Raw genomic sequence first — 57,671 nt, forward strand, 5'->3', positions numbered from 1 at the left:
AACGAATGGCAGCCGCGTGCCGCGGCGCTGGGCTACCGTCGCGGAGCTATTATCGTACCAGAAAATATATTCGGTCAACTTTCCGTCAAGCAAGTAATCAGTCAGATAAATAACCAGTCAGGCGGTGGCGACATTGCCATCCAGTATTTTTCTGATGCGCCTTCTGCCTACGAGTGGATGCGGTCGGAACTGCTTGTTTTCGCCTAAGGTTATTAGTTGGCAGCAATTGCGCCTGCAATCGCTGCTGTCATCAGACAGGCTAGGCTGGCACCCAGCAGCGCACGGAAGCCCAACTTGGACAGGTTTCCCTGCTGATTGGGTGCTATGCTTCCAATGCCTCCAATCTGAATGGCAATAGAGCTAAAGTTAGAAAATCCGCATAGTGCAAAAGTTGCAATGAGTATGGATTTGGGACTGAGGCTGCCTGTATCCTTCATTTCTGCAAGCCCAAGGTAGGCCACAAACTCATTGATGGCTGTTTTTTGCCCCAGTAAGCTGCCTATCTGTAGGGTGTCTTTCCATTCTACGCCAATAGCAAAAGCTACGAGGCGAAATATCTGCCCCAGTAGGTATTCTAATGAAAAGCCTTTGAATTGTCCATTTGTGGACTCTATTATTAACGGATTCAGCCCCAACCACTCGCCAATTACATCTTTGAACAGGTAGTTGAGCATAGCAATCAGTGCGATGAAGGCAAGTAGCATACCGCCGATGTTGAGCGCTAGTTTCAGACCGTCAGCTGCGCCGTTTGAGAGCGCATCTATCAGGTTTACACCCAGATTTTCCTTGTTTACTTTTAGTTCGCGATCTATTTTGTCAAACTCTGTTTCCGGGATGAGTATTTTGGCAAAGACGATCCCTGCCGGGGCATTCATTAGCGAAGCGCTGAGCAGGTGCGCTGCATAAACAGCCTTCTGCACCGGATCATCGCCGCCGAGGAAAGCCACATAGGCTGCCAGCACACCACCGGCGATGGTGGCCATGCCGCCCGTCATCAGGCACATCAGTTCCGAGTAGGTCATGCGCGCAACAAATGGTCGCACCAGCAGCGGGGCTTCGGTCTGTCCAAGGAAGATATTGCCCGCTGCTGCCAGACTTTCTGCACCCGACAGCCGCATGGTGCGCGACATGAGCCATGCAATGCCAAAAACAATTTTCTGCAATATACCTAAGTAGTACAAACCTGCCGAAACGGTGGAAAAGAAAATCACAGTCGGCAGAATCTGAAAGGCAAAGATTACCCCAAGAGACTTTTCGCCGCTGGGGGTAGCCAGATCTGCAAAGAGAAACTGTGCCCCTGCCTGCGAGAAACCAAGAAAAGTAACAAAGCCGCGACTTAGCGCATTAAATGCCTCGGTAACAAAGCCCACTCTCATAACCAGCAGTCCGAAAATGATTTGCAGCGCTATACCTGTAGCCACAAGCCGCCAGTCAATGGCACGTCGGTTGGCAGAGAAAGTCAGGCCGATGCCCAATAATATAGCAATACCGACGATACCACGCAGATAGTCTTCCATGATAAAAATCTTTCCAAATCAAAAAATTACAAGGGGATGTTGCCATGCTTTTTGCGCGGTAGTGTTGCTACTTTGTTTTGCAGCATTTCGAAAGCGGCAATCAGCTTTTGGCGTGTCTGATGGGGCTCGATCACTTCGTCAATGAAGCCGCGATGTGCCGCTCGCCACGGATTGGCAAATTTCTGGTTGTATTCTGCCTCTTTTTCTTTGAGGGCTGCCTCGGGGTCGGCTGCTTCGCTGATTTCCTTGCGGAAGATGATCTCTGCAGCGCCTTTTGCTCCCATTACGGCGATCTCTGCCGTTGGCCAGGCGTAGTTCATATCTGCGCCGATGTGTTTGGAGTTCATCACATCGTAAGCGCCGCCGTATGCCTTACGAGTAATCACCGTAACACGCGGCACAGTTGCTTCGCAGAAAGCATAGAGCAGTTTTGCCCCGTGGGTGATGATGCCGTTCCACTCTTGATCGGTACCCGGCAAAAAGCCCGGCACATCTTCCAGCACCAGCAGCGGAATATTGAACGAGTCGCAGAAGCGCACAAAACGCGCAGCTTTGAGGCTTGCGTCGATATCCAGAACGCCAGCCAGTACAGCAGGCTGATTGGCTACAATGCCAATGCTGCGACCTGCCAAACGCGCAAATCCTACAACAATATTTTCTGCAAAATTTTTATGCACTTCTAAAAAGCCATTTTCGCCTTCGTCTATGATACCAAAAATTACTTCGCGAATGTCGTAGGGTTGGTTCGGATTTTCGGGAATGATATTGTCCAGATCGGGGCGCACTTCGTCTGATGGGCTGTAGGGCAGCATCGGCGGCTCTTCTTCGCAGTTTTGTGGGATGTAACTAAGTAATTTTTTGAGGTGATTGATGCACTCTACCTCGTTAGCACACGAAAAGTGCGCTACGCCACTTTTAACACTGTGCGTACTCGCGCCGCCGAGTTCTTCAGAGGTTACCTCTTCGTGAGTAACGGTTTTGACTACGTTGGGCCCTGTTACAAACATGTAGGAAGTGTTTTCCACCATCATAATAAAGTCGGTGATGGCAGGCGAATAAACTGCGCCGCCTGCGCAAGGCCCCATAATGGCGGAAAGTTGCGGAATTACGCCCGAAGCAAGTGTGTTGCGGTAGAAAATATCGGCATAGCCGCCCAGCGACATTACGCCTTCCTGAATGCGCGCTCCGCCCGAATCATTCATGCCAATCACAGGTGCGCCGTTTTTCATCGCCAGATCCATGATCTTGCAGATTTTTTCGGCGTGTGTTTCGGAAAGCGAACCACCGAAAACCGTAAAGTCCTGCGAGAAAACATACACCAATCGCCCGTTGACTTTACCGTAGCCCGTAACTACGCCATCGCCGAGGTAATATTCTTTGTCTAAGCCAAAATCTTTGCAGCGGTGCATCACAAACTTGCCGATTTCTTCAAAAGTACCCGGGTCAAGTAGCAAGTCTATCCGCTCGCGGGCGGTGAGTTTGCCCTTTTTGTGTTGTGCATCTATGCGGTTTTGCCCGCCACCTAGCAGGGCTTCGCGGTTTTTGCGCAGTAATTCCGCTGACTTTTCGGCTTTTGTCATAGGTCTGTCAATGTTTGGATTTTGCAGTTGCTTTTGTTCACATATAAAGGTTGCCAAAGTTATACTTTTTTGGATTCTTCAGCGTGTATTTCGCGCAAGCAGGGACTATTGGCGCTAAATGCAGATGGTTGGGAAGTCCACTTAGTAGGAGGTAGCGTTCTGTGCGGTTGCTATAAATAATACTGCCGTTTGTATAGTTGGACTGGCAGGACTGAACGTAAAATCTCCTGTTGTAGCAGGCTGTAGCGGCTCGTCCTTTTTACAGTTGAAAGCCAGTAGCTCGGCAACAGCTACCAGCAGGTAAGTCAGTTTAATGAACTTTTTCATGGTGTTGTTGCATAAAATGGAAAAAAAAACATTAAAGACAATTTGCGATATATCCGTTGCCAAAAACAAAAATCAGGTTTGTAAATCAATTACTTTTGCGAGAAAGCGCTGCCGTAGCGCTTTAAAAGCCCTTATTTTTCCGTTATCAATATGAGAATCATGCTATTAGGCTATGGCAAAATGGGTAAAACCATCGAAACCATTGCTACAGCCAAAGGATACATCATCACACACCGCATTGCGATTGAGAATCGCTATGAGTTGGACAGTTACCGCCCCGGCGATGCAGATGTAGCCATTGAGTTTAGTACCCCCGAGTCGGCAGTAGCCAACTTGGAATTTTGCTTGCGCAATCGTTTGCCTGTGGTTTGCGGCACTACGGGCTGGTTAGCACATTTCGATACAATCAGCCGCAGGTTTCAGGAGGAGAAGGGCGCACTTTTCTATGCCTCTAACTATAGTATTGGAGTTAACATCTTCTTTGAGTTAAATCGTTTGCTGGCGCAGTGGATGGCAACTTATCAGGAGTACCAACCTTCGATCACCGAAATCCATCATACAGAAAAAAAGGATGCGCCGAGTGGTACAGCGATTACCCTTGCCGAGGGTGTTTTGGCTGCCTATCAACAGTTGCAGCGCTGGGAGCTTACTCCTCATGCAGGCGACCGGCAGTTGCCAATCACAGCCATTCGCGAGCCGCATGTGCCCGGCACGCATACTGTCAAGTATGATTCGCCGATTGATACTATCTCTATTACCCACGTGGCACATAGCAGAGAAGGGTTTGCTCGGGGGGCTTTGCAAGCTGCCGCGTGGCTAATTGGCAGGCAAGGAGTCTTTGGCATGGGCGATATGCTAACCTTCGGCAAGTCATAACTACCTTATCAACCATGTATCAATTGAAACAGAGTTGCATCTTTGCACGAGGCTTGCTAACTTTACTCAAATTTACCCCTTGCTAATTGTCATGATCTCCTTTCTCATAGGCTTATGGGCGCTATTGTTATTTGCCCCTTCTAATCAAGCACTTACTTTTGTTTCTAATCAGTGCGATCAGTCCTATCGCCTGTTATTTAAAGAAAAAGAACGCGATTTGTTCTGGATTGCCGAAAATATTTACGGCGAGTGCAGTCAGTCCAATCTGATACAGATAGACTTAAGCAGCCTTGCAGTACACACCCGTGTTACCCCAATAAAAGAGTTTGACCGCTGGGGAGTCTTAGAGCAAGCCCTGAAGCATTCGATTGATTATGAATTGCCGATAGAGATTATGCCGCGCAACGGTGTGCTTTCGCTGGATTTGATAGGTATCAAGTTGCGCACCCCAGAGCGACACAAACAGTTTGAGCAAATGTATCGAAAGGATTTTTCTTCTGAATGCGCCCGTCAGTGGAACGAGGGTATGGGTTTAGGCGGGATTGTCTTACCTGTAGCAAGTGGAAACATCGCTCCGAAGCTGTTGTACGCCTCGCCTAATGGTCTTTATTTCAACTATCAGATAGACAGAGCCTACTATTTTGCTGATAGCAGGCTCATCATCATTTTTACTAAAAATAACGAGTTTCGCTGTAATGGAGATGTTGCCTCCATGCATGGCTTCCTGATCTTGCGCATAGGCGATGCCTAACAGTTTAGCTGAGGCGAGCAGAAAGCCTAACCCAGCAGTCTGGTGGAATGCCCTGACAAGCTATGCGGTAATCTTCGTAGCTACAGGGAATAGCGCGCGGTCTGCCGAAGTTCAATATGGCAGATTCCTCCGGAGGCAACTCCAACCACCATTTGTCAGTTTGAGACAACTTATAAAAAACTAAGTTGTAGGCTGGGCTAACAGGAACTACATACTTAGTGAATCGGCTGTCGGTGAAATCGGGATTTTTGGCGCTTCGGTCATATCCTTCCACAAAATACCAAAGCATCGTAGCAATTAGCGATGCCATCAGCCCGTGCGGATCTGTCTGCGGATGATACCCGTAGATACCCATAGAAGACAGATGTTCGCTCTTACCCGCATACCATGCAATCTGACAAGCCTCTTCGGCGCTCAGCCCGAAAGGCATGGGTTGGTGCGGTGGGCTGAAAAAAGGGCGCAGTGCAGCCATGTCGAAACTGATCATATGTGCTGAGCGGATGAATGGCTCTGCAAGAGTTATCTGGTCGCGCATCTTTCCGATGTTCATAAGGTCGAAGCCGAGGCGCTGCCAAAGCTCCAAATGCGCTGCATCGGTCAAGTATTGCTGATAGCCGAGTAGTCCTGCCCCCAGCAAGAAGTTGGGCTGATAAGTGATAATTTCATCCAAATGGTCGGGCGCATCGCCATGAATTTTCAAATCCAGCTTATTGTCTATTTGCAGCACATAGACCAGTTGATTGGTCTGCTGATAAGCAGCAAACTGTCCTACATCAAGGGCATGTTGGTCGCCTACAATTAGCGGAATTACCTGCTGCTGTAGTAACAACTCACACACATCTTGCAGGCGCAGGCGTGTCTCCAAAGGATCTATACCTGCTTTCAGGCAGCCCAGATCAACAATTCGGTAGGTTTTATTGCTTTGCTGGAGGCTGTAAAATCTGCGTCGGAGAGGATCATCGGCGGTAGCTTGCCACCCGACAGTAATTAATGCAATATCAATGGACTGCCAGTCGGGCAAGGCTTGTAAATCATTAAAAACGGCAGCCCCGATACCTGAAAAATGCGGCATCAAGTACGTAGCCATATACTCGCTGACACTCTCAAAAAGTAAGGGTAAAATCATCATTAGGATTGTTCACATGGTTTGGATGCGGTAAAATAGCGAAATAAATTCGCAAACTATTGTAAGGTAAGGAGTTTTGTATAACTTTGCAGCCTGATTTTTAAATCGCGGTGTAAAGTAGTAAATCGTTGCCCCAAGAGGGGGCTAAATACTAAAAAAATTCGTATGGCAGTAAAAAAACTGAGACCAGTAACACCGGGTACTCGTTTTCGCATCGCGCCTACTTTCAGTGAAATTACAAAATCAACGCCTGAAAAGTCGTTGACCGTACCATTGAAAAAGACAGGTGGACGAAACAATACCGGTAAAATGACCATGCGCTATATTGGCGGTGGTCATAAGCGCAAGTATCGCCTCATTGATTTCAAGCGGGACAAGCACGATGTTCCTGCAATCGTAGAGGCAATTGAGTACGATCCCAACCGTACTGCACGCATTGCCCTTTTGAAATATGAAGACGGCGAAAAGCGTTACATCCTCGCTCCGGAAGGACTGAAAGTAGGTCAAACCATTATCTCAGGTGCAGCCGTTGCTCCTGAATTGGGAAATGCCCTTCCTCTTGCATCTATTCCGGTAGGTACTATCGTTCACAATATCGAGTTAAAGCCCGGCGCAGGTGGCAACATCGCCCGTAGTGCAGGTTCTTACGCACAGTTGCTCGGACGCGACGGCAAATACGCCTCTTTGCGTATGCCTTCAGGCGAAACCCGACTGATACTGAACACTTGTTTTGCTACTGTGGGTACTGTTTCTAACAGCGATCACATGAACGAAAGTGTAGGTAAGGCAGGTCGCAATCGTTGGAAAGGTATTCGTCCTCGCACCCGCGGCGTAGCCATGAACCCTGTAGATCACCCGATGGGTGGTGGTGAAGGTCGCGCTTCCGGCGGTCATCCACGCTCCCGCAAGGGCTTGTATGCAAAAGGCAAGAAGACCCGCACTCCTAAGAAGTATTCAAATCGTTTTATCATTAGCAGGCGGAAGAAATAATTATGGGACGTTCGCTTAAAAAAGGGCCATATATAGACCACAATCTGGCCAAGAAAATAGAGGCTATGAATGCAGCCAATAAAAAAGCGGTAATTAAGACATGGTCGCGCCGCTCGATGATCTCCCCCGATTTTATCGGACATACTTTTGCCGTGCATAATGGCAATAAGTTCATTCCTGTTTACATAACAGAGAACATGGTAGGTCATAAACTCGGAGAGTTTGCCCCTACACGCACCTTCAAAGGACACACAGCCAAAAAAGACAAAGGCAAAAGGTAAGATGGAAGCTATCGCAAAATTGAACAACTGCCCCACCTCACCGCGCAAAATGCGTATGGTTGCCGATATGGTAAGAGGTCAGCAGGTAAGCCGGGCACTCAGCATATTGAAATATGAAGCACGTTCGGGTGCTGCCAAACTCGAAAAACTCCTGTTATCAGCTATTGCCAATTGGGAGCAAAAGAATCCCGATAAGAGAATCGAGGATGCCAACTTGTACGTGAAGACAATTTTTGTAAACGAAGGCAAAATGTTAAAGCGCCTTCGTCCTGCGCCGCAAGGACGTGCACACCGCATACGCAAACGTTCTAATCACGTTACGATCGTAGTGGACGAAATGATAGGGCTGAACACAGCAGTGCCTCTACAAGAAGAAACTCAAACTAACGCTTAAAAGGGGGAATCAAGTAAATGGGACAAAAAGTTAATCCTATAGGTTTAAGATTAGGTATCATCAAAGGATGGGACTCTAACTGGTATGGTGGCAAGGATTTTTCTGAAAAGCTGGTTGAAGACGAGCAAATTAGAAAATATCTGAATGCCCGTATCCCCAAAGGCGGTATATCTCGCATCATTATTGAACGTACTTTGAAGCGTCTTACAATTACGATTAATACCGCCCGTCCGGGCGTGGTAATTGGCAAGCAAGGTGCAGAAGTTGATAAGATCAAAGAAGAGTTAAAAAAACTGACCAAAAAAGACGTTCAAATCAATATTTTCGAGATCAAACGCCCCGAAATTGATGCCCGCTTAATAGGACAAACAATTGCGCAACAACTGGAAGCGCGTATTTCCTTCCGTCGTGCGATGAAGAAGGCAATCAGCGATGCTATGCGCGTAGGTGCACAAGGTATCAAAGTGCGTTTGTCAGGTCGTCTGGGAGGTGCTGAGATGGCACGTACTGAAGAGTACAAAGAAGGCCGTGTACCTTTGCATACACTTCGCGCCGACATTGACTACGCAATCACCGAAGCATTGACCGTTTACGGTAAAATCGGTATCAAGGTATGGGTATTCAAAGGCGAGGTTTACGGTCGTCCTGACTTGTCTCCTATTACTGGTACACTGGTTCGCAACGAAACCGGACAAGTTGGCAGTGAAGAGCGCGGCGGTAATGATCGTCGTCGTGGCGGCAACGACCGTAGCGGGCGCGGTGGTAATGACCGTGAGCGCGGCGGACGCGGTGGAAACAACCGCGGCGGAAGACGTAAGTAATATAGGTTTGACATATTTTATTAGAGGCAGCTTCGCAAGAGGTTGCCTCTTTTGATTAACATTTTTTAATCGCACTGCCAAGATACACTTCCCCCAATCACATCTTATATTTGTTAAAAATTTGCAAATGGAATCAGGTTTGAACCTGAGCAGATGTACCCTCTGTTTGAAAAATTATGAAAAAGATTTGGATACGTTTACTGGCAGTTCTTGCCTTCGCACCGGTGCTGTTTGCTTTCACACCCGACGAAGGTTTTCGCTCGCTGCGCAACAACAAATTCAGTACAGGAGAAAAGTTAACCTATCTGGTACACTATGGCTTTGTGAACGTAGGCGAAGCAACGGTTACTATGGATCAAAAGCTCCATACCATTAACAATCGCGCCTGCTACAAAGTAGATATTCACGGCAAAACCATTGGTGCTTTCAGCGTAGCAATGAAAGTTGACGACCTGTGGAGGTCTTACATAGACACGGCTGCGATTGTACCGCACAAGTTCTTCCGCGACATCAAGGAAAACAGCTACAAGAAGGTAGAAACTGTATTTTTTGACCATCTGAAAGGCACTGCACAAGTGCGCCAGACAGTAGGACAAGATCCCGAAAAAATTGACAATCATAAAATTCCCAAGAATGTACAGGACATTGTCAGCGGTTATTACTACTTGCGCACATTAGATTTTACCAATATTAAAGAAAAAGATACCCTGACCATTCAGGGCTTTTTTGAGGACAAGGTCTATGATTTGCAGGTCGTATATCTCGGCAAAGAACGGCTGCAAACGCAGTTTGGTAAAATCAAATCTGCTGTTATTTCGCCTGTAATGCCTGAAAATCAGTTATTTAAGGGCAGAGATGCCATCAAAATGTGGATTTCGGACGACGACAACCGCGTACCCTTGCGCGTAGAAGTAGCTATGTTCGTTGGAGCATTTGAACTTTCCCTCATTGAACACAAGGGACTTAAGCACAAGTTTGCAAAAAAGTAACTGCAGTGGCTTAAATTTGCTTTCTATCATTTGATCGCATGTATAAAAATATTCGAGCTGTCGCCAAAACCGTGTACGGTGCAGGCAGTTTCAATCAGTTGGACGAAATCCTCGCCGAAAAACGTCAGCAGCCTTCCGATTTCATGGTTTTTATCGTAGATAACTATTTCAAAGGCAAAGACTTGGAAAACCGCGTACCTGCTCATGCGCAGGATATGGTTTTCTTTGTAGATGTAGATCTGCATGAGCCTACTACCCATCAGATAGATGCTTTGCGCGATGAGATTCTGCAAACCAGAGGAATGCCGGCGGGAGTTGTCGGTATTGGCGGGGGCAGCATTATGGACATTGCCAAAGCCGTAGCCCTGATGCTGACCAACGAAGGCTCTTCGCAACTCTATCAGGGACTGAATTTGATCAAAAAGCCCGGTGTTTATCACGTGGGTGTACCAACTATCTCCGGTACAGGTGCAGAGGTAAGCACAACAGCCGTTCTGACAGGCCCCGAAAAGAAACTCGGCCTGAAATGCGAATGGACGGTTTTTGACCAGATCGTGCTAGACCCTACATTGACTGCTACCGTTCCCCGCAACCAATGGTTCTATACAGGCATGGACACCTATATCCACTGCGTAGAATCCATGACAGGCCATCTGAAAAATGCTTACAGCGAAGCCTATGGCTACAAAGCCTTAGACCTTTGCCGCGAGGTCTATTTAGGCCCCAACAGCGGTCAAAACCCTGAAACAGACGAAAAACTGATGGTAGCCTCACTCTTTGGCGGACTTAGCCTGACCTATTCGGAAGTAGGTGTTTGCCATGCGCTGTCTTACGGGCTTTCCTATGTATTCGGTACGCGCCACTGCTACGCCAACTGCATCATTTTCAATCAGTTAGAGGATTTTTATCCCGAAGGTGTGCGCGAGTTCAAAGAGATGGTTGCCAAACACGACATCTACCTGCCGCAAAACTTAGCCAAAGACTGGACAGACGCGCAGATCGAAAAAATGGTAGATGTAACGCTGGCGCTGAACCACATGTGGAGTCATGCCGTAGGGCCGGACTGGAAAGAAAAAATCAGCCGCTCACAAGTTCGCGAACTGTTTGAGCGCATGTAATATTCGTATTTTACACACGGATACAGGCAGATGATACAGATGAAAATTTGTGTCATCCGCAAAATCCGCGTTTTGAAACCACCCGTTAAAACCATTGAAAATGAATCCACACTTGCTCGTTACCCAAGAGGGTGCAGTTAAAACACTGACGTTCAACCTTCCCGAAAAGAAAAATCCCGTAACACCCGAAATTTTGCAGGGCATGAAACAAGCCTTGCAGGCAGCCGAAACCGACGGCACTCGCGTCATCATCCTGACGGGGGCAGGCGAAGACTTCAGTGCAGGCGCTGACCTTTCCGACGGCGCAGAAGACCCGCGCAACGAAAATGTTACTGAATATTTGCGCACAGCAGTAAACCCCATCATCCTGATGATGCGCCAAACCAACATCCCGATTATTGCTAAGGTACGCGGCGTTTGTGTGGGCGTTGGCTTCAACTTTGCGCTTGCCTGCGACCTGATTTTTGCTGAGGACAAATCCGCTTTCAGCCAGATTTTTACACGCATCGGGCTGGCTTCCGATGGTGGTGGTGCGTTCTTCCTGCCTCGCCTTGTAGGCTACCACAAAGCCTTTGAACTGATGGTTACCGGAGCAATGATTAAAGCCGAAGATGCCCTGCGTCTGGGTATCATCAACCAGATTTTTGCGGGCGATTTGCTGGATACTGCCGTACAAAAAATGGCAAACCAGTTAGCAAACGGGCCTTATGTAGCCATTCAGCAAATGAAAGCCAACCTCCGTGTCGGCATGGAAGGTTCGCTGGCAGAAACCCTTGATGCAGAGGCAGTTAATCAGTACAAATGCTTCCAAACACAGGATTTCAAAGAAGGCGTAACGGCGTTTCTGGAAAAGCGGCGGGCGAATTTCAGGGGGGAGTAATACCTTCGGGGTGTTAGTCAAATTTTGCTGTGACTTTGACTAACATCTCACCTGCATAGCTATGGCACGTCCTGCTTTGAACCCACCTGCTAACCGTATTTACACCTACGCCTTTGCGCATTCATCAGAAAAACGTGCGTTTTCCGCGCCGTATGTTTTCCCGATTTGGTGATTGGCTTAGTTTACATTTTTGAATCAGAAAAAGCGTAACTTACGTTCAATCATTGCAGGACACGTTCTATATCACAGCCATGAATACTACCACTTATACCGAAACAGGCGTTGCATCCATTACCGATGTATTTTCCGCACAGCAAAAAACAGCCATCAAGTTGCGCAAAAGCACTGCCGATGAGCGCATTGCAAAACTCAAAAAGTTAATTGCAGTTGTAGAAAAGCACGAACAGGCGTTCATAGATGCTATGTATGCCGACTTTCGCAAACCGCGTCAGGAGGTGATTGCTACCGAACTGCTGCCCACGCTGATGGATGCGCGCCATGCGATTGCCAGCGTGCGTAAATGGATGAAACCCAAGCGCGTAGGTACGCCTGCCTCGCTGTTTGGCGCAAGTTCTTATGTGCAGTACGAACCCAAAGGCGTATCACTGATTATTGCGCCTTGGAACTATCCTATCTATCTGGTCTTTGGCCCGTTGATTTATGCGATTGCCGCAGGGTGTACCTCTGTGGTCAAACCCTCTGAGCTTACGCCGAATACCTCTGCCGTTATCAGTCGCGTACTTGCCGAAGCCTTCGACAAAGAGGAAGTAGCCTGCTTTGAGGGCGGGGCAGAGGTTTCCACAGCCTTGCTCGAACTGCCTTTCAATCATATTTTCTTTACCGGAAGCCCTGCCATTGGCAAAGTAGTGATGCAGGCTGCCGCTAAATACCTTGCCTCTGTAACGCTTGAACTGGGCGGCAAATCGCCTGCTTTTATAGACGAAAGCACCGACCTGAAAGACGCTGCCGAAAAGCTCGTATGGGGTAAGTTTGTAAACAATGGGCAGACCTGCGTAGCGCCTGACTATCTGCTTGTGAAGCGCGACAGGCAGGAGGCACTTATCAATGAAATGAAAAGTACTATCGAACGCTATTACAATGCTGACCGTCAGGGGATTGAGCGTTCGTCGTCTTATGCCCGCGTTGTCAACGACCGCCACTTTCAGCGCATCAGCCAACTGATCGGCGATGCTTTGGAGAAAGGTGCGCACATAGCAACCGGAGGTAAAACCATTGCCGAAGAGCGTTTTATAGAACCGACCATCCTGACCAATGTTACCACGCATATGAAAATTATGCAGGAGGAAATCTTTGGGCCGGTGCTGCCTGTAATTACCTACCAAGATCTGGGCGAAGCCATTGACTTTGTAAATAGCATGGACAAGCCGCTGGCTTTGTACGTTTTTAGTAAAAGCAAGCAAATAATAGATCGCATTTTGCAGGAAACCTCCGCAGGCGGCACTTGCGTTAATGACTGCATCGTACATCTGGCTAACCATGACCTGCCTTTTGGCGGAGTTAATAACAGTGGCATTGGTAAAACACATGGTTTTTATGGCTTTGAGGCTTTTTCCAATGCACGCGCCGTATTGCGCCAGCGCGTAGGCTTTACTACTGTGAAAACCCTCTACCCGCCTTACGGAGAAAAGATAGACAGTATGTTAAAAATGATGCGGCGCTTTTTTGCCTAAATTTGCCGTATGAATAACTCGGCTAAACTCAGAATTGCAATTCAAAAGTCAGGGAGGCTCAGCGAGGACTCACTGCAGCTGATCAAAGAATGTGGCATCAGTTTTAAAAACGGCATAGGCGCACTTAAGGCTGAAGCCACTAATTTCCCGATGGAATTTTTATTGCTGCGCGATGATGATATTCCCGGCTATGTGGCGGATGGTGTAGCCGACATTGGCATTGTCGGCGAGAATGTATTGGCTGAGAAGCAGCGCGATGTTGCTGTGGTTCATAAACTTGGTTTTTCCAAATGCCGTCTTTCTATCGCTATTCCTAAAAGCGAGCCTTACGAGGGCATACAGCAGCTACAAGGTAAACGGATTGCGACCTCTTATCCCAAGATTCTGGAAAACTTTCTAAACAACAACAACGTAGAGGCTGAAATTCATGAAATCAGCGGTTCGGTAGAAATTGCTCCCGGTATTGGGCTGGCAGAGGCTATCTGCGATATTGTCAGTTCGGGCAGTACGCTATTTACTAACGGGCTGAAAGAAGTGCAGCCTATTTTTCAATCGGAAGCCGTGCTGATCCGTCGCCCCGATATGTCCGACGAGCAAACGGCATTGCTCAACAAACTGTTGTTTCGCATCCGTTCGGTGCAGGCAGCCCGCAATAATAAGTACATTCTGCTCAACGCTCCAGTGGATAAAGTTACAGCCATCAAATCACTGATTCCGGGTATGAAAAGTCCTAGTATTTTGCCACTGGCAGAGTCCGGATGGGTTTCGATGCACTCGGTTATCAATGAAAATGACTTCTGGGATGTAATAGAAAAATTGCAGGCAGAGGGCGCTCAAGGTATTTTGGTTATTCCGATTGAAAAAATGATCGTTTGATGCTGATAAAATAGTTGGCGCAGGCAAGACACACCATCTGTGATCTTGCTTTTTTTATTTATATTGCAGCAACGACAAGCGCTTATCTTTTCAAATATCACCCTTAACATCACATTGTTGAACCGTTACCAAGTAAACTTTAACATGAAAAAATTCCTGCTCACAGGTCTTATGGCTCTGGCTTTGAGTAGTGGCTTACATGCCCAAACACCCAAAACCAATACTGTAGAATTAGACCGGATGGCACGTGATCTCCAGCAAGCGCACGAGCGCGAAATGGAGCAGGCACGTCTGATTATCAAGCGTTGGGGACTCTCGGAAGTAATTAAGTATCCCGACGGAACAATAGCCTCTTTGAACGGTCTGGATGACAGCGGTTATCCGGAGTACCTGATTACCTTTAACAACACGCGGGCGGCAGCTACAACTAATACAACCGCACTTTGGCAAGGCGGTAGTTTGGGTTTAAATCTGAGCGGCAACAGCCAGTTTATCAGAGATCGCCTCGGGATTTGGGAGGCGGGCGGCAACGTACTTTCTACGCACGAGGAAATGGTGGGTAGAATTACATTTGGCGATGACGATCGCACCCCGTCCAGCCATGCTACGCACGTTGCCGGAACAATGATCGCCGCAGGAATCAATCCCATTGCCCGAGGCATGGCTTTTGGCGCACGTTTGCGCGCTTACAGTTCTGCCAATGACATTGCAGAAATGACCGCAGAAGCAGGTCTTGGTATGCTTCTATCGAATCATTCCTACGGTAGCATTTCCGGTTGGAACAACAACACTACCCGCCCCGGAACAGCGGAGAATCCTCGCTGGGAATGGCACGGCGATCCGACCGTAAGCGGAGTAGAAGACTGGAAATTTGGTTTTTATGAGACTCGCAGCCGCGATCTGGATCGCATCGTATATAACGCCCCTTATTACTTACCTGTTTTTGCGGCAGGTAACAGCCGTACAAATGTAGGCCCGCCTGTTGGGCAGCCCTACTGGCAGCGCGACGTTAGTGCTTCAAGTGGCTTCAGATTGGTGGAAGCACGCAGCGACAGTATCAGCTCCAACAATAGCTACAATACAATACCTACTGCAGGCAATGCCAAAAATATTTTGACAATTGGTGCAGTGAATCCAATTCCCAACGGTTACACGCGCCCGGCTGATGTAGTAATGTCGGCTTTCAGCAGCTGGGGGCCAACCGACGACGGGCGAATCAAACCCGACTTGGTGGGTAATGGAGTATCAGTAGTATCATCTCATAATGCTGCCAACAACTCTTACATATCGTTGCAAGGTACTTCGATGGCTACGCCCAACATATCGGGTACGCTGTTTTTGTTGCAAGAATTATATGGGCAGCAAAATCAAGGCAATTTTATGCTTGCTGCAACGCTTAAAGCGCTGGCTATTCATACGGCCAATGAGGCAGGCGACGCCCCTGGGCCAGACTATCGCTTTGGCTGGGGCTTACTCAATGCAGAGCAGGCAGGTGCTGTAATTCTGAACCGCGACCGCACCCATGCCATCAGAGAGCAGACTTTGCAACAGAGCGCTACTTTTACACTGGATGTTGTAGCCAGCGGTAATGGCCCGCTGAAAGCCACCATTGCATGGACAGATCCTGAAGGAACAGTGCTTCCTGTTATAAGAGCAAACCTCAACAACCGAAGCCCCCGTTTGGTAAACGATCTGGATCTGCGCATCGTCGAAGGTAATACCAGCCATCAGCCCTGGATATTAGATCCTGAGCAGCCGTCCGCTGCAGCTATGCGCGGTGATAACATCCGAGACAATGTGGAGCAGGTGATTGTAGAAAATCCCGTGCCGGGCAAAACCTATACCATCCGCGTGAATCACAAAGGAACGCTACGCGGCAATACACAGGATTTTGCACTCATTCTCAGTGGAATAGGCGGTACACCTTATTGTGCTTCTGCGCCTGCTTCCGATGCCGACTCGCGTATTGATAATGTTACCTTTGCCAATTTGAACCATACGCCGCCGGCTGCTTGCCGTACTTATGCAGACTTTACTAACCTGACAGCAAACCTTGCTCTCGGTCAGCAGGTTAGTCTGAGCGTCGGCTTGGGCACATGCGGAGCGGCTTTCCCTAAAATTGCCCGTGTGTACATAGACTGGAATGGCGACGGCGATTTTACAGACGAAGGCGAACTGGTGGCTACATCGGGCGTAGTAAACGGTACTGGAACTTTCACTGCCAACGTACAGGTGCCTCTAAGCGTTCAGATAGGTCGCTTTAGCCGTATGCGAATCGTACTTGCCGAAACAACTACTGCAGCCAGTATTACTCCTTGCGGCACATATGCCAAGGGCGAAACCCGCGATTATAGAGTGGCGTTTGTGCGGCCGCAGACTGACTTAGCGGTAACTGCGCTGGTAAGTCCTACAGCTAGTCTCTGCCCTGAGCAAGCACTTATAGGTGCTACTATCTCATATCGTAATATAGGTACAAGTACTATTACAGGTGGTCGTATCATTTTTACGATCACAGGCCCGCAGAACCAGCAAATTGCCCGTGTAGAAGGCACTTTTACAGCTAATCTGCCTTCCTTAGCAACAGGTAGCCTGCGCATTCCCTTGAATAACATACGATTGCTGCCTGCTACTAACTACGTATTCCGAAGTGAAGTAGTGGTAGAAAACGATAATAATCTTAACAACAATGTGAATACTACCACGCTCCGCACAGCCGACGCAGGAGTGGCGCCTACGGGTCTTTCAGTGATTGCCTGTGGTACAGACGGGCCGGTTACCTTGAGTCGTAATTCGCAGCAAACGGGTCTGTTTTGGTATGATGCCCCTACGGGCGGCAATCTGATTGGCGCAGGTAATCAGGTTACAACCAATGTACGCCCTGCAGAAGGGGTTTATTATGCAGGTGTGAACGATTTCTTCCGTACAGGTTTTGGCCCAAAAACAAAAGAAGTATTTGCCAGCGGCGGTTACAATCAGTTCAGCCCATCCGTTATTGTTCGGGTGCGGCAGCCTGTAGTGATCGAATCTGCAAGGCTCTATATCGGTAATTCCGGTTTGCTTCAATTTACGGCAACAGACATCCGCACGCGCGAAGAAGTTTCTTCTGTAGTGCTCAATGTCCGTGCTACGCGTACTGTTCCCGGCCCGGGTGCTCAAGACAACGACCCACTGGACACAGGACAGGTTTACCGTTTGGATCTGGCCTTCCCGCGTGCAGGCGACTACGAGATTTCTATTGCCTACGGTACGGGAACTACCATCTTCCGCAACAACAATATTCCTGATTTGCAGAATCCGTATCCAGTGCAAGTGCCGGATGTGTTTGCTATCACAGGTAATACAGCTACGCCCAATGCAAATGCTTTCTGGTATTATTTCTACGACATGACCTTGCGTTCGCTAGGTTGTGCTACTCCACGGGCAGCGGTGCGCCCAACCCAAGCAGATGCACCGACGGTCAGTATAACCGCATCGCGCGAGACGACTTCTATTTGTCAGGGCGAAACAATTACACTGACGGCAACTACCAACCTGCCCGGCGTTACTTATCAGTGGCGCAAGAATGGCGCTGATATTATTAATGCTACGCAGCCGACCTTCACAACTGCAGAGGAGGGAGAGTTCAGCGCAGTAGTAACGGGTAATGGCTGTACAATTACTTCTGCACCGGTGCGTGTGACAGTAGTGAGCGTAATCAGACCTGTGGTCAGCGTTCAAGGGCAGTTCTTTACCTCCAGCTCGCCGACAGGCAACCAATGGCTACTCAATGGAAATCCAATTCCAGGCGCAACAGGACAAACCTACAATGCCGATCAGGCAGGCATCTATACCGTCCGCGTAATGTCGGATGGCTGTTTTGCAGTGTCCGATCCTATCGTACTGACTGCGACAGAAAGCATAGCAGCGCCGACTGTAGGGCTGCGCCTTTATCCAAATCCTGCCAATGAATCTATCAAAGTATCGCTGAGCGAACGCGGCAACAGCACGGTCGAAATGCGCATTACCGACCTTACGGGTAAGGTAGTTCAAACTACCCGCATACAGAAGCGCAGTTTTACCATTGAGCAGGAGTTCGACCTCAAAGCGCTAGCTGCAGGTGTTTACTTCCTGCAAATCAGCAGTAGCGAGGGGCAGACTGTCCGTTCGTTCGTGAAAGAATAGACTCATACCATTGTGAGTTGCATAATGGGTCAATTGAGGGTGTCCAAAAAGTAACACGGACTTTAGTCTGTGATTTGTTAATCACTTGATAATCAAATATCTACAGGCTAAAGTCTGTGCTACATTCAGCCTCTTTGGACCGCTTCAAGAACTGCATGGTAGGTGGTTCATTTTAGTATAACATGTGCTATGGTATCAATTTGAAGCCTAAACAATTTGCACCGGAAAGCGTTTTGTTAGAAAGGTTAGCATGTATGGAACTACACGAGCGATTGGAAGCAGGCATTATCCAAAGCCGCAATGGAAATCATTTGGCAGCTATCGAACTTTTCGAGGCTATTTTGAAACAAGCAGGAGAATACGTGCCGGCTTTGTATCACATTGGCTATAATCACTTCCTGATGCAGCGTTTCGAGCTTGCGATGTACTACTACGAACGCGCCCTCGCTATTGAGCCTAATAACCCACACATTATCAGTCAAAAAGGTGTCTTGCTTTTTCATCAAAACAGAAAGGAAGAATCGCTCCTTGCAATGAATCAGGCGCAGGCGCTTGAGCCTGAGAATCCGTACCGCTACTCGAGCCGTGCATTTATCAAAGATGCAATGGGCGATATACACGGCGCGATCGCCGACTATCAGCGAGCGCTTGAGTTAGACCCTGAAGATGCGATCTGCCTTAACAATTTGGGGATGCTCGAAGAAAAATTGGGATATAAAGAAGCCGCTAAAAAGAGATTTATTCGCGCCGATGAACTGGCAGAAAAGTTAGGTTATACGTTCAAAAACACACCGCCCCAAGCAGCTGAAGATGCCGAAAAGTTAGCCAACCAACAGCCAGATACTACACAGCCCGGCGGTTCGTCTGCTGCCGAAAAGCCTACAGCGAGTGTAGCAGAAGTACAAACCGAGAGCAAGGCACACAAATCTGCACTTCTGCCGATGATGTGGCAGATCTTAACCGATGCACAACTCCGCGCCGAGTTTGGACAATTTATCATCCAGAAGTTGGGTTTTGCCAAAAAATAGCACTATTTACAGTCGCAAAAGCACAATTTCTTAATCCGACTGCTTGTATTTGACTGTAGCATTTCCTTGCAGTTTTCATCCCGTAGGGATTGCATATGACCTGTTTTGTATGAACTACCAAAAAAATTAAAATGCTCAATAACTGGGTAGGCCTTGCCTCCCAAACAGGCAGGTTTGATAAAGTTTTTCGTACTTTGTCGTTTGGTATATCAAATTAACCTATGACTACCATCAGACTTGCCTTAGACTGGCTTCTCAACAGCCTCCACATAGGAATTATTGTAGCAAAGGATAAAAACTGGTTTGCCGAATCTTCGATCGCACTCTCTCTGCTCAGCCCCGAAGAGGACAGGTACGCCACAAATACTTTACAAAAACTTGCAAACGGCAGCGCTGACATTGCGATCTGTCCGCCCGAACTGCTGATAGAAGCATTTCAGCGGGGCCAGCGCGAGTATATAGCCGTTGCTGCGCTGCTGCAATCCCAAACGACAGGTTTTGCCATCCGTAGCAGTACAACAGAAGTACTCCGGTATGCGGCTTTGGAACTGCCCTACGAGCAGTATGTATTAGCACAGGTGATGAAGTATGCTAAAGTAGGTCAATATCAGACTGTTAGCATCAACAAATTAGACACATGGGAGGCTTTCAAGAAGCAAGAAGCTGATATTTGCTGGATTTTTCAGCCTTGGGAAGGTGCAGAAATGGAGAGTAACCGGATTACCGGGCGCTACATAGCCCTGCACGAAGCCGGAATCCCTTATCCAAACTGCCCGCTATTGGTTTGTAAAAAGAGTTGGACAGAGCAAAACCACAGACTTCTCAAATCTTTTTTGCACGTAGTTGGCGCGGGATTTTATTTTGCCCACGACCATATCAGGGAGGCGATTGATGTGCTTGCAAAGCATATTACGCCAAGCGACGCGTTCAATGAAAAGATGCTGTTGAAGGCACTCGTAGCCACAAATCAGTCCAGTCTCGATATTTTTGAGCGCTGGGGAACGCTCAACCTGCAACTTTTCCGACAATACCTGAACTGGCTCGGTGAAAGCGGGGCGTTGTACTACGAACTTAATCCCTCAGAGATGATGACCAACGATTTTTTGACATAAAAACAGAGCGGGGACTATGCCTTGGCAGGTGGCGTTTTCTTGAAAAACAGCCCCATTGCCATGCCAATGACCAGTCCTACAGCTGCCGTTTTGATCCATTCGTCTAAGGCGATGTCGGCAGCGGTAATCTGACCAACAGCTCGCAGATTGTCGTCAAAAACCTGTTGCCCGAACTGCTCAATCATGACTGCCTGATTGGTTTGCATCCACTGCGTGAGGTTTGCCTTGTGTGCAGTGAGCATATCGGGCATCAGATAGCCCAAGAGCGTATAGACCAATACAGCATAGATGGCTGCAGCAAAAACAGCTGTGAGTACGCCAAGAAAAACTCCCTGCCAACCATGCATCCAGCCTCCCATATATTTTTGGCGAAAAAACCAAAGTCCGCCCATCAGTACAACAGCATATAAGGGCATGAACATCATTTTATACTGACCGAAGGGATTCAGTCCAAAAGCATATAGCAAAATCAGAAACAGGCAGATGCTAAGCGCTGCGGTTGCGCCTGTTACTAATGCTGTGCGGAGAAGATTTTGTTTCATACAGCAAAGCTACATATTCTTTTGGGTTTGGTTTTTCTATCTTTGCCCGTATGAAATTACTTGCTTTGTTTGCATTTATAGATTGGAATGCCGATCCGGATATTTTCTCCCTTGGCCCCTTCACTGTCCGTTGGTACGGGCTTTTATTTGCGATGGGCTTTTTTGTCGGACAATTTATTATGAGCCGTATCTATAAACTGGAAGGCAAACCCGAAGCCGATTTGGAAATGCTCATGCTCTATATGATCGTTTCAACGGTTGTAGGAGCGAGGCTGGGGCACTGTTTGTTCTATCAACCCGACTACTACCTTGCCAATCCCTTAGATATCCTTAAAATATGGGAGGGCGGACTTGCCAGCCACGGCGCAACAGTGGGCATCCTGTTGGGGTTGTGGTTATACACCCGCAAGCGCCCCGATCAGCCCTATCTATGGCTTTTGGACCGGATCGTAATTGTAGTAGCTTTGGGTGGTGGTTTTATCCGTATTGGCAACCTGATGAACTCGGAAATTATCGGTAGCCCAACCGATGTACCTTGGGCGTTTATTTTCCATAAGGTAGATGAGATTCCACGCCATCCGGCGCAACTGTACGAGGCGCTTTCCTGCTTCATACTCTTTATTGTCCTGTATGCAACCTATAACCAGCACAAAGAAAAAACTCCTACGGGCAGGCTTTTTGGCCTATTTGTATGGGTGCTTTTCAGTCTGCGAATTATCTATGAGTTTTTCAAAGAAAATCAGGTTCCTTTTGAAGATGCACTTCCGCTCAATATGGGGCAGATCCTAAGCATTCCGTTGGTGGTTGTAGGCTTATGGATTTATATCCGTTCTTTCAGGCAAAATGCAGCAACTGCTTGAAATTGGCAAAACATTTGAACAATAATTTTTACCAACTTATTCCGAACATGAATCGTCTGATAAAATTCCTTCCCCTGCTGACCTTGTTCTCAGTTCTTGCCCTGTATGCACAAGCACAATCTATCAATATAACACCTGAACGCAAGCGTGCCATTGATTCGCTTGCCTTAGAAAAAGTACGCGATCTGAGCAAGTACATTAGCATCATTGGCGACAAGGCTACGCCAATGACAGAGTCGCAGCGCGTGATTGACCGTACGATGGAACTCTTTGCCGATGGCGCACAAATGGGTGTTTCGTCGCTCAATCGCAAAGGCGTACGCTATTTCCCTGTGCGCAAGTATTTGGAGCGGTTGCGGGCCTTGAACTACCAGCGCGTCAATATCGAGTGGTACAACATCGAATACATCAGCGACCTTGTGCAGCAGCCCGATGGTAAATTCGTCGGCGTAATCACGATCTACCAACGCTTTGAAGGCTCAATGGACGACGGTATGAAGTACGTAGATGTTACCAAAAAAGACATTACGGTTTATGTAGAACGCAAGCAGCAGCAAATTGGCGGCCGCCTGATCGGCTTCTGGGACGTACTTCTGGGCGATATTAAGGTTACAGAAACTAAACGCGGTTAAATGGCTGTTCGCTTTGTTTTGATTTGCCTATTCTTAGGCTTATTAAGCACCGGTCGCAATCATTTGTGCGCACAAAGAATTGCGACCGGTGATATTTCTGACTTATACGCAGCAACCAAGCAGCTATCCCAATTCATCAAGCGCTTTAACAACGAAGAAGACCGCAAAGGCATTGCCTACGACCCGAAAAGTAAATTCTACCGCGAACCAGAGCAGCGCAAACAATACCTAAATTTCCTATTCGACGAGCAGAGTATTGCTATTCCGCAAAGTCTGCGCAGTAGTTTTATTACAGACGTAACGCGCAGCGACCATCCGATGTACTTAGATTTTTACGGTGGGGATTGGTTTGCTGAGGTAAAAATCACTGTTAATTACAATGGTAAAGAAGAGGAAGCAATCCTCTTTATGCAATTGGAGCAGGCAGGACAAGGCTATAAATGGGTTATTGACCGTGTTTACTTTCGTCCTTATACGGCATACCTAAAGCCTGTTAATAAAAATCATCAGAACTTCCTGCATCCGCAAAGCCACGAACTGGGCTTTATGAACATCAATCGGGTACTGGATGCGCCTGCTACTGCCGAAGACTATACCTCTAAAGACTATCAGCCGCTTACGCAGTTACATATGTTTATGTATGATTTGCGGCGCGGTGCGCTAAAGTTTGTTACTGTCAACAATACACGCTTCCACTTTTTTCAGTTGAAGGGCTGGTATTTCGAGGTTGCAAGTTTTAATCGTTCGGGTTTCAACAGCGGCTGGCTGATCAGTAACCTTGTGCAAGTGCCTCCCGATCAAAAAAACGTGATGCTCAGTTACGTTTACCGCGAAAACCGATAGCTTCGCGCTATGAGTACATCATTTCAGGCTTGGTTAAGCGCTTTTCGTTTGCGCACATTGCCACTGGCGTTGTCGAGTATCTTTTTGGGTAGCTGGCTGGCAGCGGCTGACAAAAGTTTCCGATGGGAGGTACTTGCTTTGTGCGCGCTGACTACTATTCTATTACAAATTCTTTCCAATCTTGCCAATGATTACGGCGACTCTATACACGGTGCCGATCTGGTGCAAGAGCGCAAAGGCCCCGCGCGAGCTGTTCAGTCGGGAAAAATCAGCCTTGCTGCTATGAAACGAGGCATGATCGTCTGCGGTGCTTTGGCCTTCGTTGCAGGTCTTATGCTGCTCTATGTCGCTTTTGGCGGTTGGCAACAGGCCTTCTGGATTTTCCTGATAATAGGCATTATTGCAATTGTTGCGGCTGTAACTTACACAGCTGGTGCAAAGCCCTACGGCTACGCAGGTTTGGGCGATATTTCTGTGCTGATTTTCTTCGGTTGGGTGGGGGTGATAGGTACTTATTATTTACACACCTTGCAGTTAAGCATCATGCTATTGCTCCCGGCAACTGCCTGCGGGCTGCTGGCAGTCGCTGTTTTGAATATCAATAATATCCGCGATATTGTATCAGATACTAAAGCCGGTAAACGTTCTATCCCTGTGCGCATAGGTGTAGATCGGGCAGTGTTATACCATTGGCTGCTTTTGCTCGGTGCAGCAAGTACGGCACTCATCTATGCCATATTGCTCAACAGGGGCTTCTACCCGATGCTGTTTTTGGGCGCGATGCCCGCACTTGTGCGCAATGGCTTGGCAGTCAGTCGCTTCCGCTGCAATCCGGCTATAGACCTTTATCTCAAGCAAATGGCGCTGACTACCTTACTCTTTGTAACACTGTTGGGCTTAGGCGCTTTTTTAGGAAACAGCTAAAATGAATCATCTACCATGCAGTTCTTATCCCGTAGGGATTGCATATTAGTAGCAGCTCCTCACCGCTTCACTGCCTCGTACCAAATCACCGATAAAAAGCCAATCAAAATGCTCATACCTGCTTCTGCCGCGCTGAGTGGCGTAAATTCAAAGAAATAAGCGACCGGCTGCCAATAGATAAACGCAGCGAAAAGCACAACCGTTATGCCGATAATCAGTGGGATGAACGGATTGTCATAGCGCAGGGTATGTAGCACCGAGTAGCGGAAGGAGCGATTGACTAAGGTCAGGAAAATATTGGCGCTGATGAGTGTGGTAAAAACCATCGTGCGCGTAAGCGACTCGTCAGCACCCTGATGCACTGCCACCTGATAGGCTGCAAGTGTGCCTACAGTAATTACCAAACCCTGTATAATACTTGTTATCAGTTCGTTCCAATGAAAAAAAGTTGTACTGAACGGGCGCGGGGGCTGTTCCATCGCATAGGCTGCCATCGGTTCGTTTTCGTAGATAATAGAGCAGGTCGGGCCCATAATCAGCTCCAGAAAGATGATATGAACGGGCGAAAAAATATGCGGATAAATCCAGTTCAATATTAGTGGCAGCAAAACGATCAAAATGATCGGTATGTGGATGGAAATAATATACTGAATTGCCTTTTTCAGGTTCATATAGATACGCCTGCCCATAGCTACGGCTTCTACCATTTTTGACAAATCATCGGCTACGAGAATAAGCGAGGCTGCTTGTCGGGCTACTTCTGTTCCTTTGTTGCCCATTGCAATGCCAATGTGTGCTGCCTTGAGCGCAGGGGCATCGTTTACCCCGTCGCCTGTCATTGCCACAACGTTCCGGTTGGCTTTCAACGCATTGATAATTCGCAACTTGGCCTCGGGAAACATCCGGGTAAAAATATTGGCTTCCTGCACTTTTTGCTGTAACTCGTCTGCGGAAAGTTGCATGAGTTCCTCGCCACTGATGGTGTTTTCTGCACCTTTGAAGCCAATTTCGCGAGCGATGGCACGGGTTGTATGCGCATTGTCGCCTGTGATGATTTTTACGGTAATACCTGCGCGGTAAAAATCCTGCAATACCTCGCGTATGTTAGCTTTCGGGGGGTCGTAGAAGGCGAGCAATCCATAAAACTGCAACTGAAAATCTTGTTGGCGCGGCGGAAAATCATTGCCGATAAACAGAGCCTCCCCTACCGCCAATATGCGGTAGCCTGATGCAGCCAGCTGCTGTACCTGCATTTCTACCTCCTGCTTTTCTGCATTGCTCATTACAGCCAGTTCTAAGATAGCCTCGGGCGCACCTTTGGCGGCAATGATGCGCCTGCCCTGCGCATCTGCAAAAATGTGGGTCATCATCGGCGGCTTGCCGTCCAGCGGATACTCGTGGATCATGCGGTAGTGCGGGCGCTCGTCTGCACATATGGCGGCGGCATAAGCCTCGTGCAGGGCTATTTCCATCGGATCGAAAGGGATAGGTTCGCTTGCCCACATCCCCATGCGAACAACAGCCGCTGTATCCATATCTTTTGCCGGAACTACCTCCGCAAGACTCATGCGATTTTCGGTAATTGTGCCGGTTTTATCTACACAAATCACGTTGGCGCTGCCCAGCGTTTCTACGGTTTTTATCTGCTTGATTAGAACGCCTGTGCGCATGAGCCGCCATGCACCCAGCGCCATAAAAGTGGTGAATGCTACGGGAATTTCTTCGGGTAAAATGCTCATCGCAAGGGTCAGGGCTTTGAGCAAGCTATCTGCCACCAGCCCCGAACGCAGCCAGTTGAGCGCCCAAACAAAAGCGAAAACAACTGCACCTGCAACTACCATGATGCGCACAAAGTGGTTGATTTGTCGCTCTAAGGGTGTTGCCTCTTCGCGAATGCTCTCCAACTGCCGCCCGATTTTGCCGAGTTGCGTCTCGCGCCCGATAGCCGTTACCTGCGCAATAGCAAGCCCGCTCGTAACGGTAGTTCCCTGAAAAACAGGCGATTGCGTACCGGCTTCCTTGTAAACCGGCAGCGACTCCCCTGTCAGCAGCGACTCGTTGACCGAAAAATCGTTTCCCTGCAAAATCACACCGTCGGCGGGAACCGATGTGCCTTCTTCCAGCACCATCACATCGCCAATCACCAGATCTGCCGTAGGAATTGCTATTGTTTCGCCATTGCGAATGACTTTGCAGTTAGGCTGTGTAATGCTTTTAAGTTTTTCAAGCGCACGGCGCGTGCGGGCATCCTGATAAAGCGAAATAGCAGCTACAAAGACAATTGCACCAGCCAGAAAAATTGCATCTGCTGTTTCCCCGCTCAAAAAATAGATAGACGCAGTAACCAACAATAGCAAGACCATCGGTTCTTTGGCAAGTCCTTTGACTGCCTCCAAAAATCCGTTAGTTTCCTCATAATCAAGCGCATTGCTGCCGTATTGCTCCCGCGAAGCAAGCACTTCTGCGTCGGTAAGCCCCATAGGCGAGTGATTGGATGGCATAGCAAGCGTTTTGCTGTCAATTAACAAAAAATTATCAATGAAACAGGCAAAGGCACACGAAAAATATACGCTTGGGTAAAATTCAGATAATCAGGCATTTGCACGCTTGAGTATTTGCAGCAGATCTTCGAGGCTGTGGAGTATTTCCTGTAACTTTTCCTGCGACATATGCGAAAACAGCGCAATGTTTGCCCTGCGCCTAAAAGGTTCTATGCGTTTTAAGATCTGTACACCGCGCGGGGTGAGTCTGAGGATTTTGCGGCGGCGGTCTGTCTCGTCGAGTGTCTGTTCTACCAGTCCTTTAGCTGTGAGCAGGTTCAAAATGTTGGTAATATTCGGACGCGATACGTTCAGCGCCTCAGCAATGTCGGATGCGAGCATACCTGCATTGTGTTGAAAGTGCTTGTCGGCAGAGTATTGCTTACCAATATAAGGAATGTTAGGGTCGCCGTAGATATACAGCATGATGATCCACTGCTGTGTAGTAATACCTACCAGTTCGCTAATAACATCTCCCCGACGGTTGAGCGCGGCTGCAAGTTCCAGAATAGTCAGGACTAATTTTTCTTCATTAGCAGGACTTTGCATGTTCAGTTTAGGGAATTAAGTTGAAAGAGTTGCTGATTTTATTTGCGGTTTTTTCATAAATTGCAACAAAAGTACGCAAATGCAAGCAAAAATGCAAAGTAATATCATCGTATCAAATGCCTTTAGGTAGCTACCGTCAGTTTTGCGCATAGATCCGAGTATAATAATGCCCATACTTCCTGCTAAAGTATCTATCATTGTAAAAATTCCCAGAATTTTACCATAAGAACGTCCATTGTACAGTTCGGCAACTACGATCTGAATCATGGTAAAAGCGCCGCTGAACGCGATGCCATATACAAGGGCGTAGATATACATCATAGGAGTAGGCAGATCGGGTAAATAGCGCAAAAGCACCGTACCTATCAACAAGTTTACAATTGATATCAGCATGATAATCAACTTATTGTAGCGATCGCCCAACCATCCGAAGAGCAACTTGCCAACGATGCTGCACAGGAAGAAGAGCGATGTAACATTAGTAACGATTTCTTTTGTCTGATTAAGGTCTTTTTCGATGAACAGTACCTGATGATTGACGACACCTGTAATGCAGAACCAGAGCGTAGCCGTAGCTACCAACAACAGGTAGAAATAAGGCGTGCGTACGGCTTGTGCTAAGGTAATGTCTGTGCCGACAGAAGAGGCTCGGTGATTGTCTGTATCAAAAGATGCAGCCGATTCGCCGTCGGGCATGAGTCCCATATCGGCGGGGCGGTTGCGTACCAGCAGCAAGAGCGGCAGCAGCATGCCCACTATGGCACAGCCCAGCAAGATCCACGCGGCATTGCGCCAGCCTAAAGTTGCAATTCCCCAGCCTGCAATTTTATTGAACAACGCACCGCCAAAACTTGAACCCATTAGGAAAATACCAACCGCCAAACCGCGATACTTGACAAACCATTGCGTAATCAGGTACATGCTCGTAACGATACCCGCTAACGTCAGCGCAAAAGCGTAGAGTACATAAATACCCTGAATCTGAATAAATGAGGTGGCGCTTGCAAATCCTGCCAGTGCGAGCAGCATTACCACTGCACCGGAAAGCATGATCATTTTGGGTGAATATTTATCTAACAGCACCCCTACAAAAGCCGCCAGCAAAGACACCATCAGGTACATCAACTGCGCAGGCTTCGAGATCTGCTGATTATCCAACTGAAACTCATCCAGCAACTGCGGAGAAAAAAGTGGCATGGTATTCAACAAAATGCCATTGGTAACCATGTAAATCAACACGAGGGCGAGCAGCACCCACCAGCCATAGAAGACGTTTTTCATTTCCAGATTTGCTAAACCAACCAATAGTTAATTAGATTAAGCAAAATACACTTTCTTTTTCGAATGCGCAAAGCAAACGACTGATGGATGATTACTTGGCTGAGTCAGCATAATTCCGGCATCGTCCTATAACCTTTGCTTACAGAATTTTTCAAAGTAATTTTTACGCATTTACCTACAGCATGTGATACGTGATTCATGCAGACAAGCATATCCCCTTCTCTGATCATTGAACTGATTTACCCATTGTGCAGTTCATCATGGTATATTTGTGTTCTGTAAGGAGCAAAAGCGATTTCTTTAACCAATGCAAATCCAAAGTCAGCCGCCTTCCGCCAATACTCCACTTAAGCAATTGACCTATCAACTTATTGATAAATAACTCGCGTTGTTTGATGAAAAAAACTCGCCATTTTTGCTTAACTTTAAGTATGACACTGATACAAAATAAAACAAGCCATCACGATCACCAACTAAAAGATCTGATGTAAATTAGTCAAACTGATTTCTAAGCCACCAAGTGAATATGAAAACAATGCAACAATGGTTTGATGAGTACGGTGAAAGTCATCAAAACAGTTTCAACAAGATGATGCACTGGATTTGTGTGCCTTCTATTTTTTTTAGCGTAATCGGGCTGCTGTGGAGTATTCCAAGCGAATTTTTGAGCAGTTTATTTCCTGCGACTATTGCACCTTACGTCAACTTTGCGACGATCGTACTGTTGCTGGGGCTGATTTTTTACCTGCGCCTCTCGCTAAGTATGTTTATCGGGATGTTGTTTGTTTCGCTCGTTGTGGTGCTGGGCATACAAGCCTTAGAAGCCGCAAACATTGCTCCGCTATGGATGATTTCATTAGGTATTTTTGTCATCGCATGGATCGGTCAATTTTGGGGGCACAAAGTAGAAGGCAAAAAGCCCTCTTTTTTCAAAGACTTGCAGTTCCTGCTGATCGGCCCTGCTTGGCTACTAAGTTTCATTTACAATAAAATAGGTCTAAAATACTAAAGGCATATTTTGCAACTGTGAACAAAAAACTATGAGCGTTGCGCCGGACAGCACCTGCTGTCGTTCGATGTATTTCGCGGTATTATCTGCGCATGCTGGGTGTTTTGCAGCGCGTCGCTATTTGTTACCTTGTTGCTTCGGTGCTTTTTCTGTATCTAAAACCTTCACAGCTATATCGCCTTGGCGCGGCCTTGCTGCCGGGCTATTGGGGACTGATGCTGGGGGTAGGAGGCTGTCTAAAAAGGCTGAGTGTAGCACAGACTTTAGTTTTTAACTATTTGATTATCAAGCGATTAATAAATCGCAGACTAAAGTCCGTGCTACTTTTTGGACAGATTTAGATTGGACAGATTTAGACTCTCAGACAGGTAATCTGGCAGCTTATGTGGATCGGCTGGTGCTTGCCCAAGATCATCTCCGGGCGGATGCACAAGGCGCGATCCCAAAGGTATTCTGAGTACCTTGTCTGCACTTGTTATCACAACTAATTGATCAGCGTGAGCATCGCGGCTGGGCATTTCTGTTTCAGGCATACAGAGTCAATGCTATTGTCGTTTTCGTACTCAGCGGGCTGCCTGCCAAAACTTTTGGCTTATTCAAAATTGAGCGTGAAAATGGCAAAATCGCCATTAACACACTTTTATACTTATTTTACGGCAAATTTCTGCGTCCAAAAAAATGCCTCGCTGGCTTATGCACTTACGTGGTTGAGTGCGTGGTACTTAGCCTTGCTGTGGATGTTCAGAAAAACTATCATCATCAAAGTTTGAAATGGCACAAGACCTGATTTGGGGATTCGATCTGGGCGGCACTAAGATAGAAGGTATCGTATTGCGTTCGCCTAATGCAAACGACGTAATTGCCCGCTTGCGCATTGACACCGAGGCCGACAAAGGCTATGAACACGTACTTAGCCAGATTGGTAAATTATGCAATCAATTGGCTGCGGCAGCAGGCAGCCAGCCTCGCCAAATTGGCATTGGCACTCCGGGCAGTATCAGCCCTACTACAGGACTGATACGCAACAGCAATACGCTTTGCCTCAATGGTAAAATGCTTCATAAAGATCTTGAGCAGTTGCTGCAAGTGCCTGTACGTATTGCCAATGATGCCAATTGCTTCGCGCTGGCAGAGGCAACACTCGGCATCGTCCCCGAAAAACTTACTCGGTTTGAGTCTGTTTTTGGCGTAATTATGGGTACAGGTGCAGGCGGTGGCGTGGTTTTTAGCAGTCCTTCAGGCGAAATATTTGTCGTCAATGGCAAGCAAGGCATCAGCGGCGAATGGGGCCACAATTTCCTCGATGAAAGCGGAGGAGCTTGCTATTGCGGCAAAACAGGCTGCGTAGAAACGATCCTTTCAGGCACAGGGCTGCAAAAATACTACATGCAGATCAGCGGCAAAAAAGATAGTCTGAAAAACATCTACCAGCGCTACAAAGACGGCAGCGACCTACATGCAACAGCAACAATCGAACGTCTGATTTATTTTTTCGGTAAGGCAATAGCCAATGTTATCAACATATTAGATCCCGATGCTATTATTTTAGGCGGCGGTGTGGGTAACATTACCGAACTTTGCACACAGGGCGCGGCAGCAGCTAAGAAATACATTTTTAGCGATAGGCCCGAAGTTTTATTACTTCAACCTAAACTTGGCGACAGTGCCGGAGTTTTTGGAGCAGCCATGCTTTCCCTTTTAAATAACAATTGACTTTTAGTGTGAAGTTACTCAAAAAGAGTATATTTGTTTTACTATCGTACGAAAAGCCAAACGAGACAACAACTATTATGAATTACAGCAATATTAACTTAGTGATGCTTGTGGATGATAGCGACACTGATAATTTCATCAGCCGCCGCATCATTGAGATAACTAAATTTGCCCCCAAAATAGAAGTCAAGAATTCTGGTAAATCGGCTCTGGAATACTTAGAACAGGCACAACACAACCCTGCAATGCTCCCCGACCTGATTTTTTTAGACATCAACATGCCAATTGTGGACGGCTTCAGTTTTCTGTTTGAATTTAGCCGTTTTCCTGAAAGTATAAAAGAGAAATGCAAAATAGTGGTGCTTTCAAGTTCAGATAACAAACGGGACATCGAACGCATCATCAGCGAGAAATATGTCATTACCTTCATCACCAAACCCCTAACCGACGAGGCGCTTAAAAAAGTGAAAGAAAAACTCAATGGATATTCCCGATAAGTAATTTTTGCTGCGTCAATCCATTAGTCAGCAAATAAAGTTCCTGCCTGTGTTGGCGGCACAATTTTTAGATGCTTGTATGCAAGCGGCGTGGCTTCCCTGCCTCTGGAAGTCCTTTTGAGATACCCTTCCTGAATCAGAAAAGGCTCGTACACTTCTTCGATCGTTTCTGCCTCTTCGCCGCAGGCCGTTGCGATGGTAGAGATGCCTACGGGCCCACCTTTGAACTTATCAATAATGGTCAGTAGAATGCGATTGTCCATTTCGTCCAGTCCGTTTTGATCTACGTCTAATGCAGCCAGCGCCATTTCGGCAATTGCTACGGTTATCGTACCTGTTCCCTTCACCTGCGCAAAATCGCGTGTGCGGCGCAGCAAATTGTTGGCAATACGCGGCGTGCCACGGCTGCGGCGTGCAATTTCATAGGCTGCGGCATCTTCTATGGGTGTTTGCAGGATCTTACAAGAGCGCTTTACGATGCTCGTCAGCAGTTCGGCATTGTAATATTCTAAGCGGGCATTAATTCCAAAACGCGCCCGCAGCGGCGAGGTAAGCAAACCTGCACGGGTAGTAGCGCCAATGAGCGTAAAAGGATTCAGCCCAATCTGAATGGAACGCGCCGAAGGCCCAGCATCGAGCATGATGTCAATCTTGTAATCCTCCATTGCCGAATATAAGTATTCCTCTACGACCGGATTGAGGCGGTGGATCTCATCAATAAATAATACATCTCTCGGCTCCAGATTGGTGAGTAACCCTGCCAGATCGCTGGGCTTGTCTAATACAGGCCCCGAAGTAATTTTGATGCTACTGCGCAACTCATTAGCTATAATGTTAGAGAGAGTCGTTTTACCCAGTCCGGGGGGGCCATGTAAGAGTACATGGTCAAGCGCTTCGCCGCGCATTTTGGCAGCTTCAACAAAAATCTTTAGATTCTGGACAATTTTGTCCTGTCCGGCAAAATCGTCGAATGAAAGCGGACGCAGAGCGCGTTCTATTTCTTTCTCTTCCGGATTGTCAGCAGGTTCGCCGCTGAGATAATCTTTGCGCATAACCCAACAATTTGTGCAAAGTTATATATTTAATAATTGAAACACTGCCTCATATGCGTTTATTGAAGCGCCCCTATTTCTGGATTGTCTTACTGGCCGCATGTTGCGGGGGCGTATTGCTGTACATCGCCTTACAGCCAAGTCCACTTCAATCCAATCAACAGGCAGCAGCAGTAGCCTTTGCCCTTAGGAAAGTAGATACCAACTACGGGACACAGGTAGATGCCCTATCCGTCAAGTTGGGGCTGCCTGCCAATTACATTAAGGCGCTGATTTTGCTGGAATGCTCTGCCAATGATCCACCCGGCAGCCGCTACGAAGCACAAGTTTTTGAGAAATTACAGGCTGTTCAGCGGGGCGAAATAGCTGCCTACAGCGGCATCAGGCAGGAACACCTGCGAGGAAAAAGCCGCACAACCCTGCAACAGTTTGCCACCTCTTGGGGACCGCTGCAAATTATGGGCTATCACTCTATACATCTTGGCATTCATATTGATGAACTAAAGGGCGATAAGAGTTTGTATCACGGCATGAAGTGGGTCAAGCAAAACTACGGACACTTGCTCAAAAAGAAAGCCTATCAGGATGCGTTCCATTTTCACAATACAGGCAAGTTGTATCCTAAATTTGGCCCTCCGCTTACCTACGACCGCTACTACGTCGGTAACGGATTGCTGTACATGCAAAAACTGGCACAACGAAAACATTTACCTAAAAGAGACCCTATGGAGTGATCGTTACGCTGATCATCATTTTTATCTCACATCTGCTCTATGAACCATCGGAGGCTGATAGTATGTATGTTGCTTTATGTAGCCGCAACTTACACCATTCAGGCACAAAATCTGCAAAAAATTATCACCTATTTCGATTCGGTAGATACTGCTGTAAAGGAAGAGTATTTTATCAAAAACGACAACGGCAGGGATGTCATGCACGGGCCTTACAAGAGCTACTACAAAAGTGGCAGACTCAAAACCACAGGGCAGTTTGAAGAGGGCAATATGGTCGGTAAGTACGTGCGCTACTACGAGTCGGGCGATCTGGAGGCAAACGGTACGTTTGTCGACGGTAAGCGCGAAGGTATTTTCACTGAATATTATCCCACAGGACAAAAAAAACTGGAATACGAATGCCGAGACGACAAGCGTCAAGGCGAACTTGTCGTTTATGACTTGCAAGGGCGTATTTTGCAGCGCGGCAAATTTGTTAACGATGCCTTGCAAGACACATTTTACACCTACTTTGCCAATGGAAAAATCAAATCTAAAGTAGTATTTGAGCGCGACTCGCTGCACGGGCCTGCCATCGAGTACTACGAAAACGGACATCCCAAAGAAATAGCCAACTACCGCAGACACCAGCAACACGGCAAGCTGACCACTTATTATGACAATGGCAATCCGCAAAGCGAGGTTTATTATATCAACGGACAAATTTCAGGAGATACGATTCGCTCATTTTTCCGCAACGGACAGTTGCAAACCGAAATTTTGCGCGACAGCGAGCGCTATAGCATTTTTAGGAAATTCAGCCCCAACGGACAGAAAACCATTGAAGGGCGCGTGATCATGCGACAAAAAGGACTGCTCGAAAGCCAAAGCGCGTCTATGACGGCTATTCTTGGCGCTGTACTGCATGGTACGGTGAAAAGCTATTACGACAATGGTGTGATCCGAAGTGTACTCAACTACCAGCGCGGCAAATTACAAGGTACCAACGAGTACTACTACGAAAACGGCAAACTCAAAGAGCGCATTATTTACCGCAACAACGAGCAGGACAGAAAAATCAAATCTTTCTACGACAACGGCAATCCGCATACTGTACAGGAATTTGTTGCCAATAAGCCCGTAGGCACTTGGGAATATTACCACAGCAACGGGCAGTTGCGCCGCCGCGAAAAATACGTAGATAACCGCATAGACGGGCCACGCCCTTCTTGGCACAGCAACGGCAAATTAGCCGCAGAAGAATTTTTTGTAAAAGGTATCATGCAAAACTGGCAGAAATACTACCACGAAAATGGCAATATAGCCTCTGAACAAATGTATCGCCATGGCAGGATTAACGGCGATGTAAAAAACTACCACACTAACGGCAAAATTGCCTCTTACGGCAAACAACTCGGCGATATGAAAGTAGGCAAATGGGTGTATTACGACGAGCAAGGCAAGTTGCTGAAAGTAGAGACTTGGCGCAAAGGCGAACTTATTTCTACTACTACACCGCCTGTGAAAAACTAAACAAACGGCAGCGACAGATCGTTTAAGCAGTGTGCTAACAATTCAAAGGCTTTCCAATCCGCGTGTAGATGACTGGCTGGCGGCTATGCGGCAAACAGCCGATCAGCCCGCAGATGCGTTTATTGCCCTCTTGCTGGAGGACAATCCTAAAGAGGCTTTAGCTACTCTCCATCGTTGGGCAGACGAACGCGATACGCCACTGCCCCTGATGCTCTATCCGGAACATCCGTTTTGGCTGCACTACGCACAAATGCCCGACTGGGCCAATGATCAACAAATCCGCACAGGGCGCAACTTCTTCAAGCAGCACGCCGAAGATGTCATGCTGCTGCTTGGCTTTTTATCGCTGCCCTACTGCTATGCTGCTGCCGACGGCGCGAAGGTGCTTTACCGCTCGCAACGCATCATAGAAGATACCCGCCGCAGGCTGGCAGAAACTGCACAATTCGTGCTCGCTGCGCACAACGAGGATATATTTTCGCTGGCGCAGCCCGCTATCCCGCAGCCGATGCGTATGCTCATTACAGTGCGGCTGATGCACGCCGCCGTGCGCTACCATATCCGCCGCTCCGGCAAATGGAACAACCGCCTCTGGGGTGTGCCTATCAATCAAGAAGATATGGCAGGTACGAATCTGGCTTTTTCGTTCATCGTCATACAAGGACTGCGCAAAATAGGCCATGCAGTTGCGTATGAACAGGCTGCCGGATTTATTCACCTCTGGAATGTAATCGGACACTTCCTCGGAGTACAAGAGCAACTGCTCCCTACCGACGAGCGAACAGCTGCCCGCTTAGAACAAGCCATTGCCAAAAGGCAGTTTAAACCTTCGCCCGAAGGCACGGCACTTACACGAGCACTTATCGAAAGCATCGAACAAAACGTGAATGCATCCGTGCTGATGCGGCTGAAAGGCTTTGTGCCTTCCTATATGCGTTTCTTACTGGGCGATGCCGTTGCAGACCTGCTGGAGATACCGCGCGCCACTTTGCCCAATTCGGTTTTTGGCATGTACAAAATCAAAAGTTTGTTTCAGAGCATAGACAAAAGCAACGCAGAAACAGGCAATTTTCAAGGGCTGCTGCAACGCATCTATGGCAAATTGACGTATCGGATACCGGAGCGACTTCCCTAAAAACAGCTGACACAAGTATAGCATAACAAAATAACGAGCGAAAGCAATTAACTTAGCTTGTTATTCATGGCAAACATATGATTTATCTGCTGTTTATCGTAGGGATATTCCTATTGATTCTTGGTGCCGACCATTTAGTGGAAGGCGCGTCGTCACTGGCAAAGCGCTTCAATGTTTCAGACCTGCTCATCGGACTGACGATTGTGGCGCTTGGTACTTCCGCTCCTGAAATGATCGTCAATCTGACCGCAAGTACGCAGGGTAGTACCGATATGGCAATAGGCAACGCAATAGGCAGCAATATTTTCAACGTGATGGTTATTCTGGGGCTTTCGGCAATTTTACATCCCATCAACGTAAAGCACAATACACTCTGGAAAGAAATACCGCTCAATCTGCTGGCGGCGCTCGTTGTGTGGTTCGTTGCCAACGACGCGTTTTTCAACGGAGATGCTTCGTCAGTTATTTCCCGCTCCGATGGGCTGATCCTGTTGTGTTTTTTTGTTATTTTTATGTATTACGTTACTGATGTAGCCAAAGCAGATCAAGAAAGCAGCCCTCCAATTGCAGTCATGTCGCTCGGAAAATCAATTATTTACATCGTAGTAGGCATTGTCGGTCTGGTAGTTGGTGGTCGCTGGATTGTTGAAGGCGGTGTCGAAATGGCAAAGGCTTTTGAGATCAGCGAAGCAGTAATTGGGCTGACGATTATCTCGGCGGGTACTTCGCTGCCCGAACTGGCTACTTCCGCAGTAGCTGCCTTCAAGAAAAACTCCGACATTGCTATTGGCAACGTAGTCGGCTCGAATATTATGAACATTTTCCTCGTTCTGGGAGCAAGTGCTGTTACTACGCCACTCTCCTTTAATCCTGCCATGAACACAGAACTCCTGATGAATATTGGCATCAGCATCGCCATGTTTATTTTCCTGTTCACAGGCAAAGGCAGGCGCATTGACCGCTGGGAAGGCGTATTATTACTGGCTATCTATATTTCATACATCGCATACCTGATTTATCAACAATAAAACCATTGCCAATGAAAAGATTATGCCTTTTATGGTTCACCTTGTCGGGGATAGTCGGCAGCCTCTATGCTAACGGCGGATTCGGCAAACGACTGCAGCAGGCAGAACATGCCTACCAGTTCACAGAAAACAAAGGACAGTGGGATCCGCAGATCCGCTATCGGGCAGACATTCCTGCGGGTTTTTTCTTTTTGATGAAAAGCGGTATTCACTATGGATTTTATGATCAGCAGCGCGTCAATGATCTGAAACACGGCAGAAACTTAGACAACGGATCGCTTATTTCTCAGATTTCGCGCACTGAACAAACCGCACCATTTCAGGACAGAACCGTTCGTGGACACGGAGTGCGCGTTCACTTCGTAAATGCGAATCCCGAGCCGCAGATAAGTGCATCGCTGCCTGCCGGAGCGCCGCAAAATTACTTTATCGGCTCAGATGAAAGCCGCTGGGCAAGCGATATACGCTCTTATGCCGAAGTGCGCTATTCGCAGATCTATCAGGGCATTGACCTGCGTGTTTTTACGCAGAATATGGCACTGAAATACGAGTTTGAAGTAGCTCCCCGCAGCAACCCGATGCAGATTGCCCTGCGCTACGAGGGCGCAACCGATCTCAAATTAGAAACTAATGGCAATCTGACCGTTACTTCTACGCTGCAAACCATCACGGAATACAAACCCTATACGTTTCAAATCATCAACGGCGAACAGGTAGAAGTGCCTTCGCGCTTTGTTTTGGACGGCAACTTGCTCAAGTTTGATTTCCCGCAAGGCTACGACCCCGCCTACGAACTTGTGATAGATCCGCAGTTAGTCTTTTCCACTTATTCAGGTTCGGTCAGCGACCACTGGGGCAACTGCGCCACCTTCGACGAGGCAGGCAATACCTACACAGGCGGCACTATCTTCGGCAGGAACTTCCCTGTTACTGTCGGCGCGTTTCAACTGCAATTCAACGCTTTGGTAGATGTTGCTATCCAGAAATTCAGCCCCGATGGGCGCGTACTATTGGCTTCAACCTTTCTGGGCGGCGGTAATACCGAAATTCCGCACAGTATGATTATCAATAATCGCAATCAGTTAGTGATTTTCGGTACGACAGGTTCTGCCAACTTTCCAACCACAATAGCTGCCTTTGACCGCACCTTCAACGGCGGGGTAGCACACGAACCAATCGGCGGGATACAATACCTCGCGGGCTCGGATATTTTTGTCAGCATCCTCAGCAATCAGGGCAACCAGTTGATCGCTTCTACCTACGTAGGAGGATCGGGTAACGATGGGGTCAATATGCGTGTCATCCAGGGAATTACCAACCTTTCCCCGCTGGTGCGCAACTACGGCGACGAATTGCGCGGCGAGGTGGTCGTAGATGCCAACGACAACATTTACATCGCTTCCTGTACGCGTTCTACCAACTTCCCTGTACGCAATGCGATTGCCAATACGCTCAATGGGGCGACTGATGCCGTCGTATTCCGCATGAATCCTACCTTAAGCACTTTGGATTGGAGTACCTATCTGGGCGGAAACGACTTTGATGCTGCCTACAGCCTGCGCGTTGCCTCGACGGGCGAAGTAATCGTCTGCGGGGGCACTACTAGTACCAGTTTCCCGATTACTCCCGGAGCGCTGATCAGTACCTATGCCGGAGCAACCGACGGGTTTGTAGTACGCCTTTCTGCTGCGGGCGCATTGTTGAACAGTACCTTTCTGGGTACTGCTGCATTCAATCAGGCGTATTTACTCGATCTGGACGGGAACAACAACGTTTATGTGTTCGGAACTACAGTAGGTGCGTACCCGATCACACCGGGCGTATTCAACAATCCAAGTAGCGGACAGTTTATTCACGCGCTGCCACCGACCCTCAACCGCACACTATTTTCGACTGTTATCGGCGCTTCGCGCGGCAGACCCGATATGTCGCCAACTGCCTTCTTAGTCAATGAATGCGGGAATATCTATCTGGCAGGATGGGGTGGGTTTACGAATAACTTCCCCCCCTACCCCGGTTCATTGCCCGGTCAGGCAACCTCTATTACGGGCATGCCTATTACACCTGATGCGATCAAAACATCTGCTTTTGCAGGCGATGACTTCTACATCGCCGTGCTAAGTACCAATGCCCGCTCATTGATCTACGGTACTTACATTGGCGGCAACAGTCTGGAAGACGGCGACCACGTGGACGGCGGCACCAGCCGTTTCGATAAAAACGGGGTTATCTACCACGCCGTTTGCGCCTGCCGGAGCAACACGTTTCCGGCAACACCCGGCGTCTGGGCAGTTGTCAATCGCGCAGCTACCCCAAGTGCCGAAAACCCCACAGGCGGCTGTAACAATGCTGCCTTTAAGATAGATATTGACGAACTGCGGGCAGCATTCATCACTACTGATGCGGCAGGCAATCTGACAAAGGAACTCTGCGCACCGGCAGACTTCCGATTTCCGAACCGCAGTGTCAATGCCACGCGTTTTAGCTGGGAAATCCGCGATCTGGCAACCAACCGCGTCATTTTCACCTCGCAGGTGCGCGATGCCCATTTTGTTTTTCCGACCGAAGGGCGCTATGCCATCAGACTCACCGCAGAGAACGACCTACTCTGCCGCCCTGCTACTGTTTTTGATACTGTTCGGGTACGTCCCGGACAGTTGCAACTGGCAGCGCCGCAACCGATCTGCCGAGGCGAAGCAGTGCAGTTGTCAGCCGATACCCGCGATCCGAGCAGCACCTACACATGGTCGCCTGCCGTAGGATTGAGCAACGCAAACATTGCCAATCCGATTGCGCGACCCACACAAACAACTACCTACCGCCTGCGCGCGACCAGCCCCACCGGATGTACTTACGACACCACAGTTACGGTTATAGTGCGCAATGTACAGGCAGACTTTACCGCGCAATTAGCCGACCCCTGCGATCCTGCAACACTGGTGCGCATCACCAATAATTCAGTCGGCGGCGAGCGCTTCGAGTGGGACTTTGGCGATGGCAGAACCTTCACGGGCAGACAGCCTGCTATCTTCCGGTATGAACGCCCCGGCACTTACCGCATCATACTCACCGTAACAGAAGCCAACTGCGTCAGTCGCGATACGGCAACTGTGCGGATCTCATCTGCCCTGACCGTCTCGCTCAGCGAGCCGCCTACCCTTTGCAGCGGGCAAAGCGTACAACTGACCGCTTCGGGAGGAACGCGCTATACATGGACACCTGCGACAGGGCTTAGCAACCCCAATATTGCCAACCCGATTGCTTCCCCGCAACAAACGACCCGCTACAACCTGCGCGTAGAAGCAGACGGCGGCTGCATCCGCGACACCTTCATCGTTGTAACGGTTGTACCACAGCCCATCGCACGGTTTACGAGTACCGTAGAAGGACAATGTGAGCCGAATCCACTGGTGCGCCTGACCAATACAGGCATCAACAACGGCGAAATTTACAGCTGGGACTTTGGCGACGGCAGAACCTTTGAAGGTTTCCAACCTCCTGCGCAACGCTATGCCGCCAACGGACGCTATTTAGTACGCCTGACGGTGCGCAACGGGCAGTGTATTGCACGAGACAGTGCTTTTGTAGATGTTAATGGATTCAATCCTGCACTTTTCCGCGCCGGCATCACACTCAGCCCTGATGTGGCTATTTGTTCCAACGATGCGGTGCAACTCAATGCTACGGGCGGCACGCGCTACCAGTGGAGTCCGGCTACGGGGCTAAGCAACCCCAATATCGCCAACCCAACAGCACGACCTGCACAGACCACCCGCTATCAGGTGCGCATCTTCGATGCAGGCGGCTGCTTTATAGACACTGCCCTAACCGTCGAAGTTTTTCAAGCAATTACAATTGATTTTGAAGCAGTTACCTCATCTGAATGCGGCAGCCCGGGCACACTCCAGCTGGTCAATCGCACCGCGAACGCTACCAATTTTGTATGGTCGCTGGGCAACGGGCAAACCTTTACCGGACGAACACCGGGAACGGTAACTTACCCGCGATCAGGCGTTTACAGTATTACGCTCACAGCAAGCAATCGCGCCTGCACCGCAACGCGCACGATTGAAGTCCCTGTGGAAAATATCTTGCCGCCAAACGTAATTACACCCAATAACGACGGCAGAAATGACGTATTCGTCATTAATAATATTCGGGACAATTGGAAATTACAAATCTTCAATCGCTGGAACAGACTGGTTTTCTCTTCGGATAACTATCGCAACGACTGGGGCGGCGAAGGCAGCAGCGGTACTTATTTCTACTTGCTCACCTCTCCGGAAGGGCGCACCTGTCGGGGCTGGGTACAGGTGATTACGGAACAGTAAGCAAGCATCTGTAGGTTATTAACATGAGTCATCCCGAATTTTTGAAACGCTCATTCCGTCTGTATCTGTTTCTACCGCAATTTTTAGGATGACTCATCTTTGCTTAGCATCTCTCTGGGCAAAGCAGATTCTTACCGAATAATATAGCTTTTCTGCCAGAGCGCCTGCTTCTTAGCGCCATATTGCCCGACTACTATGCGGGCAACTTCAAACTCAGGCAGCATCAAATCGTATTTAGCTGTTCCGTTTTGCAACTGATCGGGCGGGAAACGAAAGCCCAAATTCTGAAAACCTGCTTTCCGCAAATCAATCGGAAGATTATTTTTGTTCTTCGGATAAACGTGTACAAAAAACTCGGGCTTGATATCTGTCTCCGTAGCGCCGGGGCGATAGAAAATCAGCCGATCGTCTCTCAAAAAGACCTTGAAAAAATCGTCTATAATCATCAGCGCGCCTTTCAGGTCGCCGCTGCGGTATTGATTGGCAGCGTGAATGCCCAGTACAACACCTTTGGCGGGCTTTTCGCTACTGCGCCAACTGAAATCGTCCAGAAAGCGATTTTCGCGTTTGATCTCGTGAGGTGGAATAAACTTTCCTTCGGGCTGATTGATAAAAAGAATATTTTCCAACTGCGAGGAGTCGTTAAAACTGATAATCATATCGCTGCATTTGACGTAGTTCAGCCCCATGAGCAGCGTATCGCTTTCCAAAATGTGGTAGATACTTTCGCCGTTCCCGTTGACGAATACCTTTCTGAGATCGCCGTTTAAAAACTGCGCTTCTATGCTTTTCCCTCGCGTCTGATTAAAATTGAGAAGTGTGTCCCGCGAAATGATAAATGCCTTTTCCTGTAGGCTCATAGAGTCTATCTGGTTATTTTTCATGCGCACGTTGATATGTTTTGCAACCAACTGCGAGCCTTTAGACCAAATGATAGGATCGTAGTAGAAATAAATCGTAGAATCGCTCAGGTTATAGCCCAGCGAGTCGCATTTTGATTGAAAATCAGAGCGATAGATACGCACATTCCGATAGGCAGTCAGTTTTTTGATTTCGGGCAGCGAGTCAGCAAGAGCCGCTTCCTTGTAGGAAATAAGTGTATCGGCAGCAAGAAAAAGCGTATCGGTACTGTTTTTCTGCGGGCTGATGAGTACGGCATTGCCATATACCTGACTGGTTTCCAGTACACCATCGTAACGCGTAAAATCGCCAAGGATAAAGAAGTTGTCTTTTTTGTTGTAAAATTCTACATTTCCTTTGGCAAAGCCGCGCTCCATCACGCGGTCGTAGTCCAGCATGTCGCCGCTAATGGTGTATTCGTCAGTATCAATTTTAGTACGCCCTTTAAAATTAGACTTGCCAAGCACGGTATTGTATTCCCCCCTATCGGTAACAATATCGCCGTTGCGAGTTTTGATGCGTGTCCGCGAGTTGAAAAACACTATTTTCGAGCGGGCATTATAGGTAAGGGTATCGCCCGAAAGCTGCGTTTCGGGGCTTTCGTATTGTACATTCCCACGAAAATTGGCTACCTTAGTAATGGTATTGTAGTAGCCTACGCGGCTGGTGAGGCGCGAACTGTCGTCCTGAACAGTTCCGCCGCCACTGTAGTTGGCAATTTTGGTCGCCAGATTATAATCCAACCGATTAGTAGTAACGGTTTTGTCTTTATCGCGCAAAATAACATTGCCTCTCAGGCGAGCAATGCGCGTATTGCCGTCGTAGAAAAGTGAGTCGCCAACGGCAGTGGTGCTGTCCGAATCAATCAGAAAAACACGTCCGAATGCGTTCACTACATTGCGTTCGATATACTGAATGGCGCTGTCGCAGTACATCATTGCCCCTCCCTGCCGAAAGCCGACTTGTACCCGTGTGATGCTGTCCATCAGGACTTTACGCACATGTTCGCCTTTGATTACGTCGCCGATTAGGATGCCTGCTCCGGGAAGCAGTTCGACAGGAGGTTCTTTTTTGGCAGGCTGCTGTTTGGCACCTGCACTGCTTGCGTTTTGCGCGGGACGCTGCGCACGTGCATCGCCTGCACAAAAAAGCCACAAAAAAAAGAGCAACAGACCACAGAAGAGGTATGTAGCCAGCCTTGCACGCTGAGGAATCTGTATCATAGCTGCAAAGCTATTGAAAAAGCCCTGCCCTGCCTTTACAAGGGGGGCTTAAATAGTGTTAAGAGAGAACTTGTTGCCATGCTTTATCTGCCAACAGCATTGGCAGGATACCTTTATCAGTAGTATGACAATTGCCTTGTAACACGCTCTTCAGGATGCGCTACCATTTTATAGAGCTACTTAACAAAAAATAAATCCGACAAGGCTTGACGTAATGTCGGATTTATTTGCAAGTTTATTACTCGTCTGCTTCGCCGTTAGCACTGACTGCATCGGGTACAGGTAGCCCTTTTGCCATCGCACGGATTTTGGCTTCTATCTCATCGGCGAGTTCGGGGTTGTCTGCCAGCAGGTTTTTAACCGAGTCGCGTCCTTGTCCGAGTTTATTACCGTTGTAGGAGAACCAAGAGCCGGATTTTTTCACAATTTCCATTTCTGAAGCCAAATCAATGATTTCGCCTACTTTGGAAATGCCCTCGCCGTACATGATGTCGAACTCTGCCTGACGGAAGGGCGGGGAAACTTTATTTTTTACCACTTTAACGCGGGTGCGGTTGCCGATTACATTGTCAGCACCTTCTTTAATTGCACCAATGCGGCGGATATCTAAGCGAACAGATGCGTAATACTTCAGTGCATTACCGCCCGTAGTAGTTTCAGGGCTGCCAAACATTACACCGATCTTGTCGCGCAACTGGTTGATGAAGATGCAGCAACAGTTGGTTTTGCTGATCGTTCCGGTGAGTTTGCGGAGAGCCTGACTCATCAGACGCGCCTGCAAGCCCATTTTACTCTCGCCCATGTCGCCTTCCAACTCTGCTTTGGGTACAAGCGCTGCCACAGAGTCAATAACAATGATGTCAATTGCTCCAGAGCGGATCAGTTGTTCGGCCACTTCGAGCGCCTGTTCTCCATTGTCGGGTTGTGAAACGAGCAAATTATCCAGATCTACGCCGAGTTTTTCAGCATACGCCTTGTCAAAGGCATGTTCCGCATCTATGAAAGCTGCCAGACCGCCGGCTTTTTGTGCTTCTGCGATGCAGTGCAGGGTTAGAGTAGTTTTACCTGACGACTCCGGCCCATAGATTTCTACCACGCGCCCGCGAGGTAATCCACCGATCCCTAAGGCTATATCCAGCCCCAACGAACCTGTTGAAATGGCGGGAATGTCCTCCACCTTATCGCCGTTGAGTCGCATAACAGTGCCTTTGCCGTATGCTTTGTCTAACTTGGCAATGGTCAGCTCGAGCATCTTGAGCTTTTCCTGTTTTTCTTTATCTTCTGCCATGACTATGTTATTTCGAGATGTGAAGTTAATGGTTGCGCCTGTAATAAACAAGCGAAAATCAATAAATACTTACACCTTATAATATTAATTGATCTCTGATTCTAATCGCGCAATGCGGAAGCGTGCTTTGGCATAAAAGTTACCAAAAGGATACTTTCCAATGTATGCTTTATATGCCTCCAAAGTATCTTGCGAACTTGCTTTTTCCCAATCTAAGGCTTCCTGCATCCGTTCTTTCTCTTGCAAATCGGTAATTTGTTCGCGTGCCTGATCGGCATATTTCAGCTGGATGGAACGATTCAGGTAGTTCTGGTAGGCTTGTGAGGTATGCTCTGCCTGTGCTTCGCGCCAAAGTTCTTCCTCAAACTGCTCACCGCTGCTATCGCGAGGGGTTAGGTCGGTAGCTGGGGTTAGGAATGTCTGATCTACGAAGGTCGGCGTATCAGGTGATAATGACTCGGGCGGACGTTCGGTGTAGCCATTCATTGAAAAGAAGCCTGAGCTTTCGCTGTAAGGGGCTGTAGGTGTATCGCCTGTCTGAAACTCGGAGGCAGCATTGCGGATGCGGCTGATGCGATAGTATGCGTCTGCTATGTGTTCTGAATCTACTGTTTTGGAAATGTATTCCATGTAACCTTCAATGGTATCGGCAGCAAGCGCCCGGCTCCAGAGTGTTTCTTCGTCTAACTGTACCTCGGCAGCGCGTTGTGTTTCCTGTTGAGTTACTTCCGGAGGGGGCGTTGTGTGAATGGTTGCAGGAATAGATGCCTCTGTTTTTTCCTCAGGATTAAATACAGGAATTTGCTTTTCTGCCGGCGTATCAGCAGGCGGCGCAGAAGCGTAAACAGACTCCTGATGGAGGCTGAGCCAATAGTCTGCCTGATCAATAAATGCACCTTGCGGAAAGAGTGTGCGGTAGAGATTGATAGCTGCCCGCTGATTGCTTTGCAAGGCAGCATCCCAAACCATAGCATCGTATTTCTCCTGCATTTTTTGCGCAGTCTCCTGTTCTATGCGTGCAGTTAATTCTTTCTGTAACTGTGCAACGCGCTCGGCAACCTCTGTGTCTGCTTTCTGCCGAAGTTCGGCTTCAATGCGGGCACGGACATCTGCCTCTGCTTTTTGTTGCAAATAGACCAGCACATCCACATAACGCTGGCACTCTTGAGCGCGGCGTTCGGTTTTGGTATCGGTGTGAATGGTTAGCGCTTCTCTGTACGCCTCAAGGGCTTCTACAAACTCATAGCGGAAGTAATGGTTATCTGCCTTGTCTATCAGTTCGTGATAGCGGTGTTCGTTGGTACTGATCTGCAAGCGCTCAAGGTAGAAGGTATTGCCGGGATGATCACTGACCAATCGCGCATAGGCTGCCTTCGCCTGATCGTACTGCTGAAGCTCGAAGTAATGATTGGCAAGATCTGCTGTTGTGCGTTCTATTTTCTCAAGCAGAAACGACGCCGGAATCAGTCCGAGCGCAGTTTCGTAGGCGCGGCGGGCAAGCATATATTGCCTCTGTGCATAAAACTGCTCAGCTTCCTGATAGCGATGGATAAAGCGAATGTGCGTGCTTGTTTCGTCGTCGTTGGGATAAAGCCCCTGCGCTTGAGAGAATGCGGTAAGCGCAGCATCAAAATTTTGTTTATCGAAAGCGCGGCGAGCTTCAGCAAACAGCCGCCTGAATTCTTTGTAGCGCTGGTTGGCAGCAATTGTAAGACTAAGTGTATGCTTTTTGGCTGCCATGATAGGCTCGGGCTGGCGATGGCGTTGTGCTGTCTCGTTCAGTTCTTGACACAGATCTTCCAGCGTAAGGGCTTCCTGTGGTTTAGGCACACCTTCTTGTAAAATACGACTGATTTGCTGTCCAAGCGTTTCTCTACCTTCCAGCCAAGGTTGGGCAATCAGAAAGGATTTTTTCAGTTTGGCAGCGTGGCGGTGCAACTCTTCGCGCACAGCCTGCGCCATGTCTGCCGCATCACCTGAAAAATGACAATCCAGAATAAAAAGTTTGTGCGCACCCTCAGGCTCGCGGACAATGTCTGCCAGTTCCTGAATAGAAAGACCATTGACGTGAATCTGGGAAAGAGTAGAATGCGGCAGCGTGATATAGATCTGCCCGCGTCGCAATACTGCCGTGCCTGCTATGTAGATCAACAGCAGGTCGTTTGCTTGCTCGGCTGCCAGCGCTATCTGCTCCTTGACACTAATTACATCAGGATTGTTATTTAGCCACACAATACTATCAGTTGCCAGACCGACCATGAGTTGTTGCTCTACTGTCTGCCGCATAGCAGCGGCCGCCGACACTGCTGCGTTGTTTACGACAATATCGCCGTCTTTGGTGTACTGGCTGGTACTGAGCAATATGACCCTGCCACTCTGTAAGATTCCGGATTCCATCATTGATTATGAGTATGTAATTTTAGGCAAGACTAATCGAAAATTTTGCCTTGCATATCAAAATTAAGCATTTTAGCGGCATGAATGCCAAATATTCACTGACAAAAATCGGGCGAAGCCTATGTGTTTTGGGAAGAAACTTTATCCAAGACGATTGCTTTACCCACAGCGCAGCGCTTGCTTATTATACTACTTTTTCGCTCGCGCCTATCCTGTTCATTATTCTTTCCGTTAGCAGTTTTGTATTTGGGCAAGAAGCAGCGCAGGGCGAAATCTACAGTAAAACTGCCGCCCTTATCGGTGGAGAGACTGCGCGCCTGATAGAGTCTATTATTCGCTTTGCCTATTTTGAGGGACGCAGCTCGGGCGCTTTTGCCATTGGTATTGTTACGGTGCTGGTAGGCGCTACGTCTGTCTTTTCTGCGATACACAACGCACTCAATAAAATCTGGGGGATGAAAACAAAAGATCGGCTCACCTTCCTGCAACTGCTCAAAAAGCGATTCATCGGGTTGGTAATCACTTTTATAATTGGGCTGCTGATTGTTGTACTGATGATTGTAGAGCAAACCATGGCCGTTATCTATAATCGGATTAGCGAGGCGCTGACTTGGCAACTGCAATTTATGAAAGCGCTCACAGGGCGCGGGCTGATTTTCTGCATCCTGCTGTTACTCTTCTGGCTGATCTATCAGGGTTTGTCCGATGTCAAGATGTCAATGTTGCATACCTTCTATGGCGCACTTTTCACTACAATTTTCTTTGGTGTCGGTCGTTGGCTGATTGGTATTTACATCGGCTTTAGCAGCATCAGCCTGATATACGGTGCTGCCGCTTCTTTGGCAGTATTGTTGGTATGGATTTATTACTCGTCTATAATTTTCCTGATGGGTGCAGAATTTACCAAGCTGATGAGTAAATTTTCGTCGCGCAGATGACCACTTGCTAACGATTTACCTTATTTCTAACTTAACTAGATGAGCCACATGAAAATCATCCTCAATACTGTAGTTGCTACAAGTATCTTCCTACTGAGCAGTTTCCACACGCCGCCTACCGATGCTCCTTGCGACTGCACAACAGCAAAACCACAACAAAATAAGCCGCTTTTTACGTGTGAAAATCGGACCCGTGCAGGGCAGGCTATCAAATGCCGCGTAGAGCGCGGAAAAGTAACTTATCTCTTCACTAACAAAAAGGTTCGCAGCGATCGCTACGAGTTTGAAGTTACCGTTACGCAGGGAACTAATGCCAACAAAGTATTTTTTACTGACTTGGTTATCAAAGACGAACGCAGCAGCAGTGGCGTTTACAATGTGCTATTCTACTATGCTACTAACTCGGGCTATATGTGGAAAATTTCTAAGCCCGACTACCTGCGCGTATCTTATGATACCAAAAGTGGTGAACTTTCTTTTGAAGCTGTAGGAAAAATGAGCAGTTTCTTAGATACCAAAAATGGCTATGGCCCGGGCGAAGTAGAGCGCATAATGAAAGAGCGCTTCAAGCAAAAAGGTTTCAACGAAGAAAATATGATCCGTGCGGCTTCTGCTTACTTCATTCTGAACTATACAAAAGCCTTCCAGAGCTAAGCAACCAAACCCGGGTTGTTCTGATTTTTTAGAACGCTGATAAAGGCAGATCGCACGAAATAATGCGGATTTTCACTAAGAAAAGAAATCCGTAAAAACCTGTGTAATCCGCCTGCATCAGCGTTCTATAATTAATACTCAAGCAATTTTTCTTAGGCAAAAGGCTGTTCCAGTGCAGGGCTGGGCTGGCTGAAGTACTTAGGCCCTGATTCGGTCATGTAAAAACAGTCTTCCAGACGCACGCCAAACTCCCCGATAATGTAAATGCCCGGCTCGTTGCTGAAGCACATGCCTGCTTGCAACGGCGTTTTGTTATCGCGTACCAGATTGGTCCACTCGTGCCCGTCCATACCGATGCCGTGTCCGGTGCGGTGGCTGAAATACTTATAGTCCGGGCCGAAGCCTGCCTTTGTGATGACCGCCCGTGCCGCAGCATCTACTGCCTCACAAGGTGCGCCTAACTTTGCTGCCTCAAACGCGGCAGTTTGTGCTTCTTTTTCTACATTCCAAACCTCTAACTGGCGGGCAGAAGGTTTGCCAAATACGATCGTGCGGCTGATATCGGACTTATAGCCTTCTACGGTACAGCCGCCGTCAGCCAGTATAATATCGCCTTCTTTCAGTTGTTGGGGCTTGCTGCTGCCGTGCGGAAAAGCAGAGGCTTCGGCAAAGTTAGCGCCGATAGAGCCGCTGATACCCAGTGCGCGATGGGCAGCTGCCGCCAAGCGGCTGAAGTCGCTTTGTGTCATGCCCTCATAAAGCGAATCGAAGACGGCTTTGTAGGCAGCGATAGTAACGTCATTGGCTTTCTGCATGAGTGCAAGTTCTGCCGACGACTTGAACATACGGCAACCTGCCGTTACAGGGTCTGCCAGTACAAACTTGAGGCGCGACACCTCGCGGCGGATGCCTTCAAACAGGAAAAAGCGCACGCGTTCTTCTATCCCCACCGTTCTGTTGGGCGTTCCGCGATCTTTCAGGATACCTGCCACGACCTTGTAGGGGCTTTCATGTTCTTCCCAAGTGCGGATTTCTGTACCGAATTTGACTAATTCGCCAACTTTTCCTTCCTCAAATTTGGGACAGATGTAGGTAATTTCGCCTTTGGCAGGAATGACGGCGGCTACCATCCGTTCGGAAGTAAAAAAGTCAAAATCGAGGAAGTAGCGCATAGAAGTACCCGGCTCAAGGAAAATAGCATCTATCTTATTTGCCTGCATCAGGCTTTGCGCCTTAGCAATTCGCGCCTGTCGCTCTTCGCGGCTGATAGGCACGATCCCATCGGTCATAGGCTTCAGTGCGCGGATAGCAGCGGGTAGCTCGTCGTTTTGCATACCGGCAAACGACCACTGCGGCAGCGCCAGCGCAGGAGTCAGCGCTGCTAGATTGAGAAACGAACGTCGTTTGAGCATCATTGTCGTATCAGGATGTTTAATAGCTTAGCTGCAATGTACTAAATCCGAAGTATCTTTGAGAGGTAATTATCCTTAGCTGAATGACAACTTACACGCATCTTTTCTTCGACTTAGACCACACCTTGTGGGATTTTGAACGCAACTCCAACGAGACGCTCGCCGAGCTTTACGAGACTTACCGCCTGCAACAATGGGGCAATTTCTCGGCTGCTGATTTTATGAGTGCATTCAGCATGGTGAATCGGCAATTATGGGATTTGTATAACCACAGCAAAATAGACCAGCACACTCTTCGGGAGGAGCGATTTATCCGCGTATGGAGGAAGTTAGGCGCATCGGGTACGCCACCACCCCAACTCAGCGATGACTACTTGGCTATTTGCCCTACGAAGCCGCATCTGCTGCCTCATGCCCACGAAACTTTGGACTATTTGTCCAACCGCTATCGCTTGCACATAATCACCAATGGTTTTGACGATATTCAACAAACTAAAATTCGCAGCGCAGGCATCGCACATTATTTTGAGGTTCTGGTTACCTCCCAAAACTCGGGGTACAAAAAGCCTCATCGGGCAATCTTTGACTATGCGCTCGCGCAAACAGGAGCAAGTACACACGACTCAGCCATGATTGGCGACAACCTTGAGACAGACATTGGCGGAGCAAAAGCACTTGGGCTGAATACTATTTTCTACAATCCCGAACAAGTAGCTCATCAGACCGAAGTAACCTTAGAGATCAGTTGCCTGAGCGAATTGCAGCGGCATTTGTAGGTTATCTACTGATTTTTAGCCCAATAGCGGCGGTAGGAATTCATCAGGGCATCGTAGAGCAATTCGCCTTGGAAGGAGTAACCCTTGATGGTCAGGTGCAGTTTATCTAAAGCCGCCAGCTGACTCCGCTGCCAACTGTCCACCGATCGGAGTCCGCCCATCACTGTATAAAAATCCCAGACAGCAATCCCTGTTTCTGTAGCGACCTGAAACATCAGATCGCGCACCTTAGCATTGTGAGGATTCAGGTAGCGCCGGGCGCGGTATGCGTCGCCGGGGGTGGTCAGCAGCACGGAAGCCTTAGGGTAAGCGCGCTTGACTAAATTGACCATGTAGCGCAAATTAGTAAGAAACAGCTCCTCGTCGAATCGGATCACATGCGCATCGTTAGTGCCAAGCGATACAATTACCAAATCGGGTTTCATTACGCGCAGTTGCCTATCGAAGTCTTCGCACCGGAAATAGGTAGGAACTTCTGCTCCGTTTACGCCCACACTGCTGTAAACAATCCCCGCCTGATCATTTTCCAGAGAAAATCCCTGTAATACAAACTGCGTTTGCAAAGGGTCGGATTTGGTGAGTTTGATTGTGATTTCTTCCTGTGGCTTATTGAACTCAAACTCAACAAAGCCCTCGCGGCTCATGTAGCTGGAAACCAATTCCGTCGGATTGGCTACAACGGTAACATTGAACGAGGTTTTGTCGAATACAGGGTAAAAAATTTTGACACGGGTAATTTCGTAGTGAACAGCATTGTTTTCCCTGTTAGGGTTGATGGTAAGCGTAGCGCTTGGGTCTTTGGTCATAGCAACAACTCCGGCTAATCCCCATTTGGCATAGGCATCGCGTTTGACGCTGCGTATCCCCTCCCATTTGCCTTGATAGTTGACCGCGTAGTTGGTCGGGTTATTTGTACCTGCAGCCGCATAAGGAAATACAAAACCACGCCCCCCGTTGCCAAAGTTTTCCGTTACTTGCAACAAATCGCGTACACGGCCCGAGAAAAAATCGGCCTGCACGTGCGAGTCGCCTATATGCACGATATTGACCTTGCGTTTGATACCTGACTCCAACTGTTTGATTGCCAGAAAGAAAGCACGCATACCATCGCCACTTGGATTGGGCTGATGGATAACGTTGGCCGAATAATTGATAAAACGATACGGCTGTGCAAACAGCGCTGACGTTATCAGCAGGCTGATACCAAACATACATACGAACAAGTGTATCGAGCTTTTATTGCGCAATTTGTTTCCTGATTTTGTAGTTTTCATACGCTTTCATGAGTGCGTTGTAGAGCATTTCGCCCACCAGCCGCGCCCCACGCGGGGTAAAATGGATATAATCTTTTCCTGCCAGCGGCGGCTTGTTGTTTACCCAACTGACCATCGCTCCTTCGCCGCCCATAGCCTCGTATAAGTCCCAAAATGCACAACCCGCACGGAAAGCAGCAGCCTGCTGTGCGCTGCGTATCTTGGCAATGTTGGGATAAGAAGCATAACCCGTACCGCTTCGCCTAGCCATATCCGACAGCCCAACCACCAGAATATCTGCCTGCGGGGCTACCGATTTGAAAAAGCGCAACTGGTTATACAACATGTTTTCGTAGAAGGTGTAATCTTTCAGCACGTTAGGAACGACGTTTACGCCAAACTGCAAGATAATAAGTTTTACATTGAGCAGTTCGTACTGCTTGCGTAGCCACTCGGCGTTCATTTTGGTAAATTCCACACCCGAACTGCCGCGCAGAGCAACATTATCTAAGGCTACTCCCTGATTGCAGTCTAAGGCGATGCCAAAAAACTCGCTGCCTTCGGCGCTTTCCAAACTGACGGTGATTTTTCTGAATCGCGTAGGAATGGACTGTTCCACGACCGACACCATGCGATCCTGACGCAGGGCCAAATCTAAGGTTGTATCTTGTGTGCCTTCTATTTTGAGGTGTGCCGCTACTTTTGCAAAAGGCGAGGCGTAAATAAATTTTATGTTTTCTATTTGCGTGGCTCCGGCAAAATCATTGCTGAAGCGTGTTTCTTTGAAGCGCGTAGTCGCCCGCCATGCCAGTTCGGAAGGTGCAAGTGAGTCCTTAGGTACAAGCGGACTGAAGCGATAGGCTGCTGCCAGAATGCCATAGTGTCCTGTTTTATTGCTTTTGTTATTATTGCCATAAACGGCATACTTAGACCAGTTACCCGATGCTTCTGTAGCAATAGTAGAGCGCGATGCCTGTATTTCCATGAATGGAACAATACCAACACCGCATCCACCAAACCTGCGCTGCAAGCGTGTGCGGATATAGTCGCTAATCCGATCGCCCTCTATCTGCGAGTCGCCATAGTGGACAATGCGCACCAGCGATGGCTTTTTTGAAAGATCGGCCAGAGCAGCAAAAATCCGGTCTAACTGCACCGCATTCAAGCTGTCGGGAAAACGGATCGGATACTTGGGGTCTATGACAGGTTCGGGACGCTCGCCGGCAGTACCGTTGGGTGATGCTGCCTGTGGATCAGCAAGGCTATCCGGCATAGTAAAAGCAACTTGATTACTTGTCTTTTCCGACTTTTCGAGGCTGTCCAACTGTTTGGCCATCGCGTTGAGACTTGCCATGCGCTCCTCGTTTCCGGGCCGGTTAGCAGTATCTGTTCCTGTAAAATCGCGAAAAGTGAAAATCTTTAGTGTAAAGTCGTCGGTCAAAGGGATTTCGCCGGGCGAAAGTACCATTAGGATAACAACCGCACAGGCAACGTAGAACAACAATAAAATTGAACGGAAAGGAGAAACCATTCGCAGACAGGGGCTAAAAACAGATGCAAATTAAACGAAAATTAAATTGTGCCTGCTTTTTCTGCAGAGGCTGACAAAACCTTTATTTTTGCTTTCGTATGGAAACCTTCTTCGTTGAGTCGCTCGGAATAGCGCCTTTTTATTACCAGTGGATCATACTGCCGCTGTTAGTATTTTTTGCCCGTATCGGCGATGTGTCGCTGGCTACCATGCGTATTATGCTGCTCATGAGCGGGCGTAGGCAAATTGCTCCGCTGTTGGGAATGCTGGAGGCATTGATCTGGATCTTAGCCATCGGGCAGATTATCCGTTCGGTTAATAGTCCGCTGGCATACTTGGGCTATGCTACAGGTTTTGGAGCAGGCACTTACGTTGGTATGTGGATTGAGGGCAAACTGGCGCTGGGCAAGGTGATTGTACGCGTAATTACCCGCCGCGATGCTACCGAACTGATCAAGGCACTGATGCAGTCGCGATTCGGCTTTACCAATATCGTTGCCGAGGGGCGGCGCGGCAATGTGAGTGTTATTTTTTCGGTGATTCAGCGCAAAGATTTGCCCGAACTTGTCCAATTAATTGAATCTTACAATCCCAATGCCTTCTACACCATCGAAAATGTGCGATATGCAAGTACAGGCGGCGGGCTGATGGGTATAGAAAATGATCCGTCGAATAAAGTTTCCTCGCTAACGGCAGTCAAAAAATAGCTAAATTTGTGGTAAGCAATCCTATTTAATCTGTGAAAGAAGAATATCACCGCTGGTACTCGCACCGCATCGGTCGCGACTTCGAAATGCTCACCTTTGGGCATTCAGGCTACCCAATGATCATCTACCCGACCTCCATGGGTAAATATTATCAGAACAAAGACTTTGGGCTGATCAATTCTATCTCGTGGTTCATCAATACGGGCAGAATCAAGGTTTACTGCCCCGACAGTATTGACAACGACAGCTTTTACAATCGCAGCATTCATCCTGCACATAGAATTGCTAACCATGTGATCTACGACGACCTGATTTTGAACGAAGTCGTTTATCGCGCCATGCACGAAACAGGACGCAGCACGGTATGTATGGCAGGTTGCAGTTTTGGCGGCTACCATGCGCTGAACTTCGCCTTCCGCCATCCCGATAAGGTGCGCTATCTTTTCAGCCTCGGCGGTGCGTTCGATATTCGCTCGTTTATGTGGGGATACTACGACGACAACGTTTATTTCAACAATCCCGTAGATTATATGCCTAACATGGGCCCGGGTTGGTATCTGGACAATATACGCAACATGGGCATTGTGCTTGGTACGGGCGAACACGACATTTGCAAAGAAGACAACATCCGCATGTCGCAAATCTTGCACAGCAAGCACATACCGCATTGGTTAGATATTCGTCCGGGCGCAAATCACGATTGGCCGGCATGGAACATGGTGCTGCCTGAGTATGTTTCGCAAATGAATGTCTGATTGATCAGCTTGATAATGAAGGCTGTCCGAAAAGGTTAGATGTAGCACAGGTTTTAGTCTGCACTACTTGGGGACAGCCTCAGATAGTTCATGCGATTGCAGCGTTAGGCCCGTGCGAGGTAATAATCATTTGTGGGCGATCTGTGGGCGATGCTGAGCCATGTTGCCTTCGCGCAGATCAAAATAAAAGACCTGGTCGCACTCCAATCCCCACATTTTATAGTTGGACTGAAACACCATTTTCTGCCCGTCAAAACTGAAGTAGGCTTCTGCATTGTCCCCGCCAAAAGTGAACTGACGGATATTGCGCAGGTGTTTTTCCTGTGGATAGCGAAGACTGTCCTTGTTTTGATCCTGTGCCTGCACATCCCGGCTCAGTAAAAGGAGCGCTGCTGCGGCAAGCAACGTTTTGAAAAAATTCATTGGATAGTTGTTGATCATACGCTTACAAACTTATTTTTGTCCAAGACTTACCCCTAAATTTACGACATTAATCAATGGCAAAGGCTGATTTAAAACCAAACCCTGTAGCAGGCAGATCTTCGCGTGTGGGCAACTACCAGAGCCGCAACATGGTCGGTAGCATTACGGCTGCGCTTCTACTGGTGGGCGCTTTTGCATTGTTTGCCCAACATACCAACAGGTACACAAAGCTGATACAGTCGGGCATCGAAATCCAGATTTTGCTGCAAAACGAACTTTCTGAGCAGGACAGTCTGCGCGTAGTTCAATTTCTGACAGCACAACCATTTGTTGTCAAAGATGCCAAAGGCGCACCGCGCATTCGTTATGTTTCCAAAGACGAAGCCTTTCAAAAACTGAAAGAAGACCTGAAAGAAGACATAAGCGCCTATACAGTTGGCAATCCGCTTCGCTCATACTTCCTAATTAATATCAAGCCTGAGTATCACAATCAAGAAAAACTTGCCCAAATCAAGGCAGACTTTGAGCAAGAAGACGGCATTTTCGAGGTATCGTATGCAATTACTTCTATTGAACAATTAGCCAAAAGTATCCACACTATTGGCATCATCGTGTTTGCGCTGACCTCACTGCTGGTGCTGCTGACGGGAGTTTTTGTACACAATGCTATCAGGCTTGCCTTGTATTCGCAGCGATTTATTATCAGAAGTATGCAGTTGGTAGGCGCTACCGACAATTTTATCAAAAAGCCTTACATTATTCGGGCGGGTTTGTACGGTTTAATGAGCGGGATCTTAGCTAACGCATTGCTTACAGGCGCTTTGTTACTGCTCTATCAGATAGCTCCCGAATTTAAACAAGTGGCAGATTGGCCTTCTACTTTGCTAATCTTTTTATCTTTGCTGCTGATAGGTGCGCTGGTTGCTGCTGTCAGCGCCCTGATAGCCATTGGCAAATACCTGAATCGTTCGCTGGACGAACTTTACCAAAGATAACTTAACTCATTGATAACCAGTAGTATGCAGAACAAAAAAGGCTTTCCTTTTGCCAAACAAAACTATGTATTGATGCTTGCCGGTATTGGCATCATAATGCTCGGATTCTTGCTAATGGCTTTAGACGGCGAAGAGTTCGGCTTTGGGATACTCGGACTGACCGTAGGCCCGATTACAGTGCTGACAGGCTTTGTTGTCGGCTTTTTTGCTATCATGCTCAAACCAAAATCTGAATGAGCACTTGGGAAGCTGTCCTGTTAGGCATTATACAAGGTTTAACGGAGTTCCTGCCCGTAAGCAGCAGCGGACACATAGAGTTGGGTAAGTTTTTTCTGGGATCGCAATTAGAAGAAAACCTGCTTTTTTCTATTGTGGTTCATGCGGCTACAGCTTTGAGTACTGTTGTTGTGTTTCGCAAAGAAATCGGCAGGTTGCTGATGGGCTTGCTGCAATTCCGTTGGAATGATGAAACACAGTTTGCCCTGAAAATCATTGCCTCTATGATCCCTGTGGGTTTGGTAGGCATCCTTTTTAAAAACCAGATAGAGACTTTTTTTGAAGGGCAAATTGCGCTCGTAGCCTCTATGTTGCTCTGCACGGGGCTGCTGCTACTGTTCGCACACTATTTTCGTCCACAGCAAGGTTCGGAGGTATCCTTTGGGAAAGCCTTTTTGATTGGCATTGCGCAAGCAATCGCCATTCTGCCCGGTATTTCGCGA

General features: G+C 48.0%; 51 protein-coding genes and 1 pseudogene (1 of these 52 running past the window's edge). 36 read left to right on the top strand and 16 right to left on the bottom strand.

What is annotated here, in order from left to right:
* Positions 1 to 207: pseudogene (locus ACWIP2_RS09855) on the top strand (hypothetical protein); the annotation flags it as partial.
* A gap of 5 nt (positions 208 to 212) precedes the next feature.
* On the opposite strand, the gene ACWIP2_RS09860 reads toward ACWIP2_RS09855, so the two are convergent.
* The 3 genes from ACWIP2_RS09860 to ACWIP2_RS09870 all read right to left on the bottom strand — a co-directional run bounded on the left by ACWIP2_RS09860 (position 213) and on the right by ACWIP2_RS09870 (position 3,424).
* On the bottom strand, positions 213 to 1,517 hold the full coding sequence (locus ACWIP2_RS09860; RefSeq protein WP_448519760.1) for a NupC/NupG family nucleoside CNT transporter: 1,305 nt from the start codon (positions 1,515 to 1,517) through the stop codon (positions 213 to 215).
* 26 nt (positions 1,518 to 1,543) lie between these two features.
* Entirely contained in the window at positions 1,544 to 3,097 is a 1,554-nt protein-coding gene (locus tag ACWIP2_RS09865) for an acyl-CoA carboxylase subunit beta (RefSeq protein ID WP_448519761.1), read from the bottom strand.
* 141 nt (positions 3,098 to 3,238) lie between these two features.
* A complete protein-coding gene (locus ACWIP2_RS09870) occupies positions 3,239 to 3,424 on the bottom strand; it encodes a hypothetical protein (RefSeq protein WP_448519762.1) in 186 nt (61 codons plus the stop codon).
* A 150-nt stretch (positions 3,425 to 3,574) separates the two neighbouring features.
* Between ACWIP2_RS09870 and dapB the strand changes: the two genes are divergently transcribed.
* Together dapB and ACWIP2_RS09880 are read left to right on the top strand one after the other, a co-directional pair.
* Positions 3,575 to 4,300, top strand: a complete 726-nt coding sequence (dapB, locus tag ACWIP2_RS09875; protein ID WP_448519763.1) for a 4-hydroxy-tetrahydrodipicolinate reductase — start codon at positions 3,575 to 3,577, stop codon at positions 4,298 to 4,300.
* 91 nt (positions 4,301 to 4,391) lie between these two features.
* Positions 4,392 to 5,051: a hypothetical protein gene (locus tag ACWIP2_RS09880; RefSeq protein ID WP_448519764.1), complete on the top strand. Its 660-nt coding sequence runs from the start codon at positions 4,392 to 4,394 to the stop codon at positions 5,049 to 5,051.
* 4 nt (positions 5,052 to 5,055) lie between these two features.
* On the opposite strand, the gene ACWIP2_RS09885 is transcribed toward ACWIP2_RS09880, so the two are convergent.
* Entirely contained in the window at positions 5,056 to 6,180 is a 1,125-nt protein-coding gene (locus tag ACWIP2_RS09885) for an arginase family protein (protein ID WP_448519765.1), read from the bottom strand.
* Between the two features lie 162 nt (positions 6,181 to 6,342).
* Here ACWIP2_RS09885 and rplB point away from each other — a divergent pair, with 162 nt between their 5' ends.
* The 12 genes from rplB (at position 6,343) to ACWIP2_RS09945 (ending at position 20,518) form a co-directional block, all read left to right on the top strand.
* Complete coding sequence (gene rplB, locus ACWIP2_RS09890) at positions 6,343 to 7,167, top strand: 50S ribosomal protein L2 (RefSeq protein WP_448519766.1); 825 nt, start codon at positions 6,343 to 6,345, stop codon at positions 7,165 to 7,167.
* 2 nt (positions 7,168 to 7,169) lie between these two features.
* Positions 7,170 to 7,448 (top strand): 30S ribosomal protein S19, encoded by a 279-nt coding sequence (rpsS, locus tag ACWIP2_RS09895; protein ID WP_448519767.1) that lies wholly within the window; start codon positions 7,170 to 7,172, stop codon positions 7,446 to 7,448.
* Between the two features lies 1 nt (position 7,449).
* Entirely contained in the window at positions 7,450 to 7,842 is a 393-nt protein-coding gene (gene rplV / locus ACWIP2_RS09900) for a 50S ribosomal protein L22 (RefSeq protein WP_448519768.1), read from the top strand.
* Positions 7,843 to 7,859: 17 nt separating this feature from the next.
* Positions 7,860 to 8,663, top strand: a complete 804-nt coding sequence (gene rpsC, locus ACWIP2_RS09905; RefSeq protein WP_448519769.1) for a 30S ribosomal protein S3 — start codon at positions 7,860 to 7,862, stop codon at positions 8,661 to 8,663.
* A 176-nt stretch (positions 8,664 to 8,839) separates the two neighbouring features.
* Positions 8,840 to 9,652: a DUF3108 domain-containing protein gene (locus tag ACWIP2_RS09910; protein WP_448519770.1), complete on the top strand. Its 813-nt coding sequence runs from the start codon at positions 8,840 to 8,842 to the stop codon at positions 9,650 to 9,652.
* Positions 9,653 to 9,690: 38 nt separating this feature from the next.
* The gene (locus tag ACWIP2_RS09915; RefSeq protein ID WP_448519771.1) at positions 9,691 to 10,770 is read left to right on the top strand and encodes an iron-containing alcohol dehydrogenase family protein; all 1,080 of its coding nucleotides are present in this window, start codon (positions 9,691 to 9,693) and stop codon (positions 10,768 to 10,770) included.
* 100 nt (positions 10,771 to 10,870) lie between these two features.
* On the top strand, positions 10,871 to 11,650 hold the full coding sequence (locus ACWIP2_RS09920) for an enoyl-CoA hydratase/isomerase family protein (RefSeq protein ID WP_448519772.1): 780 nt from the start codon (positions 10,871 to 10,873) through the stop codon (positions 11,648 to 11,650).
* Positions 11,651 to 11,901: 251 nt separating this feature from the next.
* A complete protein-coding gene (locus ACWIP2_RS09925; RefSeq protein ID WP_448519773.1) occupies positions 11,902 to 13,341 on the top strand; it encodes an aldehyde dehydrogenase family protein in 1,440 nt (479 codons plus the stop codon).
* 9 nt (positions 13,342 to 13,350) lie between these two features.
* Entirely contained in the window at positions 13,351 to 14,217 is an 867-nt protein-coding gene (gene hisG / locus ACWIP2_RS09930; RefSeq protein ID WP_448519774.1) for an ATP phosphoribosyltransferase, read from the top strand.
* Between the two features lie 144 nt (positions 14,218 to 14,361).
* Positions 14,362 to 18,378, top strand: a complete 4,017-nt coding sequence (locus ACWIP2_RS09935) for a S8 family serine peptidase (RefSeq protein ID WP_448519775.1) — start codon at positions 14,362 to 14,364, stop codon at positions 18,376 to 18,378.
* A gap of 254 nt (positions 18,379 to 18,632) precedes the next feature.
* Positions 18,633 to 19,406 (top strand): tetratricopeptide repeat protein, encoded by a 774-nt coding sequence (locus ACWIP2_RS09940; RefSeq protein WP_448519776.1) that lies wholly within the window; start codon positions 18,633 to 18,635, stop codon positions 19,404 to 19,406.
* 221 nt (positions 19,407 to 19,627) lie between these two features.
* Entirely contained in the window at positions 19,628 to 20,518 is an 891-nt protein-coding gene (locus ACWIP2_RS09945; protein ID WP_448519777.1) for an ABC transporter substrate-binding protein, read from the top strand.
* A 14-nt stretch (positions 20,519 to 20,532) separates the two neighbouring features.
* On the opposite strand, the gene ACWIP2_RS09950 is transcribed toward ACWIP2_RS09945, so the two are convergent.
* Entirely contained in the window at positions 20,533 to 21,060 is a 528-nt protein-coding gene (locus tag ACWIP2_RS09950) for a DUF4199 domain-containing protein (RefSeq protein ID WP_448519778.1), read from the bottom strand.
* Positions 21,061 to 21,110: 50 nt separating this feature from the next.
* On the opposite strand from ACWIP2_RS09950, the gene lgt reads away from it, so the two are divergent.
* The 4 genes from lgt to ACWIP2_RS09970 are packed head-to-tail and all read left to right on the top strand — an operon-like array spanning position 21,111 to position 24,319.
* A complete protein-coding gene (gene lgt, locus ACWIP2_RS09955; protein WP_448519779.1) occupies positions 21,111 to 21,920 on the top strand; it encodes a prolipoprotein diacylglyceryl transferase in 810 nt (269 codons plus the stop codon).
* 47 nt (positions 21,921 to 21,967) lie between these two features.
* Complete coding sequence (locus ACWIP2_RS09960; RefSeq protein WP_448519780.1) at positions 21,968 to 22,552, top strand: hypothetical protein; 585 nt, start codon at positions 21,968 to 21,970, stop codon at positions 22,550 to 22,552.
* Positions 22,553 to 23,395 carry a hypothetical protein gene (locus ACWIP2_RS09965; protein WP_448519781.1) on the top strand — a complete coding sequence of 281 codons (843 nt, stop codon included), beginning with the start codon at positions 22,553 to 22,555 and terminating at the stop codon, positions 23,393 to 23,395.
* 9 nt (positions 23,396 to 23,404) lie between these two features.
* Entirely contained in the window at positions 23,405 to 24,319 is a 915-nt protein-coding gene (locus tag ACWIP2_RS09970; RefSeq protein WP_448519782.1) for a 1,4-dihydroxy-2-naphthoate polyprenyltransferase, read from the top strand.
* A 59-nt stretch (positions 24,320 to 24,378) separates the two neighbouring features.
* Here the strand turns inward: ACWIP2_RS09970 and ACWIP2_RS09975 are convergent, their stop codons facing one another.
* The 3 genes from ACWIP2_RS09975 to ACWIP2_RS09985 all read right to left on the bottom strand — a co-directional run bounded on the left by ACWIP2_RS09975 (position 24,379) and on the right by ACWIP2_RS09985 (position 28,689).
* Positions 24,379 to 26,820 carry a cation-translocating P-type ATPase gene (locus tag ACWIP2_RS09975; protein ID WP_448519783.1) on the bottom strand — a complete coding sequence of 814 codons (2,442 nt, stop codon included), beginning with the start codon at positions 26,818 to 26,820 and terminating at the stop codon, positions 24,379 to 24,381.
* A gap of 90 nt (positions 26,821 to 26,910) precedes the next feature.
* On the bottom strand, positions 26,911 to 27,408 hold the full coding sequence (locus ACWIP2_RS09980; protein ID WP_448519784.1) for a MarR family winged helix-turn-helix transcriptional regulator: 498 nt from the start codon (positions 27,406 to 27,408) through the stop codon (positions 26,911 to 26,913).
* Positions 27,409 to 27,423: 15 nt separating this feature from the next.
* A complete protein-coding gene (locus tag ACWIP2_RS09985; RefSeq protein WP_448519785.1) occupies positions 27,424 to 28,689 on the bottom strand; it encodes an MFS transporter in 1,266 nt (421 codons plus the stop codon).
* 526 nt (positions 28,690 to 29,215) lie between these two features.
* Here ACWIP2_RS09985 and ACWIP2_RS09990 point away from each other — a divergent pair.
* The 4 genes from ACWIP2_RS09990 to ACWIP2_RS10005 all read left to right on the top strand — a co-directional run bounded on the left by ACWIP2_RS09990 (position 29,216) and on the right by ACWIP2_RS10005 (position 31,908).
* The gene (locus tag ACWIP2_RS09990; protein ID WP_448519786.1) at positions 29,216 to 29,698 is read left to right on the top strand and encodes an Mpo1 family 2-hydroxy fatty acid dioxygenase; all 483 of its coding nucleotides are present in this window, start codon (positions 29,216 to 29,218) and stop codon (positions 29,696 to 29,698) included.
* A gap of 472 nt (positions 29,699 to 30,170) precedes the next feature.
* Positions 30,171 to 30,485: a hypothetical protein gene (locus tag ACWIP2_RS09995; protein WP_448519787.1), complete on the top strand. Its 315-nt coding sequence runs from the start codon at positions 30,171 to 30,173 to the stop codon at positions 30,483 to 30,485.
* Complete coding sequence (locus ACWIP2_RS10000) at positions 30,470 to 31,411, top strand: ROK family protein (RefSeq protein ID WP_448519788.1); 942 nt, start codon at positions 30,470 to 30,472, stop codon at positions 31,409 to 31,411. The genes ACWIP2_RS09995 and ACWIP2_RS10000 overlap by 16 nt, the downstream gene beginning before the upstream one ends.
* Before the next feature lie 77 nt (positions 31,412 to 31,488).
* A complete protein-coding gene (locus ACWIP2_RS10005; RefSeq protein ID WP_448519789.1) occupies positions 31,489 to 31,908 on the top strand; it encodes a response regulator in 420 nt (139 codons plus the stop codon).
* 23 nt (positions 31,909 to 31,931) lie between these two features.
* On the opposite strand, the gene ruvB is transcribed toward ACWIP2_RS10005, so the two are convergent.
* A complete protein-coding gene (gene ruvB / locus ACWIP2_RS10010) occupies positions 31,932 to 32,960 on the bottom strand; it encodes a Holliday junction branch migration DNA helicase RuvB (protein WP_448519790.1) in 1,029 nt (342 codons plus the stop codon).
* 53 nt (positions 32,961 to 33,013) lie between these two features.
* Between ruvB and ACWIP2_RS10015 the strand changes: the two genes are divergently transcribed.
* The 5 genes from ACWIP2_RS10015 to ACWIP2_RS10035 all read left to right on the top strand — a co-directional run bounded on the left by ACWIP2_RS10015 (position 33,014) and on the right by ACWIP2_RS10035 (position 41,700).
* Entirely contained in the window at positions 33,014 to 33,694 is a 681-nt protein-coding gene (locus ACWIP2_RS10015) for a hypothetical protein (protein WP_448519791.1), read from the top strand.
* A gap of 39 nt (positions 33,695 to 33,733) precedes the next feature.
* Positions 33,734 to 35,206 carry a toxin-antitoxin system YwqK family antitoxin gene (locus tag ACWIP2_RS10020; RefSeq protein WP_448519792.1) on the top strand — a complete coding sequence of 491 codons (1,473 nt, stop codon included), beginning with the start codon at positions 33,734 to 33,736 and terminating at the stop codon, positions 35,204 to 35,206.
* A gap of 31 nt (positions 35,207 to 35,237) precedes the next feature.
* A complete protein-coding gene (locus ACWIP2_RS10025; protein WP_448519793.1) occupies positions 35,238 to 36,341 on the top strand; it encodes an oxygenase MpaB family protein in 1,104 nt (367 codons plus the stop codon).
* 77 nt (positions 36,342 to 36,418) lie between these two features.
* Entirely contained in the window at positions 36,419 to 37,369 is a 951-nt protein-coding gene (locus ACWIP2_RS10030) for a calcium/sodium antiporter (protein ID WP_448519794.1), read from the top strand.
* A gap of 11 nt (positions 37,370 to 37,380) precedes the next feature.
* Positions 37,381 to 41,700 (top strand): DUF7948 domain-containing protein, encoded by a 4,320-nt coding sequence (locus ACWIP2_RS10035; protein WP_448519795.1) that lies wholly within the window; start codon positions 37,381 to 37,383, stop codon positions 41,698 to 41,700.
* Positions 41,701 to 41,831: 131 nt separating this feature from the next.
* On the opposite strand, the gene ACWIP2_RS10040 is transcribed toward ACWIP2_RS10035, so the two are convergent.
* The 3 genes from ACWIP2_RS10040 to ACWIP2_RS10050 all read right to left on the bottom strand — a co-directional run bounded on the left by ACWIP2_RS10040 (position 41,832) and on the right by ACWIP2_RS10050 (position 47,508).
* Positions 41,832 to 43,823, bottom strand: coding sequence for an OstA-like protein (locus ACWIP2_RS10040; RefSeq protein ID WP_448519796.1), 1,992 nt, complete (start codon positions 43,821 to 43,823; stop codon positions 41,832 to 41,834).
* Positions 43,824 to 44,061: 238 nt separating this feature from the next.
* A complete protein-coding gene (gene recA / locus ACWIP2_RS10045) occupies positions 44,062 to 45,111 on the bottom strand; it encodes a recombinase RecA (RefSeq protein ID WP_448519797.1) in 1,050 nt (349 codons plus the stop codon).
* 84 nt (positions 45,112 to 45,195) lie between these two features.
* Positions 45,196 to 47,508, bottom strand: coding sequence for a tetratricopeptide repeat protein (locus ACWIP2_RS10050; protein WP_448519798.1), 2,313 nt, complete (start codon positions 47,506 to 47,508; stop codon positions 45,196 to 45,198).
* Between the two features lie 80 nt (positions 47,509 to 47,588).
* Here ACWIP2_RS10050 and ACWIP2_RS10055 point away from each other — a divergent pair, with 80 nt between their 5' ends.
* Entirely contained in the window at positions 47,589 to 48,446 is an 858-nt protein-coding gene (locus ACWIP2_RS10055) for a YihY/virulence factor BrkB family protein (RefSeq protein WP_448519799.1), read from the top strand.
* A 39-nt stretch (positions 48,447 to 48,485) separates the two neighbouring features.
* On the top strand, positions 48,486 to 49,100 hold the full coding sequence (locus tag ACWIP2_RS10060) for a hypothetical protein (protein ID WP_448519800.1): 615 nt from the start codon (positions 48,486 to 48,488) through the stop codon (positions 49,098 to 49,100).
* 152 nt (positions 49,101 to 49,252) lie between these two features.
* On the opposite strand, the gene ACWIP2_RS10065 is transcribed toward ACWIP2_RS10060, so the two are convergent.
* The gene (locus ACWIP2_RS10065) at positions 49,253 to 50,515 is read right to left on the bottom strand and encodes a M24 family metallopeptidase (protein WP_448519801.1); all 1,263 of its coding nucleotides are present in this window, start codon (positions 50,513 to 50,515) and stop codon (positions 49,253 to 49,255) included.
* Positions 50,516 to 50,595: 80 nt separating this feature from the next.
* On the opposite strand from ACWIP2_RS10065, the gene ACWIP2_RS10070 reads away from it, so the two are divergent.
* Positions 50,596 to 51,288, top strand: a complete 693-nt coding sequence (locus ACWIP2_RS10070) for a YjjG family noncanonical pyrimidine nucleotidase (RefSeq protein ID WP_448519802.1) — start codon at positions 50,596 to 50,598, stop codon at positions 51,286 to 51,288.
* A gap of 5 nt (positions 51,289 to 51,293) precedes the next feature.
* Here the strand turns inward: ACWIP2_RS10070 and ACWIP2_RS10075 are convergent, their stop codons facing one another.
* Both ACWIP2_RS10075 and ACWIP2_RS10080 read right to left on the bottom strand, forming a co-directional pair.
* On the bottom strand, positions 51,294 to 52,562 hold the full coding sequence (locus ACWIP2_RS10075) for a GDSL-type esterase/lipase family protein (protein ID WP_448519803.1): 1,269 nt from the start codon (positions 52,560 to 52,562) through the stop codon (positions 51,294 to 51,296).
* A complete protein-coding gene (locus ACWIP2_RS10080) occupies positions 52,525 to 54,072 on the bottom strand; it encodes a hypothetical protein (protein ID WP_448519804.1) in 1,548 nt (515 codons plus the stop codon). The genes ACWIP2_RS10075 and ACWIP2_RS10080 overlap by 38 nt, the downstream gene beginning before the upstream one ends.
* Positions 54,073 to 54,170: 98 nt before the next feature.
* On the opposite strand from ACWIP2_RS10080, the gene ACWIP2_RS10085 reads away from it, so the two are divergent.
* Both ACWIP2_RS10085 and ACWIP2_RS10090 read left to right on the top strand, forming a co-directional pair.
* Positions 54,171 to 54,779: a DUF2179 domain-containing protein gene (locus ACWIP2_RS10085; protein WP_448519805.1), complete on the top strand. Its 609-nt coding sequence runs from the start codon at positions 54,171 to 54,173 to the stop codon at positions 54,777 to 54,779.
* Between the two features lie 32 nt (positions 54,780 to 54,811).
* On the top strand, positions 54,812 to 55,534 hold the full coding sequence (locus ACWIP2_RS10090) for an esterase family protein (protein WP_448519806.1): 723 nt from the start codon (positions 54,812 to 54,814) through the stop codon (positions 55,532 to 55,534).
* 126 nt (positions 55,535 to 55,660) lie between these two features.
* On the opposite strand, the gene ACWIP2_RS10095 is transcribed toward ACWIP2_RS10090, so the two are convergent.
* Complete coding sequence (locus ACWIP2_RS10095) at positions 55,661 to 55,957, bottom strand: hypothetical protein (RefSeq protein ID WP_448519807.1); 297 nt, start codon at positions 55,955 to 55,957, stop codon at positions 55,661 to 55,663.
* Positions 55,958 to 56,031: 74 nt separating this feature from the next.
* Between ACWIP2_RS10095 and ACWIP2_RS10100 the strand changes: the two genes are divergently transcribed.
* The 3 genes in view from ACWIP2_RS10100 to ACWIP2_RS10110 are tightly spaced (at most 24 nt apart) and all read left to right on the top strand, a layout consistent with a single transcriptional unit that may run on beyond the window.
* Positions 56,032 to 56,952 carry a cell division protein FtsX gene (locus tag ACWIP2_RS10100; protein WP_448519808.1) on the top strand — a complete coding sequence of 307 codons (921 nt, stop codon included), beginning with the start codon at positions 56,032 to 56,034 and terminating at the stop codon, positions 56,950 to 56,952.
* Positions 56,953 to 56,976: 24 nt separating this feature from the next.
* Positions 56,977 to 57,189, top strand: coding sequence for a DUF3098 domain-containing protein (locus tag ACWIP2_RS10105; RefSeq protein ID WP_448519809.1), 213 nt, complete (start codon positions 56,977 to 56,979; stop codon positions 57,187 to 57,189).
* Positions 57,186 to 57,671, top strand: partial view of an undecaprenyl-diphosphate phosphatase gene (locus ACWIP2_RS10110; RefSeq protein ID WP_448519810.1) — the 5' portion only. The gene runs 312 nt beyond the window's last position; 486 of the gene's 798 nt are visible here — the first part of the coding sequence; its start codon is at positions 57,186 to 57,188; the stop codon falls past the right edge of the window. Before ACWIP2_RS10105 ends, ACWIP2_RS10110 begins: the two co-directional genes overlap by 4 nt.

The sequence above is a fragment of the Rhodoflexus sp. genome, assembly GCF_053489755.1.

Bases quoted from the DNA above. Each gene is read 5' to 3' on its own strand.
- ACWIP2_RS09860 (WP_448519760.1), bottom strand. From the start codon at position 1,517: ATGGAAGACTATCTGCGTGGTATCGTCGGTATTGCTATATTATTGGGC.
- ruvB (WP_448519790.1), bottom strand. From the start codon at position 32,960: ATGCGCAAAGATTATCTCAGCGGCGAACCTGCTGACAATCCGGAAGAG.
- ACWIP2_RS10060 (WP_448519800.1), top strand. From the start codon at position 48,486: ATGAGCCACATGAAAATCATCCTCAATACTGTAGTTGCTACAAGTATC.
- ACWIP2_RS09940 (WP_448519776.1), top strand. From the start codon at position 18,633: ATGGAACTACACGAGCGATTGGAAGCAGGCATTATCCAAAGCCGCAAT.
- ACWIP2_RS09915 (WP_448519771.1), top strand. From the start codon at position 9,691: ATGTATAAAAATATTCGAGCTGTCGCCAAAACCGTGTACGGTGCAGGC.
- ACWIP2_RS10080 (WP_448519804.1), bottom strand. From the start codon at position 54,072: ATGGTTTCTCCTTTCCGTTCAATTTTATTGTTGTTCTACGTTGCCTGT.
- ACWIP2_RS10105 (WP_448519809.1), top strand. From the start codon at position 56,977: ATGCAGAACAAAAAAGGCTTTCCTTTTGCCAAACAAAACTATGTATTG.
- rpsS (WP_448519767.1), top strand. From the start codon at position 7,170: ATGGGACGTTCGCTTAAAAAAGGGCCATATATAGACCACAATCTGGCC.
- ACWIP2_RS09885 (WP_448519765.1), bottom strand. From the start codon at position 6,180: ATGATGATTTTACCCTTACTTTTTGAGAGTGTCAGCGAGTATATGGCT.
- rplB (WP_448519766.1), top strand. From the start codon at position 6,343: ATGGCAGTAAAAAAACTGAGACCAGTAACACCGGGTACTCGTTTTCGC.
- hisG (WP_448519774.1), top strand. From the start codon at position 13,351: ATGAATAACTCGGCTAAACTCAGAATTGCAATTCAAAAGTCAGGGAGG.
- ACWIP2_RS10075 (WP_448519803.1), bottom strand. From the start codon at position 52,562: ATGAAAACTACAAAATCAGGAAACAAATTGCGCAATAAAAGCTCGATA.
- lgt (WP_448519779.1), top strand. From the start codon at position 21,111: ATGAAATTACTTGCTTTGTTTGCATTTATAGATTGGAATGCCGATCCG.
- ACWIP2_RS10100 (WP_448519808.1), top strand. From the start codon at position 56,032: ATGGCAAAGGCTGATTTAAAACCAAACCCTGTAGCAGGCAGATCTTCG.
- ACWIP2_RS09975 (WP_448519783.1), bottom strand. From the start codon at position 26,820: ATGCCATCCAATCACTCGCCTATGGGGCTTACCGACGCAGAAGTGCTT.
- ACWIP2_RS09985 (WP_448519785.1), bottom strand. From the start codon at position 28,689: ATGAAAAACGTCTTCTATGGCTGGTGGGTGCTGCTCGCCCTCGTGTTG.
- ACWIP2_RS10095 (WP_448519807.1), bottom strand. From the start codon at position 55,957: ATGAATTTTTTCAAAACGTTGCTTGCCGCAGCAGCGCTCCTTTTACTG.
- ACWIP2_RS09950 (WP_448519778.1), bottom strand. From the start codon at position 21,060: ATGAAACAAAATCTTCTCCGCACAGCATTAGTAACAGGCGCAACCGCA.
- ACWIP2_RS09925 (WP_448519773.1), top strand. From the start codon at position 11,902: ATGAATACTACCACTTATACCGAAACAGGCGTTGCATCCATTACCGAT.
- ACWIP2_RS10070 (WP_448519802.1), top strand. From the start codon at position 50,596: ATGACAACTTACACGCATCTTTTCTTCGACTTAGACCACACCTTGTGG.
- ACWIP2_RS09945 (WP_448519777.1), top strand. From the start codon at position 19,628: ATGACTACCATCAGACTTGCCTTAGACTGGCTTCTCAACAGCCTCCAC.
- ACWIP2_RS09865 (WP_448519761.1), bottom strand. From the start codon at position 3,097: ATGACAAAAGCCGAAAAGTCAGCGGAATTACTGCGCAAAAACCGCGAA.
- ACWIP2_RS09980 (WP_448519784.1), bottom strand. From the start codon at position 27,408: ATGCAAAGTCCTGCTAATGAAGAAAAATTAGTCCTGACTATTCTGGAA.
- ACWIP2_RS10055 (WP_448519799.1), top strand. From the start codon at position 47,589: ATGAATGCCAAATATTCACTGACAAAAATCGGGCGAAGCCTATGTGTT.
- ACWIP2_RS10030 (WP_448519794.1), top strand. From the start codon at position 36,419: ATGATTTATCTGCTGTTTATCGTAGGGATATTCCTATTGATTCTTGGT.
- recA (WP_448519797.1), bottom strand. From the start codon at position 45,111: ATGGCAGAAGATAAAGAAAAACAGGAAAAGCTCAAGATGCTCGAGCTG.
- ACWIP2_RS10085 (WP_448519805.1), top strand. From the start codon at position 54,171: ATGGAAACCTTCTTCGTTGAGTCGCTCGGAATAGCGCCTTTTTATTAC.
- ACWIP2_RS09970 (WP_448519782.1), top strand. From the start codon at position 23,405: ATGAGTACATCATTTCAGGCTTGGTTAAGCGCTTTTCGTTTGCGCACA.
- ACWIP2_RS10065 (WP_448519801.1), bottom strand. From the start codon at position 50,515: ATGATGCTCAAACGACGTTCGTTTCTCAATCTAGCAGCGCTGACTCCT.
- ACWIP2_RS09990 (WP_448519786.1), top strand. From the start codon at position 29,216: ATGAAAACAATGCAACAATGGTTTGATGAGTACGGTGAAAGTCATCAA.
- rplV (WP_448519768.1), top strand. From the start codon at position 7,450: ATGGAAGCTATCGCAAAATTGAACAACTGCCCCACCTCACCGCGCAAA.
- ACWIP2_RS10050 (WP_448519798.1), bottom strand. From the start codon at position 47,508: ATGGAATCCGGAATCTTACAGAGTGGCAGGGTCATATTGCTCAGTACC.
- ACWIP2_RS10005 (WP_448519789.1), top strand. From the start codon at position 31,489: ATGAATTACAGCAATATTAACTTAGTGATGCTTGTGGATGATAGCGAC.
- ACWIP2_RS10000 (WP_448519788.1), top strand. From the start codon at position 30,470: ATGGCACAAGACCTGATTTGGGGATTCGATCTGGGCGGCACTAAGATA.
- ACWIP2_RS09960 (WP_448519780.1), top strand. From the start codon at position 21,968: ATGAATCGTCTGATAAAATTCCTTCCCCTGCTGACCTTGTTCTCAGTT.
- ACWIP2_RS09935 (WP_448519775.1), top strand. From the start codon at position 14,362: ATGAAAAAATTCCTGCTCACAGGTCTTATGGCTCTGGCTTTGAGTAGT.
- ACWIP2_RS09870 (WP_448519762.1), bottom strand. From the start codon at position 3,424: ATGAAAAAGTTCATTAAACTGACTTACCTGCTGGTAGCTGTTGCCGAG.
- ACWIP2_RS10040 (WP_448519796.1), bottom strand. From the start codon at position 43,823: ATGATACAGATTCCTCAGCGTGCAAGGCTGGCTACATACCTCTTCTGT.
- rpsC (WP_448519769.1), top strand. From the start codon at position 7,860: ATGGGACAAAAAGTTAATCCTATAGGTTTAAGATTAGGTATCATCAAA.
- ACWIP2_RS09920 (WP_448519772.1), top strand. From the start codon at position 10,871: ATGAATCCACACTTGCTCGTTACCCAAGAGGGTGCAGTTAAAACACTG.
- ACWIP2_RS10015 (WP_448519791.1), top strand. From the start codon at position 33,014: ATGCGTTTATTGAAGCGCCCCTATTTCTGGATTGTCTTACTGGCCGCA.
- ACWIP2_RS09965 (WP_448519781.1), top strand. From the start codon at position 22,553: ATGGCTGTTCGCTTTGTTTTGATTTGCCTATTCTTAGGCTTATTAAGC.
- ACWIP2_RS09910 (WP_448519770.1), top strand. From the start codon at position 8,840: ATGAAAAAGATTTGGATACGTTTACTGGCAGTTCTTGCCTTCGCACCG.
- ACWIP2_RS10020 (WP_448519792.1), top strand. From the start codon at position 33,734: ATGAACCATCGGAGGCTGATAGTATGTATGTTGCTTTATGTAGCCGCA.
- ACWIP2_RS10035 (WP_448519795.1), top strand. From the start codon at position 37,381: ATGAAAAGATTATGCCTTTTATGGTTCACCTTGTCGGGGATAGTCGGC.
- ACWIP2_RS09880 (WP_448519764.1), top strand. From the start codon at position 4,392: ATGATCTCCTTTCTCATAGGCTTATGGGCGCTATTGTTATTTGCCCCT.
- dapB (WP_448519763.1), top strand. From the start codon at position 3,575: ATGAGAATCATGCTATTAGGCTATGGCAAAATGGGTAAAACCATCGAA.